The following is a 57,671-nucleotide window of genomic DNA, read 5'->3' on the forward strand; positions in this document are numbered from 1 at the left end:
GACACAAGGGAAAATCGCCTTTCGGCGTTGCTTGCAACGCCTGCCGGCCAGGGGAAAGCTGGCATCAGACGTTGAAGAACCGAATTTTGCTGGAAAACGACTTCTTCAAGGAAGACCTCGAAGCCCAGATCGCGGCCTTCGTGGAGCATTCCTATCACCGACGACGCCACGAGAGCCTCGACAATCTCACCCCAGTCGACGTCTATCTCGGGCGCGGCCACACCATCCTGCTCGAACGCGAAAGGATCAAATGCGACACCATCAAACAGCGCCGCTTGAACCACCAAGCCAAAGCGGCTTAAATCAACCCGCAAACCGAGCTGGAAACTCCATTCTTCCAAAGCCCAAAAAGTCTCAAATCATTCGACGACGGACACTTTCGTCAAACGTCCGCAACCGGTCATGGCGATGCGCTGGCTTCGGCGGAAACGAGGACCGCGGCGGCCGCAAATTCCGGAAATCTGGGTATGTCCAGGAAGCGATACGGGCGGCGACAATGGCCTAGTGCAGCGCCGAGGGGCGTCGTCATGGTCGACCACTCGAGCACATCGATCTGCCGGAGGTCCAGGCTGAGGCCCATTCCAAGGGCTTTGACGATGGCTTCCTTCCTCACCCAAAGATCATAGAACAGATAATGCTTGCTCTCTCCCGAGAGCGATGAGAAGGCCCTGACTTCGTTGCTCGACATGAAATGAGGAGCGATCTCGTAAGGGGCTTCCGCTGATTTCCTTTCGAGATCCACTCCGATGGGCTCTTCATCGGAAAGGCCGACGGCGAAATGATCGTGGCTGTGGGATATGTTGAAATTCAGTGCCTTGAAGGGCTCACAGAGTAACGGTTTACCCCATTCGTTCGTCTCAAATCTTATCTCGGCAGGAGGAATACCCAGCACATCGGACAACGCGTGCCGCAAGGTGCCGTGGGTGGCGACATAGACATCGTGCAGCATCCTGGTTCGAAAGTCGGCAGCCCGCGCCCGCTCGCCGTCCGACAAGGCCGCTAGGCAGAGTGAAAGATCGTCGTCCGGCGTCACGCGACCGACAATGACGACTTTGGTGGTGGATAGGTGATGGACTGACAGTTCCGGCATGCAGGGACCCTGGACTACGCCCGCAGTGTTGCACCACCGTCGACATAGACGTCCGTCATGGTGATGTGGGCGGCGCGATCCGACAGCAGAAATGCGATTGACTGGGCAATGTCGTCGGGGGTCGCGAGCTTACCAAGCGGAATTCCGGTCTTGAAGGTTTCGGGCAGGCCGGCGATGACCCGATCGCCACCATGCGCATCGGCCCACATGCCGGTTTGCATCGGGGTCAACGTGGATCCGGGCGCCACGATGTTGCAGCGGATGCCGTAGGGGGCAAGTTCGAGGCCGAGGCAGCGAGTGAACATCGTGGCGGCCGCCTTTGAAGCCGCATAGGCGGCCATGCCGTGACGGGGAATGCCGGCCGCGTTGGAGCTCACGGTCACGATAGCCCCGCGGCGTCGCGCGATCATGCACCGGCCAAGCGCGCGACCGACATGAAACACGCCTTGCGCGTTGACGGCGAAGACACGCCGCCATTCGTCATCCGTCGTGTCCGTCACCAGACCTGTCGAAAGAATGCCGGCAACGCTGGCGCCGAGGTCGATCGGTCCGATCGCCTCTTCGACATGCTCGACAAGCGCCTCGACAGCGGCGGCGCAGGCGACGTCCAATGCCCGGCAAACCACACCGGACATCGTAAACTCGGGCGTCTCGATATCGGTTGCGACGACGGTTGCGCCTTCGTCATGCAGGAGCGAAACAAGTGCGGCGCCGATGCCGCCAGCTGCCCCGGTCACGAGGGCGACCTTATTCCTGAAGCCATAGAAATTCGATGCGCCCGTGGGCAGGAATGAAGGGAGGGTGTTCATGCCAGGGCCCCGATCACCTGATCCGTGGTCATCGGTACAGCGCAGGTGGCGGCGACGTAGGCCACGGCCATATCGTGTTTCTCGCGCGAAAAATCGGCCAGTGCATCGGCCACGAAAAAAGGCTCGATGTCGCGCATGAAGGCCTCGCCCGCGGTCATCAGGCAACCGATATGGGCATAGATGCCCGCGATGATCAGCTGGTCGCGGCCGCGAACGCGCAACAACGTCTCGAGATTGCTGCGCTGGAAGGCGCTGTAGCGATGTTTGACCAGCACGAAATCGCCCTCCGCCGGTCGAAGCTCTGTCAAGATGGGCTGATGCTCAGCCGGATCGCTCATGCCCGAGCCCCAGAGATCGGCCTGCAATCCGCGATCCCTGCGGTCCTGGTTGACCGTCTGCGCGGTGTAGAAGACCGGGATGCCAGCTAGGCGGCAGGTATCGAGAAGGCGCACGATATTGGCGATGGCTGGGGCGATTGGTGCTTCGACGATATCGAAGGGGCGGACGAAATAGCGTTGCATGTCATGCACGAGAAGTGCAGCGCGGCGCTTGTCGAGTTTCCACGGCGCACGCGGCACTGGCAGCTCGCTTTCGGTGGGCAGGGTATAAGATGCGATCTTCGGCAGTCCCTTGGATGTCACTGTGCCATGTCTCCATTCTGGATCAGAAAGTCGCGTCTGAGGCGCGCCCGCAATTCCTTGCGGCTGACCTTGCCGGCGGCCGTGGTTTCGAACCGATCGACGAAGACGATCTGGTCGGGGATCTTGAAGGCGGCGATGTCGCGGCGGCGCATCCAGGACTTGAGGCTGGACGCCTTGAGGCCTGCCTCGCTGGCGATGACGAAAGCGCAGCTGCGTTCGCCCAGTGCCGCGTCCGGCATCGACACGATGGCGACGTCGAACACGCAGGGATGGGCGAGAAGATGGTCCTCGACCTCTTCGGCCGAGATTTTCTCGCCGGCGCGATTGATATGGTCGCCGGCGCGGCCCAGCACTTCGAGATAGCCGCCAGGCAAACGCCGCACGACGTCGCCGGTCCGGTAGAAGCCATCGGCCGTGAAGGAGCGCTGGTTCGCAGCGGGGTCGTCGTGATAAGCGCGGATCGTGTAGGGACCGCGTGTCAGCAGATAGCCGCTCTCGCCATCGGCCACCGGCTCGCCGGCATCGTCGACCACGCGCACTTCGTCGTTGGGGCTGATCGGCCGGCCCTGGGTGCCGACGACGATATCGTCGGGATCGTCCAGACGCGTATAATTGACCAGACCCTCGGCCATTCCGAAGACCTGTTGTAGCCGGCAGCCCAGCGTCGCCCGCACGCGCTTTGCCGCCTCGGGCAGGAACTTGGCCCCGCCGACGAGCAGAACCTCAAGACTGGAAAGGTCGTGGCCGGCGGTCGGCGCCGTCTGCATCCACAAGAGCGCCAGCGGTGGCACAAGGCCGGTAATCGTCACGCGCTCGCGGGCGATCAGCGGGAAAGCTGCCTCCGGATTGGCCGCCGGGGACAGCACAACGCGGGCGCCGGCATAGAGGGCGCCCATGTGGCCGGGCGAACTCATCGGGAAATTGTGAGCGGCGGGAAGTGCGATGAGGAATACGCTGTTTTCGGTCACGCCGCAGATCTCGTTGCTCGCCCGGAAACTGTAGATATAGTCGTCATGAGTACGCGGGATCAGTTTCGGCAAGCCGGTGCTGCCGCCGGAAATCTGCAGGAAGGCGACCGAGGACGGATCGGGATCCCCGGGAAGGCTCGAGGCGTCGCCGGTGCAGTCGTCCAGCGCAACGAATTCCTCGGCGTCGCCGGCGATGATCACATGCCTGAGATCGGAAGCCTCCGCCTTCAGCCCGCGGGCCAGCATGCGGTAGTCGAAGCCGTCATAGTCAGCGCCGGCAATATAGGCGCGTGCCTCCGAGCGCCGTGCCAGATGGGCGACTTCGGTCAGACGATGGGCCGGGAGGCTGTAGACGGGTATCAGGCCGGCGCGGAACAGGCCGAAGACGGCGGAGAAGAATTCGGCGACATTGCCCAGCTGCACGACGACACGGTCGCCGGGGGAAAGGCCGAGGGCGAGAAACCCCGCGGCATGCGCCTCGGCGCGTCGGTGGAGTTCGGCAAAGGTCCAGCTGCGGTCGCCATCGACGATTGCCGTCGCCTCCGGCCTCTCGGCCGCGCGTGCCCGCAGGAAAGCGGGGAAGGTCTCGCCGCGCCAGTATCCGGCCTTGCGATACCGATCGGCGAGGTCATCGGGCCAGCGTTGCTCGACCGGCTTCATGCCCGTCCTCCTTCGAGCCTGATGCCGAGGGCCGCGAGCATGGCGCCGAATTTCGCACCTGTCTCCTCGGCCTCAGCTTGCGGGTCCGATCCCGGAACGATGCCGGCGCCGGCATAAAGCCGGGCTTCATCGCCGCTAAGTTCGGCGCAGCGGATCGTCACATACCAGGCGCCGTCACCGCGTCCGTCGCACCAGCCGACCGCGCCGGCATAGAAGTCGCGGTCATGGGGCTCAAGTTCCGTGATGATTCCCGCTGCACGCTCGCGGGGGACGCCGCAGACGGCGGGCGTGGGATGCAGCGCTGCGGCGAGGACAGCTACGGGCATTGCGGCGTCTTTCAGCTCGCCTTCGATCCGGGTGCCGAGATGCCACATGCTATTGGTGCAGGTGACTGTGGCGCCCTCTGGCAGGAGAAGGCGATGGCAATAGGGAGCAAGCGTGTCGAGAATGAATTCGACGACGAGCCGATGCTCGCGATGATCCTTTTCCGAACGGCCGAGCGTCGTCGCGGCTTTCGCATCGGCGGCGAGCGACGGCTGTCGCTTAGCGGAACCCGCCAGCGGATGCGACGAGATACGCGCACCGGACTTCGACAGGAGCAGTTCGGGCGTGGCGCCGACAAGGGCGCGCGGCATTTGGTTGCGGTCGGGCAATGGCACCAGGAAGGCAGTGGTCGCCGGATCGGTAGACAGGCGGCCGAGAACCGCAGTGACATCGATCGGTTGAGCCGCCTTCGCGACGAGCGTGCGGGCCAGCACGATCTTGGCCAGCGCGTCCGGATGGCCTGCCTCCTCTGCCATGATTGCGAGTGCCCGGCGCACGGCGTCCGCATAGGCTTCGGCGCTCGGCTCCTGGCGAAGCCGCCAGTTGCTTTGGGGCAGCGAAGCCTGCCGGCCGAAGAACGTGCCGGATCGCGTGTGATCCGCCTGCCAGAGATAGTCGGCTGCCCCGCGGGCGAAAGGCAGGGCGCCGGCGACGACCGCGTCGGGGCCGGCCCTGTGGAAGAAATCCGCCAGCCGTGCCTCGATGGTTGCGACCGAACCACGCGTGACATCGGCTTTCCGGCCGAAACCTGCAATATTGCCGCGTCGGGATCGGAACGCGAAAAGCGGTGTTTCCTCAGACTGGGGAAGGCTTGACGGAATGGTCTTGCGTGAAATGCTACTCATGGGCGATCCCCCTTGGTGGCGGGCATGTGGTGAATGATGACGATGCTTGTGCGCGCTGGCATGGGTCGTCTCTCAGCGGCTCGCCGCCGCGAGGCGGTCGGGCTTGCCGGACGTATCCTTGGTGTCCGCCATCGTCTCGGCGTCGCGGATCAGCGCGTCCAGCAAGGGGCCGAGCGTTTCGAGCGAGGCGGGTGAGATGATGTCTTCATGCGAGCAATGGGCGAGGCGATGGATCGAAAGGCCGCCGACGCGGGGCGTCCAGCTTGCCTCGGGATCGATGCCGGGCAGCAGTGACTTGCCGGCGACAAAGAGGGTAAGGTGTCCGTCGTAATCTGGAGTCGAGGCTTTCGAGAGCAGTTCGACGCTGTCACGGTAGTTCTCGAAAATGTGGCCGAACATCTCTTCCTTCTCGCGGCGGAAGTCGTCGTCCATGACATCGGCCATAGCGTCGTTGATGAACTGCTCCTGCTCGCGCTCGGCGCCTTGATTGGCCTGGGCGCCGTCAGGGTCGGTCCAGTCGTGTACTTCCGATGGATAGGTATCGAGAAGACCGAGAAAACGAACCTCTTCGCCCAGTGCCCGAAGCTTCACGGCAAGCCCATAGGCGATGGTGCCGCCAAGCGAATAGCCGAGCAGATAGTAGGGGCCCTTGGGCTGAACGCCGCGAAGGATCGCGAGCTGTTGCCCCCAGAGGTCATCCATCGTCTCGCTTGCGGCGATAGGCCCATGCGGTCGGGGTGACTGAAGGCCGACGATCGGCATGTCCTGCCGGAGATAACGCGACAGCACGCTGTACTGCCAGGATACGCCTGAGGCGGGATAGATGCAGATCAACGGCGCGCCCGTGCCGTCACGAAGCCGGATCACGGTCTCGAAGCCGCCCTTGGCCATGTCGCTGACGAGCTCGCCGGCGATCATGTGTTCGGCGAGTTTGGCGACCGTCGGCATGGTCATGATCTGGCCGACAGAAATCTGCCGACCAAGGTCGCGGCGGATGCGGGCGGCCAGGCGCATGGCAAGCAGCGAATGGCCGCCGATGGCGAAGAAGTCCTCGTCGGCACCGACGGACTCGCGTTCGAGGAGCTCCGCGAAGATCGCCGCGGTCTTGCTCTCCAGTCCCTCCGCCGGTGCCCGGCCAGTACCCACGCCGCCGGCAAGGCTCGGCATGGGCAGGGCCTTGCGGTCGAGCTTGCCATTCGCCGAGAGCGGCAGGGTCTGCATCTCGACGAAGGCGACGGGCACCATATGGGTGGGCAGGACGGCCTTCAGCGCATTGGCAAAAGTTGAGAGCGCCAACGAGACATTGGCCGTCGGCACGACATGGGCCACGAGCTGCCGCTCGTCTGCACCGGCCATGCCGGCCTGGCCCAGGGACATCGCACTGACCACGGCCTGGGCCACACCCGGCAGCTTCTCGATCTGGGCCTCGATCTCGCCAAGTTCGACGCGCTGGCCGCGGATCTTGATCTGGTGATCGGTCCGACCGAGATATTCGATGCGACCACCCGGCAACGAGCGGGCGAGGTCGCCGGTGCGATACATGCGCTCGCCGGCTGAGAACGGGTTCGCGACGAAGCGGGAGGCCGTAAGTTCGGGCCGTCCCAGATAGCCGATGCCGAGTTGCACGCCGGCAAGATAGAGCTCGCCGGCCACGCCCGCCGGCACCGGACGGAGCAGGTGGTCGAGGATGTGAAGTCTCGTGTTCCAAACCGGCAGGCCGATCGGCACGCTGCCTTCTCCGGCGATGAGCTCGTCCATAGCGGGCGCAAAGCTGACATCGATCGCAGCTTCCGTGGGGCCATAGAGATTGTGAAGCTCGGCCCCAAACAGGGTGGCGAAATCGCGCGACAGGCCCTTTGCCAGCGCCTCGCCGCTGCAGAATACCAGCCGCATCGAAGGGCAAAGCGGTCCGTGGCTGCGCAGGTCGCGGGCGGTCGCAATGAAGATGGCGAGCATCGAGGGCACGAAATGCAGGGTCGTGACGCCATGCGTTTCGATCAGTGCGATCAGAGCTGCGGGATCGCGATGTGCCTCCGTCGGCGCCATCACCAGCCGAGCGCCGATGATGTAGGACCAGAAGAACTCCCACACCGAAACGTCGAAGCCGCAGGGCGTCTTTTGCAGGATCACATCCTTGCCGTCGAGCGGATAGGTGTTCTGCATCCAGAGGATCCGGTTGACGATGGCCGCATGCGACACAATCGCGCCTTTGGGACGTCCGGTCGTGCCCGAGGTGTAGAGCACATAGGCGGGATGATCGGGCAGGAGTTCGGCTGCCTCCGGGATCTCCCGGACCTCGACATCCCGGTCGCAGAAGTGGTCGAACAGAAGCGCTGGTACATCGCCGGAGATGCGGTCATGCGTCTCCGCGTCGGTGATCAAAAGGCGTGGTGTCGCATCCTCCAGCATGAAAGCGAGGCGGTCGGCGGGATAGGAAAGGTCGAGCGGCAGGAAGGCCGCGCCGGCCTCGATGACAGCCAGCAACGCCACGCTGAGCCGGGCCGAGCGTGGCAGCGCGACGGCCACGATATCGCCCGTCCGCACGCCCTCGCGCCGCAGCCTCGCGGCGAGATGCAGCGACTGCTGGCGGACCTGCCGGAAGCTCAGTTCATGATCGGCATCGATGAGCGCCATGGCATCCGGCGTCCGTCCGGCCTGCGCCAGCAGGAGGTCGCGGAGCGTCAATGGCGGAAGAGCATGGTCGGTTTCGTTGACCGTATCGATTGCCTGACGGTCCGTCTTCGAGCAGACAGGAAGGGCGGCGACTTTGACGTCCCCCTCCCAGATCAATGCTTCGAGCAGGGCAGCGACACGCTCGACAAGCGCCCGGGAGCCGGCGATGGCGCCACGGTTCTCGAGCAGCAGCGTCAGCTCGCGGCCCGGAAGCACCAGGAGGGCGAGCGGATAGTGGCTATAGCCGCGATTGTGGATATCGCGGATGGCGAGGCCGTCAAGATCCTGGTCGAGATAGCTGCTGTCAGGGTAGTTCTCGACCACCAGAAGCGTATCGAACAGATTGCCAAGGCCTGCAAGCGACTGGATTTCGCCCAAGCCGAGGCCGTCATGTTCCATCAGTGCGGCATGTTTCGTCTGCAATGCCCGCGCCTGTTCCCAAAGCCCCTGCTCGGGTTGAAGAGCGATGCGGACGGGGATTGTGTTGAGGAAAAGGCCGATCTGGTCCGCAAGACCTTCGATGGGGGAGGAGCGGCCCGCGACCGGCGTGCCGAAGACCACATCGTCGCGCCCTGTCATCGAGCCCAGCACCAGAGCCCAGACCGATTGCATGAGCACGTTCAGGGTGACGCCCTCCGCCCGCGCGCGGGCCGTCAGCGCCTGGGTGCTGGCCTCCGACAGGCGGAATTCGCTTTCCTCCACCATCGCCGTCGGCGCGATCTGATCGAAGAGCCGGGTTGGGGTTACACCGGCAAGGGCGTCGCGCCATGCGAGGCGGCTCGCGGTCGGGTCGCGGCGGTCGAGTTGCTTGACGACATCGGCATATCCGGTGCGGAGCGGCGTCAGCGTCGCACCGTTACGCCGATAGGCCTCAAAAAGATCGCCAAGCAGCAGCGGCGTCGACCAGCCGTCGATCATCAGGTGATGGACGAGGATGAGGAGCACATGCTCGGTGGCCGAGGTGCGGATCAGGGTCGCACTCAGCAGGCGGCGGAAGGCGGGTCCGAAATGCTCCCGCTCCGTCGCATTGGCCTCGATCCGGGCGAAGGCGGCCCTCCCCTCCTGCTCCGGCAGATGACTGACGTCATGCAGCTCGAAGGGCCATAGGCCCCGCGCCTTCGGCGAAAATGCGGGTACGACCAGCAATGGTTCGTCGCGACCTTCAAGATCGAAGACGGCGCCGAGCTGGGGGTGGCGGCGCAAGACGGCGTCGAAGGCCCGCGAGAGCCGTTCCGCATCGAGCGGCCCGGACAGCGTCAGTCGGGTGAAGGCGTTATAGGAGCCGGCGCGATCGCCGAGCGCGGCATGGAACAACATCCCCTTCTGCGTTGCGAGGACCGGCAGTACGGTCTCGATCGGGCCGTAGCGCTTGGCAAGGAGCGCTGTCTCGGCGTCGGAGACGTTGCTCGCGGTCGCGTCGACACCGGCGGGCGCCAACGCTACGACCGGCGTCATGAGCCGGGCCAGCCCGCGCGCATCGCGTGCGGCGAAAATATCGCGCGGGCGAATGACGTAGCCTTCGGCGCGCAGGGCATTGCAGAGCATGATCGCGTTGATGCTGTCGCCGCCGAGCGAGAAGAAGTCGCTGTCGGCGCCGACGTCGGGCAGTTTCAGCACATGCGCGATCGCGGCACAGACCAGCGCCTCGGCCGGCGTCGAGGGCGCGGTCTCGACGGCCACGCTCGGGGCAGGCAGTCGGCTGCGGTCGACCTTGCCATTGATGGTCAGCGGGAAGGCATCGATCACCATCATCACGGATGGGACCATGTAATCGGGGAGCTTTTGCGCCAGTTGGAAGCGCAGGCGTGCCGCAAGCGCGCCGCGGTCAACGCCGGTCTTGTCCGTCACCGTGCAATAGGCGACGAGACGGTGACTGCCGTTCACCGCCTCGGCCATGACCAGGACCGTCTGCACACCGTCGAGGGCCTGGATCGCAAGCTCGACTTCGGCCGTCTCGATCCGGTAGCCGCGCACCTTCACCTGGTGATCGACGCGACCGAGGAATTCGATCTGGCCGTTCTCGTTCCAGCGCACGCGATCGCCGGTGCGGTACATGATCGCGCCCGGCTCGAAAGGGTTGGCGACGAAGCGCTGTGCGGTCAGGTCCGGTCGCCCGATATAGCCGCGCGCGAGCCCAGCGCCGGCAAGATAGAGCTCGCCGGTGACGCCGATGGCCACCGGTCGAAGCCGGTCGTCGAGCACATGGGCGCGGCTGTCGCCGATCGGCCTGCCGATGACGGGATGATCGGCCATGTCGATCGGAGCCCGCAACGCATCGACGGTATATTCCGTCGGCCCGTAAAGATTGTGGATGTGGAGCGTGGCGGCATGCGGATGCAGCATGTCCCAGAGTGCCGCCGACATCGCCTCGCCGCCGATCAGCAGCACGGTCGGGCGGTGCCTTCCCGAGGCCAGCAGGCCGCAATTCAGCATCTGCGTGCAAAAGGATGGCGGCAGATCAAGCGCGTCGATCTGCCGTTCCGCGATCGCATCGGCCAGCCCCTGCGCATCGCGCCTGAGATCCTCGTCGATGATGTGAAGTTCCTGGCCGTGCAACATCCAGAAGATCTGCAGCCAGGAGGAATCAAAGGCGAAGGAATGGGTATGCGCAGCCCTGAGCGCCCGCTCCGGATGATGCGCCTGCAGCACGGCGAGCGAGGGTTGGTAGATCGTGGGCTTGTGCGACAGGAACAGGTTCAGAAGCGCGCCGTGGGCGTTTATCACCCCCTTTGGCCGGCCGGTGGAACCGGAGGTAAAGATGACATAGGCGATGCTATCTGCCGACGGTGATGCATCGAGCGCCTGTGCGGAAAGTGCCCGGCAGATGCCGATCAGCGCCGGATCATCGAGGCAGAGATAGAGTGGACCGTGCGGCAAGTCATCGACCAGCGGCCGGGTCGTGATGACTGCCTTCGGACGTGCGTCCTCACACATCATGGTAAGACGCTCCGGCGGATAATCGAGATCGAGCGGCATATGAGCCGCGCCACTTGCCATGACCGCGAGCATCGTGGTGACAACATCTGCGGAGCGCGGCATGGCGACCGCCACGATGTCACCGGGGCCGATGCCATGTGCCTGGAGATAGCGGGCCAGCCGGAAGACCCGACCGGCGGTCTCGGCGAAGGTCAGCCTTGTGTCGCCAAAAACCAGCGCGACCGCATCGGGCGTGGCTTCCGCCTGCGCGGCAAAGACATCGATGATGGATTGGAACGCCTCGGGCCTCTCGACACCGGGGCCGGCGGCGTGTTCGGCAAGCAGAGCCGCTTCTGTGGGTTCCATGAGCGGGAGATCGTCGATCGTCGTCGCTTTGTCGGCGATGAAGGCTCCGATCATCAGCGCCAGCCTGCGGCTGTGGCGGGCGAGATCAGTCTGATCATAGAGCGGTGTCTCCCCGCGCAGTTCCAGCGTGACATGCCCGTCATCGATCAGGATTCCGAACTCGATATCGTCGACTGGGCCGGTCGCAAGATGATGCGTCGCAGCCCTGATCTCACCGAAGCGCAGGTCGTAGTCGAACATGCGATAGTTGATAACGGCGCCATAAAGCGCCCGGCCGGTGCCGACGAGGCCGAGATCACGCTGGATCTGTTCTGCGTCATAGCGCTGATGTTTGCGGACCTGGCGAAGCGCCGTCTTGACGGCCTCCGCGACTTCCAGAACCGTCTGGCCACCATCTATCTCCACGCGAACCGGAAGGACGTTGACGACAGGGGCCGAGGACGCGAGGGCGGAAGAACCCATGCGCCGCATGAAGGGTATGCCGACGACCTGTTCGCCCGAACCCGACAGACGGTGGAGGTAGGCGCATATCGCTGCAGACAGAATGTCGAAAACCGCGAGGTTCCTGTCCCTTGCAATGTCTTCGAGAGCGGGAAGGGTGGCATCTTCGAGCCTGTGCAGATATTCGCTAGGACGGCCGTCATGCGCTGCCATGGGCCGACCTGTCCGGAAGGATGGACTGAAGACCGGAGGCAGATCTTCGCAGTAGCGTTGCCAGAAATCACAGTCGCGCGACGCTGCGTCGGACGCGCGGTAGGCGTCGTATTCGGCAAGCACCTCGGACACCGGGCCGAACGGCGAGGGACGAGCGATGGCGCCGTCGAGCGAGGCGGTGTAGAGCTCGGCGATGCGCCGCGTGAGTGTAGTGAAGCTGAAACCGTCCAGCATCACATGGTGATAGCGCTGATACCAGAACCAGCGCGGCTGGCCCTGGACGTCGCCGAGCCGGATGAGAATCTGCCTGCAAAGCGATACGTTCTTGGCGGCCGACGCCGTCAGATCGGCCTCGATCAGCTGTCGCATATCGGCATCGGGATCGGCATGGTCCGAGAAGTCGAGGACCTCGGGTTCAGCCACGTTCTCGGCCGAAGCGCTTTCCGGGATCACCTGCCAGGCGCCGGCGTCGTCCTCGATATAGCGCGCGATCACTGTATCGGCCTCGGCAAGGCCGCCGCGGATGGCAGCGCTGAACCGGCCGATATCGACCGCGCCCTGCAACTCGATGCCATGAGCAATCAGATAGCGGTTGCGGCGGCTCGCCACCTGATCGGCGAGCCATATGCCGAGCTGAGTGCTGAGAAGGGGAAATGCGGGCATGGCCTCATCCTCTCGCGCAGCGACCGCAGCGCGTTTTCACGAAATCCGATTGTGTTTGTCGTCTAGGCGCCGGGCCGGAGATCGCGCCAGGTGCTGCCGATATGGGCGAGGCAGGCCGCGCGCGTATCCGGGCCGAAGGTCACTTCCCAGCCTGCAGGCACATCGGCAAAGGCCGGCCACAGGCTGTGCTGGCCGGCGTCGTTGACGAGGGCCAGGAAGCGATGGTTCTCATTGTCGAATGGATTGACGTGGTTCTCGTCCATCATGCGCTCCCCGTTGTCGCATTGGCCGCGATTCTTTGCTGCAGCAGATGCCACATGCCGTCGATCGTCGGCCCGCGGGCGAGCGCGATGAAATCGATCTCGATATCCGCCTGCTTCCATTCTGTCACCAGTTTCATGACGTCGATGGAGGTCAGGCCGAAATCCAGGAGATTGTCGTCATCCGCCGGATCCTCGTCGAGGAAGCGGCGAACCTGAAGGCGCAGGGCCTCCTTGGAGAGGGCGGCGCCCTTGATGGCCGTTGCGGCATGCATCATTTTGGTCTCCACGGTGTGTTGCATTCTATGGCGATGCCCCGATTTATCAGGATTTCGCCGGTTCCAGATCGTCTTGCGCATCGGACCGCCGCAGCATGCGGAGCACCGCGCCGAGCACCATCGCTATTGCGAGTGCCGTCATGCCGAGAGCGAGCACGCTTTCGGCCGGCATGAAGATGTTTGCGGTCAGACCGATCAGCAGCGCCCCGGCAATGTCGCCGAGATTGTCCATCGCGGCCCACAGGCTGTTGACCCGCCCGAGATAGGCGTCCGGCGTATGGGACTGAACGAGCGCATATTGCACGATCGAGGCGAGAGCGGTGGCGTAGCCGTAGATTACAAGCAGCGCCATGCCGAGATAGAGGTTGGTGCAGAGGCCGAAGGCGGCGATGCAGGCGAAGGCGAGCATGCACAGCAGGGTCATGGCGCTGTCGGGGTGAGCGACGTGCCGCGCCCATCCGCTGAGTACCGCGCCGAGCGTCGCGCCGACTGGTACGGCGGAGAACAGGAGTCCGGTCTCGAAGGCGCCACCGCCGAACGGGCCACTCGCGAGTGCGGGAAACAGAATACGAATGGCGCTGGTCAGCGTCATGAGGCCGCCTATGGTAAACAATGCGAGCAGCGCCGGCCGGCGGAAGACGAAGGCGAAGGCCTGACCCAGCATACGCAGCGGGTGCTCGGGTTCGCCGCGTGGCGGGACCATGGATGGAAGATGAAGGAGCGTGAGCACAGTCACCAGGGTGGCCACGGCCGCGAGGATGTAGTTCCAGCCCACGCCCGCCAGCGCGATCACCACGCCGCCCAGGGCCGGAGAGACGATGGTCGCGAAACGCGCGGTCATCATGCCCAGCGCGCTTGCCTGCATCAGGTTCTCGCGGCCGACGATATGCGGCATCGCGGCCATCAGCGCCGAGACCCCCAGCGCGCCGAAGAAGCCGTCCCAGGTCGCGAGAACATAGATGGCGACAACGGAGGGTACGGGCAGCATGCTGTTGAGCGCCAGGGCCAGAAAGCCCAGTCCGCAGATGCTGCGCGCCATCAGGATCAGCCGCCGCCGGTCATGAAGATCGGCAAGCACGCCGCCGAGCAACAGGCCGGCGAACATGCCCGCGCCGTCCAGTGCCGCTGCAATCCCGACCTGGAAGCTCGAGCCCGTGAGATCGTAGATCTGCAGCGGAACGCTGACCGCAAGCATGCCGAGACCCATCAGCGAAATCGTTCGCGCGATAAGAATGCGGCGGAAATTCGCGTTGGTCCGCAGCAGCGAAAGATCGACGAACAGGCGAGATGGCATGGGACGCTTCCACTGATATTCAGTTAAAGTGGAGTTTTTCAATCATATATCGCTGCGTGTTCTCGAAGTCGACGGATTTCGCTTTTGGCAAAAAGGCAAAAACCTTTGCGTGAGCGTCACGCGGCATTTGCCTTAAAGTCTCAATAACAGTCGGCGATGCGCTTTCCGCCAATCTCGTGGACCGTGAACTCGATGCCGAAGATCTCCTCGAGCACATGGTCGCGGATCACATCGGCCGGCGTTCCCGCGCAGTGGATACGGCCGTCGCGCATGGCGATTATGCGATCCGAATAGGCTGCGGCGAAGTTGATGTCATGGATGACCAGGATGACCGTCTTGCTGAATTCGCCGGCGATGCGCCGGAAAAGCGTCATCGTCGCCAGGGCGTGGCGGGCATCGAGATTATTGAGCGGCTCGTCGAACAGCAGATAGTCGGTATCCTGCGCCAGGATCATCGCGATGAATGCACGTTGCCGCTGGCCACCCGACAATTGATCGAGATAGCGATTTTCGAGCGATCCGAGTTCCGTAAAGGCGAGGGCCTGATCGATATGTCGGATATCCTCGGCATTGATCCTGCCCTTGGAATGCGGATAGCGGCCGAAGGAAACGAGGTCCCGGACGGTCACGCGCGCCGCCACCGCATTGTCCTGCCTGAGGATGGCGAGCCTGCGGGCGAGAATATCGCTCGGCGTCGCACCGACCGGCTGCCCGTCGATCAGCACCGTGCCGGCGTCCATTGGCTGGAGGCGGCTGATGATCGAGAGCAGCGTCGACTTGCCGGCGCCGTTCGGCCCGATGATGGAGGTGATGCCGCCCTGCCTCAGGTCAAGATCAATGCTGTCGAGTACCGGGGTCGCGCCATAGGATTTCGAGATGCCGCGGATTTCGATCATCGGGCGGAGCCCCTGAGCAGGAGGAAAATGAAGATCAGCCCGCCCGCGAGTTCGATCACTATGCCAATGGCGCCGTCGAGCGCCAGCACATGTTCCAGGACGACCTGACCTGTTAGCAGGACCGTCACCGCAACGGCGACGGCGACGGGGAGAATATGCCGATGCGCCGACGACGGCGCGAGCTGATAAGCGAGATTGGCGACAAGGAGCCCGAAGAAGGTGATCGGCCCGGACAGAGTGGTCGAAACCGACACCATGACCGCAATCAGGATCAGGAGCATGAACACGCTTTTTCGATGATCGACGCCGAGATTGATGGCGGTCTCGCGTCCCAGTGCCAGAACATCGAGCACCGGCAACATTCGCCAGACGACGAGGACGCAGGCGGCGATCAGGATAAAGGCGATGAGCAGGAGGTCCGGGCGGATGGTGTTGAAACTCGCAAACATCCTGTCCTGCAGCACAACTAAGTCGTTGGGGTCTATCAAGCGTTGCATGAAGTTGCTCAGGCTGCGGAAGAAGCTGCCGAACACGATGCCGGCGAGCAACATGAGATGCAGGCTGTTGAGCATGCCGGAAAACAGCCGCTGGAACAGGAGAGCGGAGAACAGAACCATCGTACCGGTCTCGAGGAGAAACATGACGCGTGGGTCGATCGCGACCAGTCCCGCTATGCCGAAGAAGAAAACGAAGAGCGTCTGCAACAACGCGTAAAGTGCGTCGAAACCCATGATCGACGGCGTCAGGATCTTGTTGTTGGTGATGGTCTGGAATATCACCGTCGAAATAGCGACGGCGCTGGCGACGAGCGCCATGGCGATGACCTTCGGCGCGCGGAAGGCAAGCGTGAAGCCAAGATCGCCTTTCATGCCGACGAGCAGGAAGAGCAGCACCGAGGCCGTTGCCGCCAGGCCACAGAACTGCATGGTGCGCGTGATGGGTAAAGGCCTGGGATCAGCCGGCATGGTGTCGGCGTCTCATCAGCATGAACAGGAAGAAAGCGCCGCCGATCACGCCCGTAATCGTCGCCGCCGGTATCTCATAGGGCTTGATGACGACGCGGCCGAGCATGTCGCAGACCAGCGCGAATGCCGAGCCGGCCAGGGCGACCCAGGGCAGGGTCTTCCTTAGATTGTCGCCCAGTACAAGCGCCACTAGATTGGGCACGATCAGACCGATGAACGGGATGGCGCCGACGGTCACCGTCACCGCGGCCGTCACCAGCGACACGACTCCCATGCCGAGAAAGAGTGTGCGGCGATAATCGAGGCCGGTGCTGCGTGCGATGTCCTCGCCAAGGCCGGCAAGCGTGAAGCTGACGGCGACGACATAGGCGAAGACCGTCACGGCGAGCGAAATCCAGAGCAATTCGTAGCGGCCCCGCATGGCGCTTGAAAAGTCGCCGGTCGTCCAGGCCGACAGCGATTGCATGAGGTCCTGCCGATAGGCGATGAAGACAGTGACCGAGCTGACGATGCCGCCGAGCGTGAGGCCCACGAGTGGAATGAGGAAAGCCGAATGCATGGGCATCCGGCGGATCAGCGCGAAGAACAGCGCCGTGCCGCCCATGGCGAAAGCCGCCGCCACCAGCATCTTGACGAAAACGGGGCTTTCCGGCGCCGCAAGCAGCACCAAGATCATGCCGAGCTGGGCCGATTCCACGGTCCCCGTCGTCGACGGTTCGGCAAACCGGTTGAGCGCGATCATCTGCATCACGGCGCCCGCGACCGCAAGCCCGCAGCCGGCGAGCATCACGGCAAAGGTGCGCGGAATGCGGCTCGCCATCAGGATGAGATTCGCCGTGCCGTCATCGCCGACGCCGAAAAGCGCCGCTATCGACATGCTGCTAGCGCCGGCCAGAAGGCTCAGCGCCGCCAGCGCGATCAGTATCAGAACGGCGGCAAGGACCGGAGCGGCTCTCAACATGCCGCTCCGCCTCTCGGTCGCACTGCCATGGGCATGCGACCTGTTGTCATCGATTCCGAATGCATATTTTTCCGATCAGGCGCGCCGACGCTTGGGGGTGACGCCATAAGCTTTCTTGAAGGCGACGGAGAAGTTGGACGGATTGGCGTAGCCCGCCACGAAGGCGGCCTGGGCGATGGTCGCGCCGTTCTTCTCCAGCTCTTCGCGCGCGTGTTCCAGCCGCTGATGGCGGATGAATTCGAACAGCGTGATGCCGAACGAGTCGCGGAAATGGCGCTGGATCGTGCTGGCGCTGGCGCCCGTATCCCGGGCGATCAGGTCGATCGTGAGCGGATTGAACAGATTGTCCAGCACATAGTCGCGGACCTTCTCGCTCTGACGCATTGCCGAAAGTGCAGGCTTGTCCGACCGGCCCTCGCGCTTGCCATCCATGATCGAGCCGCATGCCAAGCATAGCAGCTCAAGCGCACGGGCGCGCTGGTGCAGTTTCTGCATTTCGATGCTCATTCCCGGCGGCGGTTCCAGAATGTCGCTCGCAAGCTGGAGCGCATGTTTCGGCAGTTGCCAGTAATGATGATTGAGATGCCGGCCGACGAATTCGTCGAGCTCCGGCGACCGCATGTCGGTATCGATCTGCATGTCCTGGATCCAGCTCCTGGGAGCTGCGATCATGATCTTCTGCAGCGTATTTTCGGACGTCGGCAGATGTTTCAGGACCGAATTGCGCGTCAGGTTGATCAGCAATCCGATTGGCCGGCTCGTGTCACCCTCGCCGACGGCGATGTCGAAGCGCCTGTCATCGATGATGAAACTCTGCGCGCCCTTCAAATACAGCATTAGCTGAAATTTCGGCGACAGGTCGTCGTTCTGCGACAGCAGATGCCTTTTCCTACGTCCGTCCAGAACGCCGAGATTGATCCCGCCTGAGAAGTGTTCGAGCATGGCATACCTCATTCACACATGGACAGTCCCAGTATGCCGATTCAATGACGCTGAAAATCGCGATGCCCGCGGTTGCCCGTGTAAAACGGTCCATTTGACGCTCTCTCAAAGGTTTTTGACGTTTGCGGCAAATGGCTCGCAATCGACAAGCTTCTCCTCCCTTCTATATAGATGATTATGAAAGTCAAGTTTTCGTGAAGCCGGCCGCAGGGATGCCGTTGGCCAGTTTTGTCACAGGGGCAGAGTAGAAAAATGAAGGGTAATTCACTTCTATCGATCACTGGTCGGGGACGGGGTGACGGGGCGGCATCGCGGCTTGTGCTTCGTGCCGGACTGGCCGCTGCAGTCAGCCTGATCGCGCTTTCCGCAGCGCATGCGCAGGAGGCAGACCAAGGAGAAACGGTCCTCAAGCGCATCGTCGTCGACGGCGGCGGAGATGGCGACGAGACCAAGGGCTATATCGCCAGATCGAGCCGTATCGGCACCAAGACGGATACGCCGATCGAAAAGGTTCCGCAGACGATCAATGTCGTGACCAGGGAGCAGATGGACGACCAACAGGTGACGTCGGTGGCCGAGTCGCTCCGCTACACGCCGGGCGTCTTCACCGACTATCGCGGCGCTTCGAACGTTCGCGACGAAGTGTTTTCGCGCGGATATTTCTATATTCCGCGCTATCTCGACGGCCTGCTTTTCGCGACCGCCGAACTCGGCCAGATCGATCCCTTCATGCTCGACAGCGTCGAGCTCATGAAGGGTCCGTCGTCGGTGCTGTTCGGCCAGACCAATCCGGGCGGCCTCATCAACATGACGTCCAAGAAGCCGAAGGACGCGCCCTATCGCGAGGTTACGGTCGGCTTCGGCACGAACAATCGCGCCAGCGCCGCATTTGATGTCAGCGATGCGCTCAATGACACCATACGCTACCGAATCGCAGCGATCGGCCTGACTTCCGACCTGCAGGAGGACTACACCCATCAGCAGCGCATCGCGGTCGCACCCTCGGTCAGCTGGACACCCGACGATGCCACCAGCCTGACGATCAGCGGCATTTTCCAGCATGATCCCGAAGTCGGTTATCGCAACTTCATGGAAAAGCTTGGCACGATCGACAAGACGGCCTATGGCCGCGTGCCGACCGATTTCTTCGTCAGTGATCCCGATTACGAGAAGTTCACCCGCGACCAGGCGACGCTCGGCTATCAGTTCTCGCATGAATTCAACGACGCGCTGACGTTCCGTTCGAGCGCGCGCTATACGCATGTCGACGAGGCGCAGAAAACACTCGTGTGGGGCGCGCTCGACTCTACCGATGGCAAGACGATCAGCCGCACTGCGTCCGGCGGGCGCGACGTGGTCGATCAGTTCGTCATCGACAACAGCCTGCAGGCCAAGGTCTCGACCGGCCCGGCCAACCACACGTTCCTTATTGGCGGCGATTATCGCTACCGCGAGCGGGATTATCACTGGGGATACGATTACACCGTTCCCTCGATCGACTGGACCGATCCGGTCTACGGCAATCTCGGCAAGATCAAGCTCACGACCACGGAAGACACCTCCACCGTCGCCAAGCAGCTTGGTGTCTATGCGCAGGACCAGATCGAGATCGGAAAGCTCAACCTGCTGTTCGGCGGTCGCTACGATTGGGCCACGACCGACATCGACGACCATCTGAACGGCGGGCGTACATCCTATAACGACTCGGCCTTCAGCTACCGGGCCGGTGCAATCTACAATTTCGACAACGGCATCTCGCCCTATGCCAGCTACTCGACCTCGTTCGAGCCGGTTATCCAGGCGGCGCCCGCAGGCGAAGACCCGTTCAAGCCGACCACGGCGCGGCAGTTCGAAGCCGGCATTCGCTACGCGCCGACTTTGTCGGACTTCACGCTGACCGCCTCCTATTTCGACATCGAGCAGAAAAACCTGGTCGGGACGATGTGGGAGCAGGATTCGAGTGGCAACTGGACCAGCGTCAGCAAACAGATGGGCAAGACTCGCAGCCGCGGCATCGAGCTGCAGGGCACGGCAAGTCTGACCGACAACCTATCGCTTCTGTCGAGCTACGCCTACATCGACACGAAGGTGCTGACCAGCGTCGATCCCACACTGATCGGCAACGCGGTCTATCGCTCTCCTCCACAGCACCAGGCATCGCTGTGGGCGAAGTATGAGCACACGGACGGTACGTTCAACGGCCTGGGGTATGGCGCCGGCGTCCGTTACATCGGGACCGCTTGGGGAGATGAGGCCAACTCGTTCAAGGTTCCAGCCGTGACGCTGCTTGATGCGACCATATCCTACGACTTCGGCGCGAAGAGCAAGGATCTCGAAGGCCTGAGCCTCCAGATCAATGTCAAGAATCTCGCCGACAAGAAGTATGTATCGTCTTGCGCCATCGCCTATGCATGCTGGTATGGCGAACGCCGGTCAGTCTTCGGTACGCTGAAGTACACCTGGTGAGAATGATGGAGAAGCAAACCGTGGGGATAGCCGTTTCCATCGCCGTCGGACTGGCCGTCTTTGGCCAGGCCGCGGCCGGGGACGACGCACCCCGCGCGCTGAGGCCCGGCACGGCCGTCACAGGCGAGATCGCTGCAGAGGAGAGAGCACAGCTCTTTCCCCTCGCCAGCCGCCAAGGTGACTTCGTGCAGGGCGTGATCGACGTAAAGGGTGGCCCGGTCGACCTCGATGTGGTCGACCGGGCCAGCCGCACCCTGCGCCGGCTCGCGGCGAAGAGCGCGGGTCGAACCACCTTTCTTTTCATCGCGGGCGAAGGCGATGCACTCAGGCTGACGGCGTCGAAAGAAGGCGCTTCCTATAGCCTGGAAATCGTCAAACAGTTTGCGGTCACCGAGCAGGCGCCGCCGCCGCCCACCTATCTCAGCCCGGCCGTCGCCGCCGCCGCAGCAGCAGCACGGGACGGCAAGGGCACGGACGCTTTCTGGGCGCGCATAGCGCGCGATGGCACGCCTCTCGTCGAGCCATCCTCCGATCGCATGCGTATCGTCACATTTCTCTATCGCGGTGCGAGCCGGAATGTCCGCATCCTCGGCGCGCCGTCGGCGGACCATGATCCGCTGGAACATGTCGACGGAACCGATATCTGGTTCAAAACTTATCTGCTGCCGGCTTCGACCCGGCTGTCCTACCAGATCGCGCCCGATATACCCGAGATTCCGGGCACGGCGCGCGAGCGCCGCGTGGCGATCCTGGCGACGGCACAGGCCGACCCGCTCAACCGTTTTCCATGGCCGGCCGATGCCAGTGACCGGTTCAACCTCTCCTCGACCTTCGCGCTTGACGGCGCGCCGGCGCAGCCCTTCCTCGCCAAGCGCAAGGTCGACAAGGGCAAGCTCGTGGATTTCGAGATCGAGAGCCCGCGCCTCGGCAACACAAGAACGATCACGCTCTATACGCCGCCGCATTTCTCGCCTGCCAGGAAGGACAACGTGCTGCTGTTCCTGTTCGACGGCGATGCTTACCAGAGCAAGGTTCCCACGCCCACGATCCTCGACAATATGATCGCCGATGGCGCCATCCCGCCCGTGGTTGCGGTTCTCATTCCCAATCCGGATCGTGAGGCGCGCGGCCGCGAATTGCCCGACAGCGCCGATTTCACCGCTTTCCTCGCCGATGAACTCTTGCCGGCGGTTGCCGCGCGTACCGGCTTGAAGCCGGCGCCATCCCGCACGATCCTTGCCGGATCGAGTTTCGGCGGCCTTGCTTCGGTGAGGATCGCGCTGGCGCGGCCGGACCTGTTCGGCAATGCGCTTAGCATGTCAGGTTCGTTCTGGTGGCATCCCGACAGCGCGCCGGCAGAGGACGGCGAGTATATCGCGGCCTTGGTGGCCAGAAACCCGAAGGCGGGCATACGGGTCTTCCTCAGCGCCGGTCTGTTCGAGGTCAAGGGACCAGGCGCGGATGCGGGCATTCTCGATTCCAACCGCCATCTTCGCGATGTCCTGCAGGCCAGGGACTATGAAATCCACTACCGCGAATACGCCGCCGGCCACGATTACCTCGTTTGGCGCGGGATCCTCTCGGATGGCTTGATCGCTCTCTTCGGCCGTCGCTGACCCGGATCGCTCACTGCCAGAAAAATTAGAAAGGCTCAGACATGTCGAAATCAGGATTCATGCGTCGTGCGATGCTTGCTGCGCTATTCGGCGCCGTCCTGACAGGCGGCGCACCCATCGGCTCTGCCATCGCGGAACCGATCGAGGTCCGGCATTTCCAGGGTACGACGACGCTCGAAGGCCGCCCGTCGCGGGTCTTCGTCTACGATCTCGGCATTCTCGACATGCTGGATGCGCTCGATGTTCCCGTGCGTGGTGTGCCAGGCTCGAATGTCCCGCTGTCGCTGTCGAAATACAAGGCGGACAGCTATGTGAAGATCGGAACGCTGTTCGAACCGGACTACGAGACAGTCAATGCGGAGAAGCCCGACCTGATCCTGATCGGGCCGCGCACCAGCGAGAAATATGCCGCACTGTCGGCGCTCGCGCCCGTCGTCGACCTGACGGCCGACAGCAACCATTTTCTCGACAGCGTCGAAACCAATGCCCGCACACTCGGCAAGATCTTCGGCAAGGAGGCAGAGGTAGAAGCCGACATCGCCGCGCTCGGCAAATCCATCAACGACCTGCGGTCGGAGACGAAGACGATGGGCAACGGGCTTGTGATTCTGGCCACCGGCGGCAAGATCAGTGCTTACGGTCCGAAGTCGCGATTCGGCGAACTTCATGCGGAGTTCGGCATTGCGCCGGCAGACCCCAATCTGGCGGTTGCCGTGCATGGCCAGGCGATCTCCTTCGAATATATTCTGGAGGTCAACCCCGACTGGCTCTTCGTCATCGACCGCGATGCCGCCGTGGCCGGTCATGCCCAGACGGCTGACAAGCTGCTCGACAACGAGCTTGTGCGACGAACTCGTGCGTGGGCGACCGGCCGCGTCGTCTACCTCGATCCGGTGAAGATGTATCTGACAAGCTCGAGCCTGCGCTCCCAGCAGGGGATCGTCGACGAACTCATCGCCGCGATCCGGCAGAAGTCAAAGTCGTGAAACCTGAAGCCTGGCTATCAACGGCTCTGGCGGGCCAGCTGAGAGGAGTGTTGTATGAAATTGTCACAGCGATCCAGCCTGAACTGATGGGGTTGCCCCCTCCGGCCGGCATCGGAGTATGATGCCTGCCCAGCGCCATGGTGGCGCTCATGGAGGAAAGGCAGATGACACAGGTGCGCATATCCTTGCAATCGACCTAGCAAAGCGGAGCTTCCATGTCTGTGGGACGGATCGCGGCGGTGCGGTTCTATTCAACAGGGCACTGTCGCGGGGCCGATTGCAGCAGTTTCTGAGTGAGCAGTCGCCATGCATCGTGGCGATGGAAGCGTGCGCCACGAGTCACTTCTGGGGACGGTTCGCGCGGAGTCACGGCCACGACGTACGGCTGATCCCGCCAATCTATGTGAAGCCGTTCGTCAAACGACAGAAGAATGACGCGGCCGATGCAGCCGCGATTGCGGAAGCCGCGTTGCGTCCGAACATGCACTACGTCGCGGCCGAGAGCGCCGAGCATCAGGCGCGCAGTACACCCACCAGTGCTTTGTGCGCCAGCGCACCCAGCTCATCAATGCCTTGCGCGGGCATCTGGCGGAGTTGAGAAGATCGACTGACGGAACGCTGCGGAAAGGACTTCAATGTTCAGAATGGGCCAAGCCAGTCCCGGGGCTCGAGCCAACCAAGCTCTCTGAACCGATGTGGACCCTGTTCTTCGAACTGCATCCCGGCCCGTGGCTACTTCAGGCCACATTATGAGGCCTGTCACACGACCGATAGAATTCCTCGTCCGCAGACAGTCGTCAGAAAATTCTTCTTGTCAAACCGGGGGCATCCACACATCCCGCTCGCGATCGCCAGCGGCCCAGGTTCGAAGGCGCAGAACTCGATCGGCGTCGCGGTTATGGGCGGCGCCATCGCCTCCACACTGCTCGGGATCTTCTTCATTCCCCTGCTGTTCGTGGTGACCTGGCGGCTGTTCCAACGGCGCCAGACAAGAGCGAAACGAAACCTGGCGGCAGAATGACAATGGATGCGCGGGCCAATTCCTCCGGTCTTGTCGTCGGTCGGAGGCAGGAAGACGCGGTCATTGCGTTGTTCAGGCCCAATCACCAGACTCCAGGTTGGTCTACCACTTGACCAACCTCGGACCTCCTCCTATCCTGGTGTTGAAACTCCAGAAAATCGGAGAATAGCGATGACTGTCACCGTAAAGGTCGCCGAGGCGAAAACCCATCTGTCAGACCTGTTGGCAAGGGTTGAGGCCGGTGAGGATTTCATCATTGCCCGCGGCAATGATCCCATCGCCAAATTGGTGGCGATCGACGAACGCCGCCAGCGCTTGGCGGCAATCGAGGCCGTCCGGGCTTTGCGCGCCCAGTCCAAGCCGGTGACTGCCGAAGAAATCCAGGCGTGGAAGCAGGAAGGCCGCCGCTGATGGCGTTTGTGGTTGACGCCTCGATAGCCGGCGCCTGGCTTTTGCCCGATGAGGAAAATGCGCTCGCCGAGCAGGCGATGGCGCGAATGATCGATGAAGACGTCGCAGCGCCGGATCTTTTGCGCCACGAAATCCGGAGCATCCTCCTAAGCGCGGAACGGCGCGGCAGAATCTCCGACGATTTTGTCCATGCCGCGCTGAGCCGCTTTCGCGGACTGCCGCTTCAATTCGCGGGTCCTTCGGACGACACGGAGGTGGTGCGGCTGTCGCGCAAACACCGCCTGAGCGCCTATGACGCCGCCTATCTGGCTCTCGCCGTCCTCGAACAGTTGCCGCTCGCCACGCTCGACCGCCGATTGGCGGACGCCGCACGCGCCGAGGGCGTTGTCGTTTTGGAGCCGAAACAGGGAGAGCATTGATCGCGTCTCTCCATTCGCTCTACGAGCGAACTCCATAGGATGACGTCTATATCGGCTGCTTGGCCCCGGCGTCCGCGCCGAAAAGATCTCGGCGCGATAGTGAAGCGAATTCCGTTCAAACCCGCAGCGCCGCGCCATCGCAAGGATGCGCCAGCAATTCCTCCAGCTCAGGATCAAGAAGCAGCACGGAGATCGAAGCGCCGACCATATCGATCGACGTGCAGTAATGGCCGATCCAGTTGACCGCGATCGTCACTTGCTTGGCGGACAGCCGCTCCTCGATGCGGCGATAGAGAATGTAGAGCTCCATCATCGGCGTCGCGCCGAAAGAATTCACCAGCACAGCGACGCGATCGCCCGGGACGGGCTTCATTTCCGCGAAAATCTTGTCCATCACCATGTCGACGATGTCATCCGCCGTCTTCAGCTTTTCACGTATGACGCCTGGCTCGCCATGGATTCCCATGCCGATTTCCATTTCGTCCGCGCCGATTTCGAAATTGTAGCGTCGGGTTTGCGGCAGCGAACAGGGTTCCAGGGCAACCCCCAATGTAAAGGTGCGCTCATTCGAGCGGCGCGTAATCGCCGCGCAAGCGTCGAGATCCAGGCCGCGATCGGCAGCGGCGCCGGCGATCTTGAAGGCGAATAGATTTCCGGCAACGCCGCGCCGGCCCTCGCGGTCCTCAATATTGGCGGAGGCGATGTCATCGGTGGTGATGACGGTTCGTACGGGAACGCCATGTTCGGCCGCCATTTCGGCGGCCATATCAAAATTCATGACGTCGCCGTGATAATTGCCATAAACGAACAAGACCCCTGCCCCGCCATCGACAGCCTTGACGCATTCGAAGATCGGATCGGGCGGCGGCGAGGAAAATACGTTGCCGACAGCCACCGCATCGGCGAGCCCCTTGCCGACATACCCGAAAAAGCAAGGCTCATGACCCGATCCGCCGCCGATTACGATCCCCACCTTTCCCGGTCGCGGCCCGTCGCGGGCGATTAGCGCTCGCGGATAGTTCTGCAGGACATAGAGATGCCTGCCATAGGCAGCGGCAGCGCCGGCCACCATCTCGTCGATCACATCCTGGGGATCGTTGATGAATTTCTTCACCTTGTCCCGCGTGTTGAAGCCCGAAGCGGGTTCGGTCCGCTGGCGCGGCGCAAGCTTGGCGTCGATGTCGGAAACACCATCGGCGCGCAGGATTCCCCGCGCGGTGACGGCATCGGTGATGAGCACGGTGACAAGCTGGCCACGCAGCGCGCCGAGGATCGCGGGCACCTTGTCCGCTCCGCCGGCCACACCGATGCGGGTGGGAACCGCCCTGAGTTGATCGAACGAAATGCCGATTACTCGGTTGTCGAGGGGCCCAGCCACGCGACGGCCGCGCTCATCGATGAAATGTCCCGCCACGACACCGATCGCCTTGTTGCCGAGATAATGTTGTAGCGCGCCGGGCGCATCGAGAAGCCCGCTCTGATGGACGGTGGAATTCGGCCGAAGCGAAGCGATCGAGAAGATCGTCTTGTTGACAGAAGACAGTCGGGCAAGTTGTTGACTGAGCAACGTCTCGTCTTCCAGCAGCCGCCTGACCTCCGACGAGGAAACCAGAATGGGCGCGAGGATATTTTCGCAGCGGCCGCCGACCGCGGCGGCGAAGGTCCAGGCGCATTGCTGCGGGGTGGAGCTCAGGGTCGAAGCGGTGCCGCCGGTCGCCTGAAACACCGTCACGTCCTGAAGGCCGTTGAGCTTTAACCTCTCTCCGACGGCAAGAACCGTCCGGCCCCAGACTACGGCAAGGCGGTCGCCGGATCGGACGATTTTCTCGAGGGCCTGCGCGCCGACAGCGCCGAGCCGGTCGATTAGAGCATCGCCGTCGTCACGGGTGGGCGCGACGATGCAATCATGCAGACCAAAATGTCGCTTGAGTTCCTGGGCGAGATACAAGGACGCCAGCCGCGCCGGATCCAGACTGATCTGAATGATCCCGCGCTCCCTGGCGTCAGCGAGATAGGCGTTCACCGTGGCGCGTGAGATGCCCATCGTGACGGCGATATCGCTCTGGGTCAGGCCTTCTTCGTAGTAGAGCCAGCATGCCCAGATATAGGGATCGGCTCCAAACCGGAGCGGGATGTCCATTGCAGCGGCTGCGCCACTCTCGATCGGCTTTTCCCTTGCCATGTTGTCGTCCGTCTATGGTTGACTTGCCATTGTCCCGCGCAAGAAGAAGGCAAGGCGATCCTTTTATAGGTTCGCCAAAAGCCGTTCTCCCTGCACCAACATGCGGCAAGCCTATGCGTTGAAACGCTGCCCGGCGGAAGTCCCTCCGACCATAAGCCTAGCGCTAACGGTCGAAAAACTCGCAAATTTCCGCCACGATGATCGCCGCAGAGGCGGCTCCGGGATCGATATGACCGAGCGACCGTTCACCGAGACGAGACGACCGTCCCTTGCTCGCGACCATCGCCTTTGTCGCTTCCGCGCCATCTTCGGCCGCCTTGCGGGCGGCGGCCAGCGCCTCGGCTGCCGGCTTGCCGGCTTCACGCGCCTGCGCGACGGCGATCGCAGCCGGTTTCCATGCGTCAATCATGGTCTTGTCGCCGAGTTCCGCCTTGCCGCGGTCCTCAATACCCCGCGCCATGGCTTCGATAACGGACAACGCTTCATCGAGCGTCACAGTCTCCTTTCCTTTGAAGGTCGCGCCGGCGCGAAGGAAAGCCGTCGCATAAAGCGGTCCCGATGAGGCTCCGACGGCATTGAGGAAGGATTTCGCAGCGGTGTTGAACACATCGGTCGGCGTGGCCGCATCCGTCGCGAGCGTATCCAGCGCCTTCACGATCGCGCCGAAGCCCTGCTCCATTGCGATACCGTGGTCGGCGTCTCCGATGTGACCGTCGAGTTCGCAGAGATGGTTACGCTCGCCCTCGATCCGGCTTGAGATCTTTCGAAACATGGCTTTGAAATCTGCGGCGTCCAGTTGCATAACCTCTCCCTCACTTCACCTGAAACATCGCACAGTCACAGGGATGATCCAGCATTTCGGTCAGTTCCGCATCAAGATGCAGCACGGTGACGGAAACGCCGGCCATTTCCAGTGACGTGCAATAGGGACCGACCCAGGTCTTGTAGACATCAAGGCCCGCTTCCGCGAGACGCTGGTTGACCCGCCGGTTGACGATGTAAAGCTCCATCAGCGGCGTCGAGCCGAGCGAGTTGACAAGCACGGCGACCTTTTCTCCGCTTTTTGCGGACATTTCCGCGAAAATACGGTTCATGATATCATCGACAATGGCGTCAGCGCTGGCGAGCTTTTCGCGGGCGACGCCCGGCTCGCCATGGATGCCCATGCCGACTTCCATTTCATCATCGCCCATGGAGAAATTCCATTTCCGCGTTTGCGGCAACGAACAGGCGGACAGAGCAACCCCGACGGTGAATGTCCGATCATTGGTCTTTCGGGCGATGCGCTCGCAGTCGTCGATGGACATCATCTTGTCTGCGGCCGCCCCGGTCAGCTTGAAGACGAAGAAATTGCCCGCAACGCCTCGTCGCTTGTCCCGTTGATCGCGCGGAGCCGACGCAATGTCGTCGGTGGTCAGCACCGTCCGCACCTCGATGTCATCGAGCGCCATCATCTCGGCGGCCATATCGAAGTTCATCACGTCGCCGGCATAGTTTCCATAGAGATAGAGAACCCCCGCGCCGCCATCAACCGCACGCGTGCAGGACATGATCGGGTCCGGCGGCGGCGACGCGAAGACGTTGCCTACCGCGCAGCCGTCCGCCAAGCCTTTTCCAACAAAACCCACGAATGTCGGCTCGTGACCGGAGCCTCCACCGACGACAATTCCCACCTTGCCCTTGCGGGGTCCCTCGCGGGCAACGATGGCGCGCGGATTATCCTCGACATAAGTGAGGATATGGGGGTGAGCGGCGAGAATGCCGTCCACCATTTCGTCAACGACGCGGGCGCCATCATTGATGATCTTCTTGGTCTGCATGGGAGCCTCCCTTCCGTGCTAACGGACACTGCCGCGAACCGGCTGCGTTTTCATGAATTCCATCACCTGTTCGAAAGACCGGATACCGGCGTCGGAGCCGAGCCCGGTTGCGACCAGCGCCGCCGAAGCCTGGGCGAAGGACAGCCGCGTTTCCAGATCCATGCCGTGATGCAAGGCGACCACATAGCCGGCGTCGAAAGCGTCGCCGCAGCCCGTGGTGTCGACGACGTCGATGGCGTAGGCCGGACGCGTCAGCCGCGCGCCGGCCTGATCGGCATAGAAAGCGCCGTCGCCGCCAAGGGTGAAGACGCAGGCGTTGACGCCCTTGTCGAGGAAGAAGCGCGCGGCGTCCTCGACCGAATTCTGGCCTGACATGGCGCAGGCTTCTTCGATCGAAGGCATGAAATAGTCGATATAGGGCAGAAGCGGTTCGACCACCGCAATTGTTCCGGCATTGGCGGCGATGAGATCGAACGTCGTGGTACGGCCCCGCTTCTTGGCTTCGGCGAGCAGCTTGCGACTGGGCTCCCCGTCCAGCTTGCGCAACAGGCCGGTGCCGCCGAGATGAATGATCGGCGGCGCAAGCACCGTGTCATATGCGCTTTCGGGCACGTCGAAATGATTGGATGCGCCGCGCTGATGAAGCGCCGGCCTCTCGCCATTGCGGCGGACATTGAGGATGGTCGCCGAGGATGGTACGTTGGACAGCCGCTGCATGCCGGAGATGTCGATGCCGAATTTCTGCATGGTCGCCAGCATGAAATCGGCTTTTTCATCGTCTCCGACAGCCCCGACCGCCAGGCAATTCAGGCCCATCTTGGCGATGTCCACGACGGTTCCCCCGGCGGTGCCGGCGACCGTCAGGCGGATTTCGTCGATGAAATCGACCTGTCCGCCCGGCGGGATGGCGTCGACGGGACGCCCGAGAATGTCCAGAATGTAAAGACCGATGACCGAGACGTCATGCATAATGCTACCTCCTTTCGGGCGACGACGCTTCAAGCCGGCGTCGTTCTGCCCATCCCTTATTCAGCATAACCCGCAAGCGAGCCGATCCTCACGCCATCACGATAAAGGCTCATATGAACGGGATCGACATGCAGATGGGCGGTCGCGCCACGGCCGAAAGCAGGGCGCCCGTCCGTCTTCGCCTTGATTGTCACGCCTTCGACGTCGAGCGTGACCACAAAGCGTCCGGCGATCGTGACGTTCATGTCGCGGATCACCGCCGGCACGCTGCCGTTTTTCGGAGCGCCCGTCAGAGTCACGTGCTCGGGCCGGACGCCGATGCGCAGATCGCCGCCAGCATCGCCCAGATCCGTGACAACCAAGGGAAGCGCCGACAACGGCGTCTCCAACTGCCCTCCCCTCACCCGCGCCGGCGGAAAGTTCATGCCGGGATTGCCGAGAAACCAGCCGGCGAATTCGGTGGCGGGCGTGTCGTACAGCGCGGCTGGCGCGTCATACTGGATGATCCGGCCGTCGCGCATCAGCGCCACGCGGTCGGCGAGCGTCATGGCTTCGGTCTGGTCATGAGTGACATAGACGATGGTCTGCCGCAGGCGTTGGGTGACAAGCTTGAAGGCCCGGATCAGCAGCAGCTTGGCGTGCACCTCGACATTGGTGGTCGGTTCGTCGAACAATACGATGTCGGAGCGCCGCGCGACAGCCCGACCCACGGCGACCTTCTGCCGGCTGCCGGCGTCGAGATCGCCGATGAACAGCTTGCGCTTGTCGCGCATGTCAAGAATGTCGAGCACCTCGTCGATGCGGCGGGCGCGTTCGGAACTCGACAGCGTCTTGTCCTGTTCGAGCGGCAGCGAGATGTTCTCCTCGACCGACAAGGTCTGGTACATGACCGGATATTGAAAGACCATGCCGACATTGCGCTTGCGCGGCGGCAGCGAGCCCATGTCCCGGTCGTCGAACAGGATGCGGCCCGAAGTCGGCTTTTCCAGGCCGACGATCATCCGCATCAGCGTCGTCTTTCCGCAGCCGGAGGGACCGAGAAGGCAAGTGACCTGGCCATCGGCGAAGACGGCGTCCATGTCGCGGATGGCGGTGAAAGCGCCGAATTTCTTGGTCAGGTTCTGGATGACGATGCGCGCCATGACCCTCTCCTCATGCTCGGGGCTGGCAGCGGCCGAGGAAGCGGCCGGAGCTGTTGTCGAAGATCATCACGTCTTCGGCGCGAATGCCGATCTTGACGGGACTGTCGATCGGAGGCGCAAGCTGCCCGGAAGCGGGGTAAGCCGCCGTGAGAGACAGCCCGCCGACATCGGCATAGAGCACGATTTCGGAGCCGAGATGTTCGACGATGGTCACCTTCCCCTCCAGGCCTTCGGGGGCGCCGACAAGCACATGCTCGGGCCGCAGCCCCAGAATGAGATCGCTGGTCGAGACGCCTTCGGGCAGGCCGAAGGAAAAGCCGGCGAATTGGGCGCACCCGTCTCGCGCGACGCAATCGATCAGATTGGCGCGGGGAAAGCCGACGATCTCCAGGCTGCGCGCCTGTTGCGGCTCGAGATAGAGATCGACGGCCGGCGCATGCTCCACCAGCCTCCCCGCATCGAGGACCGCGAGCGATTGGGCAAGCGTCAGCGCTTCGAGCGAATCCGAGGTGGCGTAGAAGAAGGTGGTCCGCAGTTCCTCGCAGAGCTGCTTCAACTCATCCATCAGCCGTTCGCGGAGCTTGTAGTCGAGGCCGACAAGGGGATCGTCGAGCACGAAGACCTTGGCGTCTTTCATGAGACCGCGCGCCACCGCCACCCGCTGCTTTTCGCCGCCCGACAGTTGATCAGGCGTCTTCTTCATCAGATGCTTGATCGACAGCATTCCCGCCGTCGCATCCACTTTGCGGGCGATATCCTCGCGCGGCGCGCCCGAAAGATGCAGCGGATAGGCGATGTTGTCGTAAACAGTCAGATGCGGATAGAGCGCAAAACTCTGCGGCACATAGCCGACATTGCGCTCGGACGGCGGGGCATGGGTGATGTCGCGCCCGGCGAGGAAGATGCGGCCTTCATCCGCCTGCTCCAGCCCGACCAGCAGTCGAAAGAGGATGGATTTTCCGGCTTTCGGCGGACCGCAGACCACGGTGAAGCTGCCTTCTTCGACCGCCAGCGACACCTGATCAAGCGCGCGCTTGCCGCGATAGGCCTTGCTGACGGACTGATACTCCACTGCATGCATGTCAGCGTCCAATCTGTGCGAAATAAGGGGCGAGCAGAATGCCCAGGCCGAACATCAGGGCGACGACTGCAAGCAGGATCACGATCCGCAACAGGCTGCGCCCGACGCTCAAGTCCCGCGGCGTATTGCCGACCGCGATCTGCAACAGCGTCGCGCCGACGAGAATGCCGAGCCCGATGCGGAAGACCGTGACCGAAAACTGCTGCGCCACCAGAATGATGCCGAGAAGGATGAGCGCCATCAGCACTGCTTCCAGCCGGTCGATGAAGCTGCGCTCGGACTTGATGTCGTCAGACTCCATCTCACACCTCCCCGCGCACGGTGCCGAAGGTCATGCCGACCAGCAGATATTTCTGGAAGAAGTAGATGAACAGCACCGGTGGCAGGATGTAGATCGACGTCAGCGCGGATATGAAGGTCCAGTTGAGGCCGCCGTCGGAATAGGCGCCGACCGCGAGCGCATAGGGAATGTTCTGCGTCGACACGCCGCCGATGATGAAATTGAACAGAAACTCGTTCCAGACGAAGATCATGTTGAAGATGAAGGCCGCAATGAGCCCTGGCTTCACCTGCGGCAGCACCACCCGGAAGATGATATGCGGCCAGGAGCCGCCATTCACACGGCCCGTTTCGTCGAAACGCGTCGAGACGCCGTCGAGAAACCCTTTGAGGATCCAGACCGAGAACGGAATGGAGAACATGGCGTAGAACAGGATCATCGCCAGATGATTGTCCTTCCAGCCGAAGGCCACATACATCAGATACACGGGCAGGATCACCGCCGGGCCCGGCAACATGCGGATGGACAGAAGCAGGAACATCAGGAAGTCAGTGCCCTTCGGCTTGAAGCGCGAGAAGCAGAAGGCGGCGAGAAAAGACACGAAGACCGCGATCACCACCGCCGCCGCCGACAGCAGCACGGAATTTCCGAGCTGCAGCAGAAAGGATGTGTTGGTGGCGAAGAGATCGGCGTAATTGGCAAGGGTCGGCGAGAAAAACAGTTTCGGCGGCGTCGCCAGAATGTCCTCCCGCGTCTTGAACGACGACAGGATGATCCAGGCCACCGGCGAGAAGAACAGCAGCGACACGAGCCAGAGCGTGACGTGATAGAGGCGGGCGCGAAGAGTTTCCGACATGTCAGCGTCCTCTGCGGCGACGATTGAGTATGAAGATGAACATCGAGGTCATCGCGATGGAGATCAGCAGCAGCAGCACCGAATAGGCGGACGACCAGCCCATGTTGAAGCTTTCGAAGGACTGCTTGTTGAGCTCCACCGCCACCAGACGCGTCGTCTGGCCCGGGCCGCCCTTGGTCATGGGGATGACGAGGTCGAGCGTCTTGAAGCTGTCGATGGTCCGCAGGAGGATGCCGAGCATCAGGATGAATTTGCCATGATGCCAGATCACCAGCGAGATGCGCTTCGGCCAGGAAAGGCGATCGATTTCGGCGGCCTCCAGCTCCGCCTTCGGCACCGAGCCGAGGGCTGCGAGCGTCATCAGCGTCATGAACGGCGTCCACATCCAGCAATCGACCGCGAGCACCGCCCAGAAGGCGATCTGCGGATTGCCGAGGAAATCGATCGTGCCGGTTGGCGACAACCATCCGACCAGCGCGTTCAGAACGCCGAAAGTCGGGTCATAGATGAAGCGGAAGAAGGTGCCGGTGGCGACGGGGGTCAGCACCATGGGCGTGAACAGCAAGGTCAACGCCAATTTGCGGCCGGGCATCTCCTTGGAGCCCCAAAACAGAAAGCCGAGCAGAATGCCAAGCGCGGTCTGAATGCCGACGCCCACGCCGACGAACAGGAAGGTTCGGCCGAGATCGCCCCAAATGCCATTCCGGTTGCGGAAAATATCCTGGAAATTCCGGAAGCCGAAGAATTCGGGCGGCGTGCCGTTCAGCAGCGAGAATTTGTGAAAGGAAAGTCCCAGCAGCCAGAGCGTCGGGATCGTGTTGAACACGATGAAGAAAGCGAGCACCGGAGCCAGGAGCGCAAAGATAATGACGCGCCTGTCGTCCTTGAACGCCGAGGGCGGTTTCGTTGACGCCATGATGTTCCATCCATTGAAGACAACGCCCGCCTATCCGCAAATGTCTTGGGCGCGCGCGTCTGTTCGGGGTTGGCGGCGGCCGGGAGGTCATACCGACCGCCGCCGGGAGGGACGCTTGAACAAAGGCCGGGTCCGCCGGTCGCCTCGTCGGCGACCAGCAGATATCCCGAGGTTGCGAAACCTCAGAGACTGGCGGCCGAGCAGGCGTCGGAGGGACCTTCCTTGGCGAAACCATCGTCATAGAGGATTTGCTGCTGCTGGCAGGCGATATAGTCGAGCGCCTGCTTGGCCGAGGCCGTCGAGCCGGTCATGTAGGAGGTGAAACCCTCCTGCTGGACAGCGAGCATTTCCGAGTAACGCGGATGGTGCCAGAAGTCGCGCGAGCGGCCGGTTTCCAGCATGAACTTGTAGGCGCGGTTCCACGGATTGATCTTGTCGAAATCCGGATTGGAGAGCGTCGCCTTGTCGGTGGGGTTGCCGCCGCGCTTGGCGAATTCCAGCGTGGTTTCCGGCAGATACCACCAGTTCATGAAGTCGATGGCGACGCGCATCTTCTCGTCGTCATTGAAGGCGTTGAGCACCCAGGGCTGGCCGCCCATGCAATAGATGCGCTTGGCCTGATCGCCCTTGCCGAATTTCGGCGGCGGCACGACGAGCACCTTGTCCTTGTTCTCGGGGGTGATCATGGCGAGGCCGACGGCCGCCCATTGCAGGCAGGTCGCCACCTTGCCCTGGGTCCAGACGTCGATTTCCTCGGCGATACCGAAATTGGTCGCGCCCGGCGGCATGTATTTGAGCCAGGATTTGTAGAGTTCCATGGCCTTGGCGTTTTCGTCGGTGTTGAGAATGCCTTCGACCTGTCCGGTGTTCGGATCCCAGATGTCGCCGCCGCGGCTCCACATGATCGAGAGCTGCGGGCAGGTGCAGAAGTCGTAGACGCGGCTGTATTGCCATGCGGCGCCCCAGAGACCCTGATCCGGACGCGTGAAGAACTCCATGATCTTCTCGTAGTCTTCGGCGTTGAGGTTCTCGTATTCCTCGAAGGTCGAGGGGAGCTTCATATTGTATTTGGCCTGGAAGGCGGCCTGTTCCTTGGGGTCCTCGACGAGGTCCTTGCGGACGTAAAGCGCCTTGGTGTCGCCTTCCTGCGGCAGGCCCCAGATCTGGTCGCTGCCATCGGGATATTTCATATAGGTGTTGACGACAGTGTCGGAATACCAGTCGAGCTGCAGGTTCTTGTTCTTGGCGATGATGTCGTTGAGCTGCAGGATCCAGCCGGGCTTGGCGAGCGCGCCGAGCCACTGGCTGTCGGAAATGATGATGTTGTATTCCTGGCTCTTGGTCGCGAGCGAGGTCGCGGCCTTCTGGAACAGATCCGAGAACGGCGCCTCGGCAAAGCCGAAGCTGACGTCGTAGCCGTATCTTTCCTTCACATAGTCGGCAAACAGCGGCGACATCTTCACGCCGAGCGAAGACGGCAGCCAGCCGGCAATGCCGAGAATGTTCATTTCGATCTTCTTGCCTGCCAGCGGATGGCTTTCGGCAGCCATCAGCCGGTTGATGAACGGCGCGGACATTGCGCCGGAAAGACCGGCGACCGCCGCGCCTTTCAGTATCGTTCTTCTCGGCACGACAAAGCGCGCGCCGGTCTTGTCACCGGAATCCACAGTCATTGAGATCTCCTCCCGAAATGCCGCCCTCGGCTCCTCCCGCGGCGGCGATGCGTGACTTTAGCGGTTCCTAACCAGTCACTTTGACATTTGTTGATCATGTCCCGTATTTTGTCAATACACGATCATGAGGCATTGGAATAATCTGGCGAAGCCGACTGGAGGCGCCAGTCTGCTCTCTTTGAAATTTTTAGGTTTTCACCCGCGTCAGGCGCACAAAATTCCCGCCTCGAACCCGCAGGAGCTTGCGACGGATTTCAACATCCGCGTTTTCCGTCAGATTTCACTGGGACGGTCCAAAAGACGAAGGACATTTCGACGCTCGATTTCGACTTGTTCTTCAACGTCGACAATGATGGCGCTAAAGATCCGCTTATTCAGACCGAGAGCCAGGTTTCTGGCGCGCTGATCCCTGCGCGCCTCTGAACAAACATGGTTTTCTGATCTCAGCTGACCGCAGGCGGCAGCACGAGAATGGCGCGGAAATCATTGACATTGGTCAGGGTTGGACCTGTCACGACCTGCCCATCGACGGCCGCGAAAAAGGAATGGGCGTCGTTGCGCCGAAGCGCATGCCGTGGATCGACGCCGCGTTCCTTCGCTGTCTTCAGCAGCTCCGGCCCAAAGACGGCGCCGGCCACTTCGGCTGCACCATCCACGCCATCGGTATCGCAAGCCAAAGCATGAATGCCCTCCGCTCCCTGGAGCGCAATGGCCAATGACAGGCAGAACTCGGCATTCGGGCCGCCGATACCATCCCCACGCCGCGTGACCGTGAGTTCTCCGCCGGACAAAAGCAGGATCGGCGCATCCCCTGCCTTCATGCCGGCCTGGAGAGCGAGGGCCTCTCTCGCCTGAGCTTCCGCAACCACCCGCGCCTCCCCTTCCAGCGCGTCGCCGAGCAGGCGCACATCGCAACCGGCTTGCATGGCAAGCGCCGCGGCCGCCTCCAGCGATTGCCGTGGCGCGGCATAGATGACGTTGCGAACGCGCGCCAGGCGTGGATCATCGGGCTGCGCCACGCCGGAGCCGCGGGAAAGCGCCTCGCGGATCGACGGGGGGACATTGATCTTCCATCGATCGATGACCGCGAGGGCATCCTCCGGCGTCGAGGGATCGCCGACGGTTGGTCCCGAGCCGATGAAAGCCGGATCGTCTCCCGGCACATCCGAAATCATCAGCGCAAGCAGTTCCGCCGGAAAGGCGGCAGCCGCCAATTGCCCACCCTTGACCCGGCTCAGATGCTTGCGGACCGTGTTCATCCGGTCGATCGGCGCGCCGGAGGCCAAGAGCGCCTGATTGACGGCCTGTTTCTCGGCCAAGGAGACGCCCGTCACGGGCTGAACCAGCAGCGCCGAAGCGCCGCCGGAAATCAACGCCAGAACGAAATCGGCCTCGCCGGCGGTTTCGACCAAGGCAAGCATGCGGACCGTCGCCTCGAGCCCGGCCAGATCGGGAACGGGATGGGCGGCCTCCACGATCTCGATGCCCCGGCAAGGCCTCCCATAGCCGTAGCGTGTGATGACGAGGCCTTCGCAGGGTCCCCAGGCTGCCTCGACCGCCTCGGCCATGCGCGCGCTCGCCTTGCCGGCGCCGACGACGATGACACGTCCTTTCGGTTTTTCCGGCAGGAAATCCTTGAGCGACCGCATGGGGTCAGCGACTTCCACGGCCCGGTCGAACAGGCTTCGAAGAAAGAGATCCGGTCGATCGATCATGCAACGTCCCTTATGCCGCTCGTATCGCGGATCACCAGGTCCACGGCCGTCAGGGTCTCCGGCTGCGGGCGCTTCCCCTCCTCCAGCCAGTCCAATATCGTGGCGGCTATGCTTCGTCCGAACTCCGCGACCCCGCAATGCACCGTCGAGAGGGCGGGAAACACCTGGCTGCATTCTTCGATATCGTCGAAGCCGACCATGCGGAAATCATGCCCCACAGTGCGGTTCAACTTCGCAAAGCCCGAGAGCATGCCGAGCGCCACCAGATCGTTGAAGCAGATCGCCGCATCGATGTCCGGATGCGTCCGCGTCAGTTCCTCTGCGGCCTCGCGGCCAAAAACGCGGCTTGCCCTGCCCGAAAGAACGAATGGCTCCATGCCGGCTTCGGCCAGAGCCTCGAAATAGCCTGTCATGCGTTCGCGCGTGACGGCGCGATCGGCAAGTCCGCCGACAAAGGCGATGCGCCGCGGCGAAAAGGACAAGAGATGCCGCGCGGCAAGCAGACTGCCCAGGCGATAATCGGGAGCGGCAAAGGGGAACTGTTCGACCCGAGGATCCACCTTGCGAAGCACTTGCATCGTGGGAATGCCGCCGCGGGCGATCGCGTCGAATGTTCCGCTGTCATCGCCATAGGCGGGCGACAGCACGAGAGCGGAAACGCCATGCTCGATCATGGCGCCGACCACCTGGGCCTGCACTGCCGGATCCTCGTCGGTATTGGCGACCACGGTCGCGTAACCGCGCTGGGACAACGCCATCTGCAGCGAAGTGGCGAATTCGGTGAAGAAAGGGTTGCGGAGATCGTTGATGACGAGGCCGATCAGACCGACATTCGACGAGCGAAGGTTGGCGGCGGCCCGGTTGTAGACATAACCAACCTTGTCCATGGCCTCGCGTACGAGGCGGCGCGTCTCCTCCTTGACCAGCGGGCTGTTCTGCAAGACGAGGCTGACGGTGGATTTTGAAATCCCCGCCACGCGCGCCACGTCGATGATCGTCGGCCGTCGCTCCATGCCCGTCAATATACCCCGTTCAGTTCCAGCAAGACCCGCATCCTTCTCACGGCAAGCTCCGGATCGGCAAGCAGATTTGCCTGGTCCGCCAGCCGGAAAACCTCGGCATAGTGGAGGATGTCGCGGCTCGACTGGAAGCCGGCCGGCATAATGAAATGCCGCTGGTGGCCATTCAGCCAGGCGAGAAAAGCGATGCCGGCTTTATAGAAGCGGGTTGGCGCGCGGAAGATTTCACGGCTGAGCGGCACGGTTGGCGCGAGCAGGCGGTGATAGGTTTCGAGGTCGCCGGTAGCAAGAGCGTCAAGCGCCTGCGACGCTGCGGGCGCGATTGCGGCAAAGATGCCGAGAAGCGCATGCGAATAATGCTGGCCATCGCCGGCGATCAGGTCGGCATAGTTGAAGTCGTCGCCGGTGTAGAGCCGCACGCCGTCTGGCAGACGGGCGCGAAAACCCTCTTCATGCGCCTGGTCCAGCAGCGAGATCTTGATGCCGTCTACCTTACCGGGATTCTCGCGGATGAGGCCGAGAACAAAATCGCTGGCTTCCGCGACGTTCTCACTGCCCCAATAGCTCTTGAGCGCGGGATCGAACATGTCGCCCAACCAATGCAGGATTACGGGCTCGCGCGCGCCATCAATCAGCCGCCGATAGACGGCGCGATAGATCTCGGGGCCCGCGCCCATGGCGGGAAAGGCGCGGGACGCCATCAGAATCAACTGCCCGCCGGCGGCCTCTATGGCCTCGGCTTGCGTCTCATAGGCGGCGGCGATCTTGTCGGCGGTGGTCAGGTCAGCAGGAGCCAGGTGGTCTGTGCCCGCCCCGCAGGCGACGCGCGGCATCATCGGATGCGCCTTGGCCGCCGCCATTGTGCGTTGGATGAGTTCCAGCGCCGTCGGCCAGTCGACGCCCATGCCCCGTTGAGCGGTGTCCATCGCCTCTGCAAGCCCCAGGCCCTGATCCCAGAGGGAGGTGCGGAAGGCGAGCGTGCCGTCCCAGTCGACCGCCGGACGCCCATCCCAGGGATTGCGTTCGCGAAGCGGGTCAGAGACGACATGGGCCGCGGCAAAGGCGGTGCGAGTCAGCTGACGGGTGGGCGCACGGAGTGTCAGAGGCGTTCCGGTCAGACGATAGTCCTCGATGCGGCAATCGGCAGTGGGCAGGGCGATCATTGCGGGTATCCTTGAGTTTGGACGGGGAGGTCGAAGACGAGAATGCCGTCGAGTCCGCCCTCGGCTTGAGCAACCAGACGCGCCCCGAAGCGCTTGTGATCCGGGTGTAGCTGATAAGCTTCGAGCGCCGCCCAATCGGCGAAATCGGCGACAAAACCGTGCAGATAGCCGCGTTCGATGCGCTCCGGGCTTTCGCTGCGGCCAGAGGTGATCGACAAGAGACCGGGCAGCTTGCCTTCGATCCGATGCAGTTCCGCGAAGAGGTCGTCGATGACGGCAGCGGACACCGTCGACTGGAAACGAACGAGCACGATGTGGCGGATCATGACATGGCTCCGTGCTCGGCCTTGATCATGTCGGCAGCCTTTTCGGCGATCATGATGGTCGGCGCATTGGTGTTGGAGGAGATAAGCGTGGGCATGATCGAGGCGTCGATGACGCGAAGGCCTGCGACGCCATTGAAACGCAGCCGCGGATCGACGACGGCTGCGGGATCCGCCCCCATCCTGCAGGTCCCGGCAGGATGATGATCCGTCTTCGAATGGCGGCAGGCATAATTGAAAAAGTCCTGATCGCTCTGGACATCGGGTCCCGGAAGCCGTTCGGCCTTCACAAAGGGCTTCAACGCATCCTGACGCATGATGTCCCGGGCCATCTTCAAGCCGCGGATCGACATATCGCGATCATGCGGATCAGCCCAGTAGTTGGGATCGATCAGGGGCGCGGAGAGCGGGTCGGCCGATGCGAGCCGGACAGTGCCTCTCGAGCGCGGCCTGAGATAGGCGGAATTCAGCGTCACGCCGCCATTCGCCATGGCCGCGACGCCCGCCTCGATGCCGGAGCCGAGGCCGAGATGGAACTGGATATCCGGCGACCGCGCATCCGGATCGGCATACCAAAAGCCGCCGGTCTCGAACAGGCTCGAGGCGACCGGACCGCGCTTCGTCAGCAGGTATTGGAGACCGGCCAGCACGGAGAGATGCGGCTTGGCGAAGCGGTCATAAGTGTGAGGTCCGGTGCATTCCGCAATCACGAAGAGATCAAGATGGTCTTGCAGATTGGAGCCGACACCGGGCTGGTCAAAGACAACGGGGAGGCCCAACGAAGCGAGGTGATCCGCCGGTCCAATCCCCGACAGCATCAGGAGGCGCGGGCTGCCAATCGCGCCGGAGGAAAGAAGCACCTCCCGGCCTGCCCTGATCACGCCCTCGCCTGCGAGCTCGACGCCGATTGCCCGGCCGCTTTCAACGACGAGCTTCAACACCTGCGCATTGGTGCGGACGGTCAGATTGGGCCGCCGACGCGCGGGATTGAGATAGGCGATCGACGCCGATGAACGGCGAACATGGCGTTGCGTCAGCTGATAGTATCCGACGCCATCCTGCTTTTCGCCCGTCATGTCGCCGTTGAAGGGGATGCCGAGCTCTGCCGCCGCCTTGAAATAGGCCTCGCAGATCGGCAGGGGCGCCACGGGTTTGCTGACCCCGAGCGGACCGCCCTTGGCATGATAGCGATCGTCGAAACTGTCGTTGTCTTCGGCCTTGCGGAAATAGGGCAGCACATCCTCGTAGGACCAGCCTTCGCAGCCCATCTGACGCCAGTCGTCATAGTCGAGCGCATTGCCGCGGGTGTAGATCTGCGCGTTGATGCTGGAGCCGCCGCCGATAACCTTGGCCTGGGTGTATCGGATCACCATGTCGTTCATGTGCCGCTGCGGAACCGTGTTCCATCCCCAGCTACCGATGCCCTTGGTCATCTTCGCAAAGCCCGCCGGCAGATGGTAGAAGGGATGCCAGTCGCGCCCGCCGGCTTCGAGCAGCAGCACGTTGAAATCGGGATTTTCAGAGAGCCGCGCCGCGAGCACCGATCCCGCCGAACCGCCACCGATTATAATGAAATCAATATCTTTTCTCATAACATTCTCCTAGAGGCGGGCTAGCGAAAGCCCGCCGTCGACGGGGATCACCGCGCCGTTGGCGAAGGCAAAACGCCCTTCCGCAAGCGGCGCGACCACGCTGCCGATATCGGCAGGTTGCCCCCAGCGCTGCGCCGGAACGAGCCCGCCCTCGATCCGCGCCGTGTATTTGTCTTTCACGCCGGCGGTCATTTCGGTTTCGATGATGCCGGGCCGAAGTTCGAAAACGCCAATGCCGTGCGGCGCGAGCCGAAGCGCGAAGAGTTCCGCCATCATGCCGGCGCCGGCCTTGGAGATGCAGTATTCCGCCCGCTCGATCGAGGCCATGCCGGCGCTCACGGATGTGACGAAGATGATCGAACGGTAGGTCTCGGATGGAGCCGCCAGCATGCGCGCGGCAACGGCCTGCGCAAGAAAGAAGGCGCCGCGCAGATTGACGCCGAGCACGAAGTCGAAGCTGTCGGGCGCCAGCGCCAGCATGTCGCCCCGCACCTTCGCCGGCACGCCGGCGTTGGACACCAGGGTGGTGACAGGTCCCAGGCGCGTTTCGACGATGTCGAGAACCGATCCGACATTGCCGATATCCTGCAGGTCGTGACGGACATAGATCGCCGCATCCCCCAGTTCCTTGAGCGCCGCCGCCACTTGCGGAGTATCCTCCTCGGAGCGAGACGCCAATGCGACCCCGAACCCGGCGGCGACCAGTTCGCGGGCGATGCCAAGGCCGATGCCCTGCTGCCCTCCGGTGATGAGTGCGACCTTGCTCACTGGCTGAACTCCGTTTCGATGATATGGCCGCCTGATCGCAAGGCGAGCGCTGCGATCGTCAGGGCCGGATTGACTGCGGCCGAGGTCGGCAGGATCGATGCGTCGACGATGAAGAGATTGCGGTGATCGTGACTGCGCCCAAAACTGTCGACGACGCTCGTCATCGGGTCACATCCCATGCGGGCGGTCCCGCATTGATGCGATGGTGTGCGGCGATCGAAAGCGCGGGAAAGCACGACCGGATAGCCCGCCTTGCGCAGGAGACCCTTGAGTTTGTCGACGAGGGCCAGATGGCCTTCCCAGTTCGACCGCTTCCAGTCGAGCACGATCCGCCCATTCCGAACTTGCACGCGGCTTTCCGGATTGGGCAGATCTTCCGACATCGCATAGAGATCGATAGAACGCGCTGCGATCCAGTTGGCGATCTGGCGCGGCAATGGCGAACTTGCGGCGAGGATGGGACCAGTGATCTTGCCGAGCAGCTGGATATTGCCGAGCGGCTCGCCATTGGGTCCACCCGTCAGGTAGAAGTCGTTGACCATCAGGGTCTTCTGGTAAACGGACGGATTGCGCCGAAACGGATGAAGCGCCAGGACGGCCGAGCAGTTATGGTTCATGAAGTTGCGACCGACCTGATCGGATCGGTTCGCCAGACCCTGGGGATGCCGCTCATCGACCGATGACAGCAAGATAGCGGCGCTTCTGACGGCGCCGGCGGCAAGAACCACGATGGGCGCCTTCAGAACTCTGCGTTCGCCGCGGTCCAGGATTTCGACGCCGATGATCCGGCCGCCCTCACCTGCCAACAGGCGGGTCGCCTCACTCCCCGTCGAAAGCACCACGTTTGCATGGCGAAGCGCGAGCGCGAGGCTCACCGTCTCCGCATCCTTCTTGCCGCCGCAAGTATTCGGATAGGCGTCCCAGGTCGTCGCCCCATGCTTGAGCCAATGGTCGATATCGACTCCGAGCGGCAGGGACGCCGGATGAAGCCCGACCGCGCTCAGGCGACGGCGGAGATCGGCGATGACAGGCTCGTCGGGCACGGGCCCGTGATCGTACGCGCCGGAATGGGCCGGTTCCGTCGGGTCTTCGCCGAGCGCGCCCCGGACCTCGAACAACCGCTCGGCCTGCTGATACCAGGGCTCCAGGTTTTCATAGGCGATCGGCCAACCCGGCGTCGTTCCGCCCATGTGCCTGAGCGGGGAGAAATCCTCGCGCCGGTAACGCAACAGAACTGCGCCATAGAATTTCGAATTTCCGCCGACATTGTAGTAGTTGCCGGGATTGAAGAGCTGGCCGTCGCCATCCAGCCATTCTTCCTTCGGCCTGAAATGCGCCTTGGCGAAGATGGCCTCGGCGTCCCGGTCCGCCGCAGAAGGGCGCAGTCTCTCGCCCTTCTCGACGATCAGGATCTTTCGCCCGGTCGGGGCAAGCTGCGCCGCGAGTGTCGCGCCACCCATGCCCGATCCAATGATGATGACGTCGGCATCTGTCATGGACGAATCCGCTCTTCCGTCTTGGGATCGAAGGCGACGGCCTTTTCCATATTGATCGCGAAGTCGAACTCGCCGCCACCGGCGATGTCAACATCCGCCCGCATGCGGGCGATCACGTCCTTGCCGCCAAGCCCCATGGTGACGAATGTGTCGGAGCCTGCGGGCTCGGTGACGATCACCCGGTTTTTCAGGCTGACGATGTTCTGTGACTTGCGATCGGCGCCCTCCGGATCGGTAATCGCCTCAGGGCGGATGCCGAGCAGGATGTCGCGCCCTTCATACGAGGCGAGCCCCGGCTGACTGAAGGCGAGCAAGCTCTTCGAACCGTCGCCCAGCATGACTTCGGCATGCGGCCTGCCATCGCGGACGACGATCCTGGCCGGCACGACATTCATCGCCGGGCTTCCCATGAAAGTCGCGACGAAGACGTTGGAGGGCGTGTCATAGATTTCCTTCGGCGTGCCGAGTTGCTGGATATAGCCCTTGTTCATGACCGCGATCCGCGTCGACAGCGTCATGGCCTCGATCTGGTCGTGCGTGACATAGACGATCGTGCGCTTGAGCTTGGCGTGCAGCTTTTTGATTTCGGTGCGCATGTCGACGCGCAACTTGGCGTCGAGGTTAGAGAGCGGCTCGTCGAAAAGAAAGACGTCGGGATCGCGCACAAGCGCCCTGCCCATGGCGACGCGCTGCCGCTGGCCGCCGGAAAGCTGGCCGGGCTTGCGATCGGTGAGGTGATCGATCTGCAGCAGCTTGGCGACTTCGGCGAGGGCCCTGTCACGGTCCGCCTTCGGCACGCCATGCATCTCGAGACCGAAGGTTATATTCTGGCCGACGGTCATGTTCGGATAGAGCGCATAGGACTGGAAGACCATCGCGATGTTGCGCTTGGACGGGTGCACTCCGTTGATGACCCGGTTCTTGATCGCGATCTCTCCGGAAGAAATGCCCTCGAGGCCCGCGATCATCCCCAAAAGGGTCGACTTGCCGCAACCTGATGGACCGACGAGCACGAGGAACTCCCCCTCCTCCACCGAGATGTCGACGCGATGCAGGACTTCCAGCTGTCCGTAGGACTTGGTGACGTGTTTGATGTCGAGAAAGCCCATGATCTTATCCTTTGACTGAACCGGCCATCAGTCCGCGCACGAAATAGCGCCCGGCGACGACATAAACGAGAAGGGTGGGAAGGGCGGCGATGATCGCGCCTGCGAAGTGGACATTGTATTCCTTCACGCCGGTGGACGACTGCACCAGATTGTTGAGCGCCGCCGTCATAGGCTGGCTCGCGCCGCCGAAGGAAACGCCGAACAGGAAGTCGTTCCAGATATTGGTGAACTGCCAGATGACGGAGACGACGGTGATCGGACCGGAAACCGGCAGCAGGATGCGCCAGAAGATCCGGAAGAAACCCGCGCCGTCGATCTGCGCCGCCTTGACCAGTTCGGTGGGGAAGGTCGCATAGTAATTTCGGTAGTAGAGCGTGGTGAAGCCGATGCCGTAGACCACATGCACCAGCACGAGGCCTGGAACGGAACCTGCGAGCCCGAGCTTGCCGAGCACCAGCGCCATGGGGATGAGCACGATCTGGAACGGGATGAAGCAGGAGAACAGCATCAGTCCGAAGACGATGGTGTCGCCGCGGAAGCGCCATTTGGTCAGGACATAACCGTTGAGTGCGCCGACGATGGTCGAGATGGCGACGGCCGGAACGACCATCAGGATTGAGTTCAGAAAATAGGGCTTCAGTCCCGTCGGCGACACGCCGATCTGGGCCGTCGACCAGGCCGAGCGCCAGGCGTCGAGCGTCCAGATTTCCGGCAGCGCCATCATATTGCCTCCAGTGATTTCGGAGAGCGGCTTCAGCGAGTTGATGCCCATCACATAGAGCGGCAGAAGATAGAAGAGCGCAAAGAGGAGAAGCACGAGATAGATGAAGACGCGGGTGACTCGACCTGTCCTGACGGCGGTGTCCTGGCTAACGGCGGACATCAGTTCTTCTCCTTCAGTTCGGCATAGAGATAGGGGACCATAATGGCGGCGATGGTCATGAGCATGATCACGGCGGAGGCGGAGCCGACGCCCATCTGATTGCGGGTGAAGGTGTAGGAATACATGAAGGTCGCGGGCATTTCGGTCGCGCGTCCCGGCCCCCCGCCGGTCAGCGCGATGACGAGGTCATAGGACTTGATCGCGAGATGACTGAGGATCACGAAGGCCGACAGGAAGGCCGGGCGCAACATCGGGATGACGATCCGGCGATAGAGTTGGAGGCTCGATGCGCCGTCGATCTGGGCGGCCTTGAGGATTTCGTTGTCGATGCCGCGCAGGCCCGCCAGGAACATGGCCATGACGAAGCCGCTGGTCTGCCACACCGCCGCGATGACGATGGTGTAGATCGCCATGTCGTTGTCCTTGATCCAGGTGAAGGAGAAGCTCTCCCATCCCCACAGGCGCATGATCCGTTCCAGCCCGATCCCGGGGTCGAGAAACCACTTCCAGGCGGTTCCGGTGACGATGAAGGACAGCGCCATCGGATAGAGATAGATCGGACGCAGCAGCCCTTCGCCGCGGATCTTCTGGTCGAGGAAAATCGCCAGCATCAGGCCGATCGCCGTGCAGACGACGATATAGAGGCTTGCAAAGATCGCGATATTGCCGATGGCGATATGCCAGTTTTCCTGGGCCCAGAGCCGGCTGTAATTGGTGAAGCCGACGAAGTTGTAGATGGGCAGCATCTTCGAGCCGGTGAAGGACAGCACGATGGTGAACAGGATGAACCCGTAGACGAACAGCAGAATGACGGCGAAGGATGGCGCCAGAACCAGTTTCGGCAGCAAGTCCTGGATGCGCGTGCGCAAGTCGGCCCGGGTCGAGCTTGTCATGAGGGTTCTCCCTATGCGTATCGGATGGTTCGGCGCCATCATGGTGATGCGGATGGCGCCGGGGTGCCGCGAGCGATGACGAGGCCGCTCGCGAGGGGAGCTTACTTCGCGGCTGCGACCGCTTCGGCGAGCGCCTTGGCAGCCTCTGCGCCATCCTTGAAGCCGCCATTGAAGGCCTTGGTGACGACGTCATAGACGGCGTTCTTCACTGCAGCGGGCGCAGCATGACCATGAGCCATGGAGCCAAACAGAGTCCCCGCGGAATTGGCTTCGGCGAGATCCTTCATCCCCTTCTTTCCGCAATCGTCGAAAGCGGCGTCAGGCACGTCGGTGCGGGCCGGAACCGATCCCTTGACGACGTTGAAGGCCGACTGGAATTTCGGGCTCTCGATCGAAGACGCCATGGCCATCTGCGCCTTGATCTTGTCTTCTCCCGAAACGTTGAACATCGCGAACTGATCGGAATTGAACGTCACGGCCCCCTGCGTTCCGGGGAAGCGAATGCAGACGAAGTCTGCGCCCGGCTTCTTGCCGGCCTTGAGGAATTCGCCCTTGGCCCAATCGCCCATCATCTGCATGCCGGCCTTGCCGTCGATCACCATGGCCGAGGCAAGATTCCAGTCGCGGCCGGAAAAGTTGTCGTCTACAAAGCTGCGCAGCTTGATCAGGCGGTTGAAGGCGTCCGCCATGTCGGGACCGCCCAAGGTCGCCGGGTCGAGATCGATGAAGGCCTTTTTGTAGAAGTCGTTGCCCTTGGAGAGCACGACGCCATCGAAAACGGTCGCGTCCTGCCAGGGCTGACCGCCATGGGCGAGCGGCGTGATGCCGTTCGCCTTCATCTTGTCGAGAACGGCGACGAGTTCATCCCAGCTCTCCGGCGCCTTACCGCCGGCTGCATCGAGCGCGGCCTTGTTGATCCACACCCAGTTGGTCGAATGAACGTTGACAGGCGCCGCGATCCAGTGGCCGTCATATTTGGAAAATTTCTGCAGCGCTTCCGGCACGACCTTGTCCCAGCCCTCGGCATTTGCGACCGGGTCGAGATTGCCGAGCGCGCCCTGTTCCGCCCAATCGAGGATGTCGAAGCCGAGCATTTGAACCGCAGTCGGCGGGTTGCCTGCGGTGACGCGGGCGCGCAGCGCCGTCATCGCTGCTTCGCCGCCGCCGCCGGCGACCGGCATATCGACCCAACCGATGCCCTTGGCGTTCAGATCCTCCTTCAGAACGTTGAGGGCCGCAGCTTCGCCGCCCGAGGTCCACCAATGGAGCACCTCGACATCGGTGGCGTGGGATATTCCGGCGGTGCTCGCGAGCATGGCGCCGGTGATCAGCATGGTCTTGAAATGGCTTCGCATGTCATCCTCCTGTTTGATGCGTTGCTTTCAGTCGTTCCGGAAGTCAGTCGCGGACCCAGTTCGGCCTTGTTCGGCCGATGCGCATCACGACGGATTTGATCTCCAGGAATTCGTCGAGGCCGTAGCGGCCATTCTCGCGGCCCTGCCCGCTTTGCTTGAAGCCGCCGAAAGCGACTTCCGGAAAGCCGTCCATCCACGTATTGGTCCAGACGGTGCCGGCCTCCGCGCGGCGCGCAAAAGCGAGGCAGGTGTGGACGTTCTCGCTCCAGACGCCTGCGGACAGGCCGTAGGAAGCGTCGTTGACGAGAGACACCGCCTCTTCCAGTGTTTTGAAGGTCAGCACCGCGAGCACGGGGCCGAAGACCTCCTCGCGGGCGATCGGCATATCCGGTCTGACATTCGTCACCACGGTTGGGGCAAAGAAATCGCCAGGCAGGCCGGGGTGGTGAACGGCCTCCCCGCCGAGCGCCAGCTTGGCGCCAGCGGCCACCGCATCGCGCACATAGGCGGAGATCTTTTCCTTATGGGGCGGCGAGATGATCGCGCCGACCTGGGTTTCGGGATTCAAGGGATCGCCGAAAGCAACCTTGCGCGACAAGGCCACGACCTTCTCAACCAGGACGTCGGCGATGGCTTCATGGACGATGATGCGGCTGCCGGAATTGCAGCATTCGCCCGCGTTGAAATAGACGCCGAAGGTGATCGCATCTGCTGCGGCGTCGAGATCGGCGTCTGGGAAGACGACCTGCGGGTTCTTGCCGCCGAGTTCGAGCGCCACCTTCTTCAACGTCTTCGACGCAGCGGCGCTAATCGCCTTGCCCACGGCGGTGGAACCGGTGAAACTGACCATGTCGACATGAGGATGTTCCGCCATCAGCGCGCCGACCGGTTGACCGAAACCAAGCACAATGTTGACCACGCCGGCAGGCAATCCCGCTTCGATCAGCAACTCTCCCAGCATCACGGTAGTCGAGGGCGTCATTTCCGAGGGCTTGATCACGCAGGTACAGCCCGCCGCAAGCGCGAAAGGCAATTTCTGGCTGAGAATCCAGAAAGGGAAGTTCCAGGGCGTGATGATCGAGACGACGCCGATCGGCTCCTTCAGCACGACGGCAAGCATGTCCTCGCCCAACGAATTGTGGCTGTCGCCGTGCAGGGTGCGGGCCAGAGCCGCCGCATAGCGCCAGAGATCGGCGGCGCCGGAGACTTCGCCGCGAGCCTGGGAAATCGGCTTGCCGCTTTCGAGCGTTTCAAGCAGCGCCATACGCTCGACATTGGCTTCGATGAGGTCGGCGATCCTGAGCAGCAGCGCGGAGCGTTCCTTGCCGGTCGCGCGGCTCCACTTGCCATCGTCGAAGGCCCGACGCGCCGCGGCAATTGCGGCGCCGGTCTCAGCCGCGCTGCCACGCGCAGACCGGCTGGCGACGATGCCATGCGAGGGGGAAATCCTGTCGAACGTCGCGCCGTCGGCGCTGTCGCGCCAGATCCCGTCGATCAGGTGGCGGCCCTCGAAGGGCGCTATCGGCAGCGGATGGGCGACGGCGGCGGTCATGGTCATGTCGTTCATGTCATTCTCCCGAAAATGCGGGTTTGCGTTTCGCCCTGAAGGCGGCGACACCTTCGTCGCGGTCGGCGCTCGCGGCGATAGCCGCGCTGCCGAGCGCCTCGATCATCGCGCCGCGATCTTCTCCCCGGCCCGCATGGATCATGAATTTCGCCAGTTCGACGGCGCGCGGAGACAGGGAGAGAACCGATTGGGCGATGTTTCTGGCCGCCTGAACTGGGGTCGCCGAGACCTCGGCCACGAAACCGAAGGCATGGGCGCGCTCGGCGGAAATCCGCCGGCCGAACAGCGCCATCTCCTTGAGGATTGGTTCCGGCAGCAGCCGACCGAGGCGTTGCGTCCCCGACCAGCCGGGCACGATGCCGACATGCGCTTCAGGAAGCGCGAGGGTCGCATGCGCCGCCATGACCCTGATATCGCAGGCGGCGGCAAGCTCCAGACCACCGCCAAAGGCATGGCCTCCGATTGCGGCGATGACAGGCTTCGACAGGCGTGCGAGACGATCAAAGACCCGATGTCCATCGCGCACCCAATGGCGGGCGAATTCCGCAGGGCCCAGATCTCCCCAGGCGTTGATGTCAGCCCCGGCGCAAAAGGCGCGCTCGCCCTCAGCCGTGACGATGACGCAGCCGACGTCACGCATACGCTCCAACCGGTCGAGATGGCCGGTCAACTCCCCCAGCATCCCCACAGTGAACGCATTGAGTTTGGCCGGATTGTCGAGCCGGATCTCGGCGACGCCTTCGGCAATCTCCAGGTGAACGGCGCTCATGGCGTCCACCCCATCGGTTCCTTCGATAGAAGCGTTGTCGAGATCGCCTTCGCATCCGGCGCGACCCTCACCCGCCCCTTCGACGCCGAGACGATGTCGCGCTCAGGCTCGATCCCCGGCATGATCTCGGTGGCGACGAGCCCGCTTTCCGACAGGCGCATGACGCAGCGTTCGGTCACATAGAGAACGTCCTGACCCTGCTCTCGCGCTCTGCGACCCGAAAATGTGACATGTTCGACCTGATCGACCATCTTCGTGAACTTGCCGGGACTGCGCACATGAATGCCATTTTCGGTGAGTTCGACGGCGGCGCCGGCTTCGAACCAGCCGGAGAAAACGATCTTCCTGGCATGCGCGGTGATATCGACGAAGCCGCCGCATCCGGCGGTCAGATAGGGTTTCTTGCCAAGTTTGGAGACGTTGACATTGCCCTCCACATCCACCTCCAGGAAGGACAGGAAGGAGACATGGAAGCCGCCGCCCTGGAAATAGATGAATTGCTGCGGCGAAGGCACGAAGCCATCGGCGTTCGAGGCGCAGCCGAAGGCGAAATCGGTGAGCGGCATGCCGCCGACGGCGCCCTGCTCGATAGCCCAGGTGACGGCCTCGGGATGCCCTTCCTCGAGCAGGATGCGCGGCACCTGCGCACTGATGCCGAAGCCGAGATTGGCGGTCATGCCGGATTTCAGTTCGAGCGCGGCGCGGCGCGCAATCACCTTCTCGACGCCGTGCGCCGCGAGTTCGAAACTCGACCAGGGCCGCATGATCTGGCCCGAGATCGCCGGATCATAGAGCGTTTCGCAGGTCTGTTTCTGCTCCGGATCGAGGACGACGAGGTCGACAAGATGGCCAGGCACGCGCACGTCATGTGGACGAAGGCTGCCGGCGGTCGTCATTCTTTGGACTTGCGCGATGACGAGGCCGCCATTGTTGCGGGTCGCGATCGCCTGTTCGAGCCCGCCGAGATAGGCGCCCTCATATTCGTAGGTGAGATTGCCGCGCTCATCAGCCGTCGTCGCCCTGAGAATGCAGACGTCCGGATAGATATTGGGGAAATGCAGCCAGGTTTCACCGGCGAAGTCGATGCGACTGACGATCGGGCGGGCGGATGCGCTTGCATTCATCGCGCAGCCTTCCCGGACCGGATCGACGAAGGTGTCGAGACCGATGCGTGTCAGCACGCCCGGACGGCGGGCCGCGGCTTCGCGGTGCATGTCGAACATGATGCCGGAGGGGACGTTATATGCCTCGACCCTGTTCTCGACGACCATCTTCCATATCTCGGGCATCGGCAGGCTCGACGGGCCCGATGGATAGGAGCCTGCCAGCACACGGCTGATCAGGCCGTCTTTGGCGATATGGTCGATGCCTTTCACGCCATACATATCGCCGGCGGCGATCGGATGCAGCATGGTGAGATTGCGCGGATGGCCCTCAGCATCGAAACGGCGACCAAGGGCGGCCAGAACGAGGTCCGGGCAACCAAGCGCGGATGACGAGGATACCGTAACGACAGCGCCATCGGGAATGCGCGACACGGCTTCTGCTGAAGCGACAAGCTTGTTCAATGGAGATCTCCATAATTGACGTCGATCCGAACGCCGCGGGCGGCGGCGTCGCGAACGGCAAGGGCGACCGCGAGCGACTTCACGCCGTCGAGGCCCGTTGCCGCCGGCTCGCCATTTCCAGCGACCGCCGTATGGAACCGTCGGATACTTTCCTGGTACAAATCATGGCGGTCAAAGCCGATCGGCTCGCGACCCGACGCCGTCACCAGTTCGATGGAGCCGATCGGGTTCTGCGTCATGACATCACGGGCGAAAATCGAGCCATGGGTTCCGTGCACTTCCAGACCCGAGCCGGCAAAGGGATGGGTGAAGCTCTCATGGCTCATCGCCATGGCGCCGGACGGCATAGTCCAGACGGACATAGCGGAATCCTCGACCCCCTCCCCGAGCCCGGAACTCGCCATCTGCGCCACAACCGATACCGGATCTTCACCAAGCAGAAAGCGGACGACATCGGCATCATGGACGGTGATGTCAGGAATGACGCCTCCACCGGAATCCGGCGCATTGATCCGCCATCCCTGAAGATGCGGCGGCAGGAAGACAGCGTGATGCAGACGCAAGGAAAGCACCCGGCCGATCCGGCCTGAGGCGATCAGTGCGCGCACAGCACGATGACTACCGGAGCAACGCAGATGGTGATTGGTGGCGAAGACGAGCCCAGCTTTTTGAGCGGCGCGCACCATGGCGACCGCATCCTTCAGAGTTAAAGCCAAAGGCTTCTCACAGAGCACATGCTTTCCGGCCGTCAGCGCGGCCAGCGCCTGCGGCAGATGCTTTTCATTGGTCGTTGAGATGTAGACAGCTTCGACGTCGTTGTCGGCCAGAAGCTCGGCGAGATCGCTGCCAGACGCCGGCATCCGATGTTCAGCCGCGAAGTCGCGGGCGCGCTCCGCCGATGCGCTCATGATGCGGACGATCTCGCCACCTTGCGCGCGGATTGCTCCGATCATGTATTGCCGCGCAATTGTACTGGCTCCGACCAGGGCCCACCGCATTCAAAACTCCTCCCGAGCTGCATATTTTGGATCGTTCCAATTCTTATGGAACGATCCAAATTGACAGTCAAGAGTCTTTTTCGATGAAGGCTGCGTTCAGTGTTTGTGGTTGAATTCGTGGACGCCCGTTCAGCCCGCCATCAACCGAGCCGCTGACCACATGCCCGAGGCGAATACCGAATGGGCCAGAAGTCCCCATGCGCGTTCACGCCAGGGATGATCGACCTTCGCCAGAGCCCATCCCAGCCCCATGCCCGGGAACAGCAGAAACCACCCGGCTGCGATCGTCAGCAGGCCGAACAGCCAGATCGGCAAGAAGCTCGGCTGGGCAAACCAATCGGGGCCCGCCAGAAGAGCGAAGACGACGCCGTAGAAAATCCCGATTGCGTAATGGAACGACCATCCAATCGCCGTCTCCGCGGGGACGGGCGCCGCCTGCGAGATATCGTCGTGAAAAATCTTGGGCATATGGCCGACCCAGCGGCCGACAAAGCCCCAATTCGCTTTGGGTCTTGCAAGCAGACGGTTCAGAATGAGGTCCAGCGCGTCCATGGCGACCGTGCCCGCCACCCCGATCAACACGCCCTTCAGCAACAAGTCCATGGTCGTCATGTCTTCCCATCTCCAGATTGCGCATAGGGATCACGCCGCGCGCCGGCGGCGCCTCAGTTCTCGACGAAATAGCCGCTGCGCGCCAGCGCCTCCTCCTCGGCGGAAAAATGCGGGTCGGCCAGATCGCCCGCCGGATTGTATCGATAGGTTTCGTGGAGGAAGCGGGATGCCAGGATCGCCTGCTCGGCCAAGGGGATGACAACATCCGCCCGGCTCATGATCCGCTCCAGCGCCTCCGTTGCGGCGTCCGTGAGCGCCATCTGCAACTCGTCGCGCACGACTGCAAGATGCGCCGCCTGTTTTATGACTGCGTACATTCTGCGGATTCGGTCGGCGTCCAGCGTCTTTGAGCCTATGAAGCCGGCCCGCGCCAGTTCCGATTCGAGGCTTGGCCAATAACGGCTGGTGTAATGCGCCTGCTCGTCGCGGGCATACCAGGCCTCGGTCCGTCCGATCGAGGACGACACGGTGTTGTGCAGCTTCCACAGAAACGTCCGCAGGCTACCTGCCTCTGTGATGGTTTGCAGCTTCTCATCGATTGTCACGTCGATATGCGTCGCGTGCTTCTGTGGGCCGAGCAGCAGATATTCGACGGGATAGAGATGAATTTCGCGATTCCTGACCACATAGCGATTGAGGTGGAAACGGCAATAGGGACACGGATAGACCGTGGCGAGAGAGGCGAAGAACGCCTTGAACAGCCCGACCGCCCGTGACTGTTCGGGGTCCGGCAGGTCAGCCGCGATTTCTGCGCTCGTATGCAGGAACCGCCATGTGGCCGGACCGATGAAATAGGGAAAGCTGATCCGCATTTCAGCGGCCGCGATGTCGTCCCGACCAAGATAGATGTCGATGAAGGTCACATATTCCGAGAGATAGCCTGTTTCGCGGCCGAATTCTTCTCGTTCTCGCCGCTTCTGAACGCCGTTCAGATAATGTCTGCTCAGCCGCCAGGCCTGCTTGATCTCCTGCTTCACCGTCCTGGAGCAGTGAGGAAAGCTCTCGAGCACATCGAGAGCGTAAGGCGAAAACTCGCCCCTGTTCTTGCAGGCTTCGTACCAGTCATCCAGGTCGGCTTCCGTTTCCGCCGCCATGGCCGCGAGATCCGCAACTGTTCGCACCGAACAGCAGCGCAGCAATTTCGGCATGAAGTCTTCGTACCAATAGCGCGTCGGCACGATGGCTCCGGCATAATGAGTGTCGGCATCGTCAATGATCACCCGTTGCCAACTATCGATGAAAGTCGGATCGGTCCCCTGCTCGCCATATCGATGGCCGGACAATTCGCGATGATCGTCGATCTGGCGAAGCCGGTTGAGTTCATGAAGCTGCAAGTCTTCAGCCGTCAGCATATCCGTGCGATGTCCCAGCACGGACGCCGCGAGCGCGAGTTCGAGAGCAGCCGCAACGATCTGGCGATGGTGGTCGAGCGTGGACAGTTCCTGATCGGCTCGCGCTTCCGCCAACAGCATGGCCGGGCCGGCCTTGTCCGGGTCCCATGTTTCCATGCGGATGCGCAGGTCGTCGAAACAGCTGTTGATGGATTGCCTGAGGTCTTCGAGCGGCTGCCGGGCCTCCGCCTCGACCACGCCGAGCGCCTCGTAATAATCGATCGCATGATTTGCGAAGGCGACGAAATTGACGATCGTATAAGGGAGATCATAAGCGCGCAGATGCGTCTCCGAATTCGCCGAGTAACTTGCCCGAAAGCATCGATAGGCCGCCCCCTGCATCAGCCGGAAAAAGCCGATCTGCATCTGCAACGGAGAGGTTCCACCCAGTTCCGTCACGACATCGGCGAGTACGGGATCAGCCTTAGGCGAAGGCCTCGCCACCGGAACGCTGACTTCCGCCAAGACGGAATCGGCGACTTCACCCGAAATCCGCGCCGCCGGCGCCGCGCGAAAAGCCTTGGGATGAGCGGAAAAATCATCCGACAGGAATCGCAAGAAAGCCTGTTGCGAAAGGTCATCCGAACCGTCGCCGCTGATTTCGACGACCACCGCCTCCGCTTCCTCCGGGCTCAAGCCGAATATCTCGAGCAATCTGGCAAAGGCCTTGACGCTCACCCTGCCGCCGCCGTCGTGCTCGAGAACCTGATGGGCAAGCTTGATGCGCAAGGCGGCGTCCCCGGCCAGCAGCGCGATGAAGCTGACGAACTGCGCCTCGTCTTCGAACCTCCGCAGAGGATATGTCCGCAGCAGGACATCAACCTCCCGCCGACGCCTTTTCACGCCGACGGCCTGGCAGGCATGCGCGATGCGCCCGGATAGTCCGCCATCCGGATCGACCGCGCGCAAAGACTGAAAGTGGGTCCAGACTTTTTCCAAAGTCTCGATGTCGCTCACATATTGCATGCTCATCGCTTTCCAGTGGCGCGCGGATACAGGTCCGCCGCCATTCATCGAGATCGTCACGTCGCTGGATTGCCGGCTTTCGCAGCCTCGGCGTCTGCGGCGTCGAGCATGGCGACGAAGGCGTCATTGTCCGGCAACTGGATCGGCGGCATGTCTCCGATCCTCTTGATCATGTCGCACATCCGGTCGACATTCCTGCGCTCGACAGGGCCGTGACCGCTGACGATCATGCGCGCGCCCAGGCTCTTGATCCGTTCCGCGCCCTCGGCAAGCGCTTCGGGCTTTACATGTTCAAACCAGATGTGATTGGCGCGGTTCATGAAGAAGAAGCCGTCTTCGTAGTCCGCTTCCTTCATGTCGTCGATGTAGTGCGGAACCTCGCCGGCGGTGACGACGCCGAAGCAATCGGCGCCATAGTAGATTTCGCTTTTCGGATCCCAGATGCCCGTAGTCGCCGAGGAGTCGTAAAGCGGGGGGCGGATGGCCGCGACCGTGCGATCGCCGATATCGAGCGTGCCGCCGTCATTGAGGATATGGATGCGTCTGGGATCGAAGTCGAATTCCTCGTGCAATTTGCCGAGGCCGAGAAAATTCGTGACCAGCTTCGCCTTGGGACAGCGGGCCAGAACCTGCATGATGGAGCCGGAATGATCGCGGTCCTCATGGCTGAGAAACAGCCAGCGGACATCTTCGGGCTCAACGATGTTGAAAACCTCTTCGAGGAAGTAGTCGCGATGGACGATGGCGAGCGTGTCCAGGATCATGGGCTCCTTGCCGAGCAGCACCATGGCGTTGACCGGCAGTCTTCCGACTCCGGGCACGGGAAGATCTTCGGGAATGACAAAGGCTTCATGCGAAATCTTATAGGCGCGGCTCATGGGGTGCTCCTCTCCGCCGTTTTCGACATGCTTGGCTGGATCTCCCGGTCATCCGCCCCGACCCAGTCCCGTCCATGCCGGATAGGATCGGGGCGAATGCCGAAGGGATGAGGCGTCGACCTCAGCGCCGGCTATTCGTAATGGTCCCGCAATTCGTAGCGGGTCATCTTGAAGGTCGGCATGTCGATCATCGCCGTGAAGCTCTTGGTGCCCTCGTTGCCGACGAATTTGTCCATGGAGTTCTGGGCATCCTCGGGACTGGCCCAGTGCAGGACCACGATCCAGTCGCCATCCTTGGATTTGCCGGTGTCGCGGTCGAGAAAGCCGGGCAGCTTTCCAAGAAAGTTGCGCTCCATGGCCATGGTCTCGGTTACGAACGCTTCGTCCGTCACGCCGGGAGCCAGTCGGAACGTCACGATTTCAATAGTCTTCGTCATAGGCTTTCTCCTCTAGGGTTTCTTATTGGAACAGTTGCGAAAGGGCAGGCTCACGCCGGGCTTCGATCGATCAAGAAGTCCCCAGAAAGATTTCGGCGTGCTTGGCTTTGAGATAGGCGAGAGACT

Annotated in this window: 50 protein-coding genes and 1 pseudogene (1 of these 51 running past the window's edge); 8 read left to right on the forward strand and 43 right to left on the reverse strand. The window is 62.3% G+C overall.

Annotated features, from left to right (window positions below; all coding sequences use genetic code 11):
• Nucleotides 1–302, forward strand: a 302-nt coding sequence (locus E8Q41_RS03685; RefSeq protein WP_205910357.1) for an integrase core domain-containing protein, incomplete at its 5' end; no start/stop codon positions are given.
• A gap of 98 nt (nucleotides 303–400) precedes the next feature.
• Here the strand turns inward: E8Q41_RS03685 and E8Q41_RS03690 are convergent.
• The 13 genes from E8Q41_RS03690 to E8Q41_RS03750 all read right to left on the reverse strand — a co-directional run bounded on the left by E8Q41_RS03690 (nucleotide 401) and on the right by E8Q41_RS03750 (nucleotide 18,205).
• A complete protein-coding gene (locus E8Q41_RS03690) occupies nucleotides 401–1,090 on the reverse strand; it encodes a 4'-phosphopantetheinyl transferase superfamily protein (RefSeq protein WP_137154166.1) in 690 nt (229 codons plus the stop codon).
• Between the two features lie 14 nt (nucleotides 1,091–1,104).
• A complete protein-coding gene (locus tag E8Q41_RS03695) occupies nucleotides 1,105–1,899 on the reverse strand; it encodes a 2,3-dihydro-2,3-dihydroxybenzoate dehydrogenase (protein ID WP_137154167.1) in 795 nt (264 codons plus the stop codon).
• Nucleotides 1,896–2,540 carry an isochorismatase family protein gene (locus E8Q41_RS03700; protein ID WP_137154168.1) on the reverse strand — a complete coding sequence of 215 codons (645 nt, stop codon included), beginning with the start codon at nucleotides 2,538–2,540 and terminating at the stop codon, nucleotides 1,896–1,898. Before E8Q41_RS03700 ends, E8Q41_RS03695 begins: the two co-directional genes overlap by 4 nt.
• Nucleotides 2,537–4,168, reverse strand: a complete 1,632-nt coding sequence (locus E8Q41_RS03705) for an AMP-binding protein (RefSeq protein ID WP_137154169.1) — start codon at nucleotides 4,166–4,168, stop codon at nucleotides 2,537–2,539. Before E8Q41_RS03705 ends, E8Q41_RS03700 begins: the two co-directional genes overlap by 4 nt.
• Nucleotides 4,165–5,337: an isochorismate synthase gene (locus E8Q41_RS03710; RefSeq protein ID WP_137154170.1), complete on the reverse strand. Its 1,173-nt coding sequence runs from the start codon at nucleotides 5,335–5,337 to the stop codon at nucleotides 4,165–4,167. The genes E8Q41_RS03705 and E8Q41_RS03710 overlap by 4 nt, the downstream gene beginning before the upstream one ends.
• Nucleotides 5,338–5,409: 72 nt before the next feature.
• Nucleotides 5,410–12,609 (reverse strand): non-ribosomal peptide synthetase, encoded by a 7,200-nt coding sequence (locus E8Q41_RS03715; protein ID WP_137154171.1) that lies wholly within the window; start codon nucleotides 12,607–12,609, stop codon nucleotides 5,410–5,412.
• A gap of 62 nt (nucleotides 12,610–12,671) precedes the next feature.
• Nucleotides 12,672–12,872: an MbtH family protein gene (locus tag E8Q41_RS03720; RefSeq protein ID WP_205910358.1), complete on the reverse strand. Its 201-nt coding sequence runs from the start codon at nucleotides 12,870–12,872 to the stop codon at nucleotides 12,672–12,674.
• The gene (locus E8Q41_RS03725; protein ID WP_170976349.1) at nucleotides 12,872–13,147 is read right to left on the reverse strand and encodes a phosphopantetheine-binding protein; all 276 of its coding nucleotides are present in this window, start codon (nucleotides 13,145–13,147) and stop codon (nucleotides 12,872–12,874) included. The genes E8Q41_RS03720 and E8Q41_RS03725 overlap by 1 nt, the downstream gene beginning before the upstream one ends.
• Nucleotides 13,148–13,193: 46 nt before the next feature.
• A complete protein-coding gene (gene entS / locus E8Q41_RS03730; RefSeq protein ID WP_137154174.1) occupies nucleotides 13,194–14,441 on the reverse strand; it encodes an enterobactin transporter EntS in 1,248 nt (415 codons plus the stop codon).
• Nucleotides 14,442–14,581: 140 nt separating this feature from the next.
• Nucleotides 14,582–15,337: an ATP-binding cassette domain-containing protein gene (locus E8Q41_RS03735; RefSeq protein ID WP_137154175.1), complete on the reverse strand. Its 756-nt coding sequence runs from the start codon at nucleotides 15,335–15,337 to the stop codon at nucleotides 14,582–14,584.
• The gene (locus E8Q41_RS03740; RefSeq protein WP_137154391.1) at nucleotides 15,334–16,263 is read right to left on the reverse strand and encodes an iron chelate uptake ABC transporter family permease subunit; all 930 of its coding nucleotides are present in this window, start codon (nucleotides 16,261–16,263) and stop codon (nucleotides 15,334–15,336) included. Before E8Q41_RS03740 ends, E8Q41_RS03735 begins: the two co-directional genes overlap by 4 nt.
• A gap of 28 nt (nucleotides 16,264–16,291) precedes the next feature.
• Nucleotides 16,292–17,263 (reverse strand): iron chelate uptake ABC transporter family permease subunit, encoded by a 972-nt coding sequence (locus E8Q41_RS03745; RefSeq protein WP_137154176.1) that lies wholly within the window; start codon nucleotides 17,261–17,263, stop codon nucleotides 16,292–16,294.
• A gap of 75 nt (nucleotides 17,264–17,338) precedes the next feature.
• Nucleotides 17,339–18,205, reverse strand: coding sequence for an AraC family transcriptional regulator (locus tag E8Q41_RS03750; RefSeq protein ID WP_170976350.1), 867 nt, complete (start codon nucleotides 18,203–18,205; stop codon nucleotides 17,339–17,341).
• Between the two features lie 252 nt (nucleotides 18,206–18,457).
• On the opposite strand from E8Q41_RS03750, the gene E8Q41_RS03755 reads away from it, so the two are divergent.
• The 7 genes and pseudogenes from E8Q41_RS03755 (at nucleotide 18,458) to E8Q41_RS03785 (ending at nucleotide 25,124) form a co-directional block, all read left to right on the forward strand.
• On the forward strand, nucleotides 18,458–20,671 hold the full coding sequence (locus tag E8Q41_RS03755; protein WP_137154178.1) for a TonB-dependent siderophore receptor: 2,214 nt from the start codon (nucleotides 18,458–18,460) through the stop codon (nucleotides 20,669–20,671).
• A gap of 20 nt (nucleotides 20,672–20,691) precedes the next feature.
• Nucleotides 20,692–22,287 (forward strand): enterochelin esterase, encoded by a 1,596-nt coding sequence (gene fes, locus E8Q41_RS03760; RefSeq protein WP_246660066.1) that lies wholly within the window; start codon nucleotides 20,692–20,694, stop codon nucleotides 22,285–22,287.
• A 41-nt stretch (nucleotides 22,288–22,328) separates the two neighbouring features.
• Nucleotides 22,329–23,273 (forward strand): siderophore ABC transporter substrate-binding protein, encoded by a 945-nt coding sequence (locus E8Q41_RS03765; RefSeq protein WP_137154180.1) that lies wholly within the window; start codon nucleotides 22,329–22,331, stop codon nucleotides 23,271–23,273.
• Between the two features lie 121 nt (nucleotides 23,274–23,394).
• Nucleotides 23,395–23,867, forward strand: a pseudogene (locus E8Q41_RS03770) (transposase); the annotation flags it as partial.
• A gap of 217 nt (nucleotides 23,868–24,084) precedes the next feature.
• A complete protein-coding gene (locus E8Q41_RS25815; RefSeq protein WP_246660067.1) occupies nucleotides 24,085–24,294 on the forward strand; it encodes an efflux RND transporter permease subunit in 210 nt (69 codons plus the stop codon).
• A 171-nt stretch (nucleotides 24,295–24,465) separates the two neighbouring features.
• Nucleotides 24,466–24,705, forward strand: a complete 240-nt coding sequence (locus E8Q41_RS03780) for a type II toxin-antitoxin system prevent-host-death family antitoxin (RefSeq protein WP_137154182.1) — start codon at nucleotides 24,466–24,468, stop codon at nucleotides 24,703–24,705.
• Nucleotides 24,705–25,124, forward strand: a complete 420-nt coding sequence (locus E8Q41_RS03785) for a type II toxin-antitoxin system VapC family toxin (protein WP_137154183.1) — start codon at nucleotides 24,705–24,707, stop codon at nucleotides 25,122–25,124. The genes E8Q41_RS03780 and E8Q41_RS03785 overlap by 1 nt, the downstream gene beginning before the upstream one ends.
• A 115-nt stretch (nucleotides 25,125–25,239) precedes the next feature.
• Here the strand turns inward: E8Q41_RS03785 and E8Q41_RS03790 are convergent, their stop codons facing one another.
• From E8Q41_RS03790 to E8Q41_RS03935, 30 genes are all read right to left on the reverse strand, one after another.
• Nucleotides 25,240–27,306, reverse strand: coding sequence for a bifunctional sugar-binding transcriptional regulator/dihydroxyacetone kinase subunit DhaK (locus E8Q41_RS03790; protein WP_137154184.1), 2,067 nt, complete (start codon nucleotides 27,304–27,306; stop codon nucleotides 25,240–25,242).
• 163 nt (nucleotides 27,307–27,469) lie between these two features.
• Nucleotides 27,470–28,108 (reverse strand): dihydroxyacetone kinase subunit DhaL, encoded by a 639-nt coding sequence (gene dhaL / locus E8Q41_RS03795; protein ID WP_137154185.1) that lies wholly within the window; start codon nucleotides 28,106–28,108, stop codon nucleotides 27,470–27,472.
• Between the two features lie 10 nt (nucleotides 28,109–28,118).
• Complete coding sequence (locus E8Q41_RS03800; RefSeq protein WP_137154186.1) at nucleotides 28,119–29,126, reverse strand: dihydroxyacetone kinase subunit DhaK; 1,008 nt, start codon at nucleotides 29,124–29,126, stop codon at nucleotides 28,119–28,121.
• Between the two features lie 18 nt (nucleotides 29,127–29,144).
• Complete coding sequence (locus E8Q41_RS03805) at nucleotides 29,145–30,098, reverse strand: sugar kinase (protein WP_137154392.1); 954 nt, start codon at nucleotides 30,096–30,098, stop codon at nucleotides 29,145–29,147.
• Between the two features lie 53 nt (nucleotides 30,099–30,151).
• On the reverse strand, nucleotides 30,152–31,237 hold the full coding sequence (locus E8Q41_RS03810) for an ABC transporter ATP-binding protein (protein ID WP_137154187.1): 1,086 nt from the start codon (nucleotides 31,235–31,237) through the stop codon (nucleotides 30,152–30,154).
• Nucleotides 31,238–31,247: 10 nt separating this feature from the next.
• Nucleotides 31,248–32,318 carry an ABC transporter ATP-binding protein gene (locus E8Q41_RS03815; protein ID WP_137154188.1) on the reverse strand — a complete coding sequence of 357 codons (1,071 nt, stop codon included), beginning with the start codon at nucleotides 32,316–32,318 and terminating at the stop codon, nucleotides 31,248–31,250.
• A 1-nt stretch (nucleotide 32,319) separates the two neighbouring features.
• Nucleotides 32,320–32,619 carry a hypothetical protein gene (locus E8Q41_RS03820; protein WP_137154189.1) on the reverse strand — a complete coding sequence of 100 codons (300 nt, stop codon included), beginning with the start codon at nucleotides 32,617–32,619 and terminating at the stop codon, nucleotides 32,320–32,322.
• Between the two features lies 1 nt (nucleotide 32,620).
• Entirely contained in the window at nucleotides 32,621–33,454 is an 834-nt protein-coding gene (locus E8Q41_RS03825) for a carbohydrate ABC transporter permease (protein WP_137154190.1), read from the reverse strand.
• Nucleotide 33,455: 1 nt separating this feature from the next.
• Complete coding sequence (locus E8Q41_RS03830) at nucleotides 33,456–34,370, reverse strand: sugar ABC transporter permease (protein WP_137154191.1); 915 nt, start codon at nucleotides 34,368–34,370, stop codon at nucleotides 33,456–33,458.
• 182 nt (nucleotides 34,371–34,552) lie between these two features.
• Complete coding sequence (locus tag E8Q41_RS03835; RefSeq protein WP_137154192.1) at nucleotides 34,553–36,043, reverse strand: extracellular solute-binding protein; 1,491 nt, start codon at nucleotides 36,041–36,043, stop codon at nucleotides 34,553–34,555.
• Nucleotides 36,044–36,486: 443 nt separating this feature from the next.
• Nucleotides 36,487–37,758, reverse strand: a complete 1,272-nt coding sequence (locus tag E8Q41_RS03840) for a glycerate kinase (protein ID WP_137154193.1) — start codon at nucleotides 37,756–37,758, stop codon at nucleotides 36,487–36,489.
• Nucleotides 37,755–38,771 (reverse strand): LacI family DNA-binding transcriptional regulator, encoded by a 1,017-nt coding sequence (locus E8Q41_RS03845; RefSeq protein ID WP_137154194.1) that lies wholly within the window; start codon nucleotides 38,769–38,771, stop codon nucleotides 37,755–37,757. Before E8Q41_RS03845 ends, E8Q41_RS03840 begins: the two co-directional genes overlap by 4 nt.
• Nucleotides 38,772–38,776: 5 nt before the next feature.
• Nucleotides 38,777–39,940, reverse strand: a complete 1,164-nt coding sequence (locus E8Q41_RS03850; RefSeq protein ID WP_137154195.1) for a dihydrodipicolinate synthase family protein — start codon at nucleotides 39,938–39,940, stop codon at nucleotides 38,777–38,779.
• Entirely contained in the window at nucleotides 39,937–40,266 is a 330-nt protein-coding gene (locus E8Q41_RS03855) for a Dabb family protein (protein ID WP_137154196.1), read from the reverse strand. The genes E8Q41_RS03850 and E8Q41_RS03855 overlap by 4 nt, the downstream gene beginning before the upstream one ends.
• On the reverse strand, nucleotides 40,263–41,855 hold the full coding sequence (locus E8Q41_RS03860) for a GMC family oxidoreductase N-terminal domain-containing protein (RefSeq protein ID WP_137154197.1): 1,593 nt from the start codon (nucleotides 41,853–41,855) through the stop codon (nucleotides 40,263–40,265). Before E8Q41_RS03860 ends, E8Q41_RS03855 begins: the two co-directional genes overlap by 4 nt.
• A gap of 9 nt (nucleotides 41,856–41,864) precedes the next feature.
• Nucleotides 41,865–42,623: a 3-ketoacyl-ACP reductase gene (locus tag E8Q41_RS03865; RefSeq protein ID WP_137154198.1), complete on the reverse strand. Its 759-nt coding sequence runs from the start codon at nucleotides 42,621–42,623 to the stop codon at nucleotides 41,865–41,867.
• Nucleotides 42,620–44,119, reverse strand: coding sequence for a GMC family oxidoreductase (locus E8Q41_RS03870; RefSeq protein WP_137154199.1), 1,500 nt, complete (start codon nucleotides 44,117–44,119; stop codon nucleotides 42,620–42,622). Before E8Q41_RS03870 ends, E8Q41_RS03865 begins: the two co-directional genes overlap by 4 nt.
• Nucleotides 44,116–45,228 (reverse strand): ABC transporter ATP-binding protein, encoded by a 1,113-nt coding sequence (locus E8Q41_RS03875; protein WP_137154200.1) that lies wholly within the window; start codon nucleotides 45,226–45,228, stop codon nucleotides 44,116–44,118. Before E8Q41_RS03875 ends, E8Q41_RS03870 begins: the two co-directional genes overlap by 4 nt.
• Before the next feature lie 4 nt (nucleotides 45,229–45,232).
• Nucleotides 45,233–46,111 (reverse strand): carbohydrate ABC transporter permease, encoded by an 879-nt coding sequence (locus E8Q41_RS03880; protein WP_137154201.1) that lies wholly within the window; start codon nucleotides 46,109–46,111, stop codon nucleotides 45,233–45,235.
• The gene (locus tag E8Q41_RS03885) at nucleotides 46,111–47,004 is read right to left on the reverse strand and encodes a sugar ABC transporter permease (RefSeq protein ID WP_137154202.1); all 894 of its coding nucleotides are present in this window, start codon (nucleotides 47,002–47,004) and stop codon (nucleotides 46,111–46,113) included. The genes E8Q41_RS03880 and E8Q41_RS03885 overlap by 1 nt, the downstream gene beginning before the upstream one ends.
• A gap of 101 nt (nucleotides 47,005–47,105) precedes the next feature.
• Complete coding sequence (locus E8Q41_RS03890) at nucleotides 47,106–48,359, reverse strand: ABC transporter substrate-binding protein (RefSeq protein ID WP_137154203.1); 1,254 nt, start codon at nucleotides 48,357–48,359, stop codon at nucleotides 47,106–47,108.
• 43 nt (nucleotides 48,360–48,402) lie between these two features.
• On the reverse strand, nucleotides 48,403–49,917 hold the full coding sequence (locus E8Q41_RS03895) for an aldehyde dehydrogenase family protein (protein ID WP_205910366.1): 1,515 nt from the start codon (nucleotides 49,915–49,917) through the stop codon (nucleotides 48,403–48,405).
• Between the two features lie 10 nt (nucleotides 49,918–49,927).
• Nucleotides 49,928–50,695, reverse strand: coding sequence for an enoyl-CoA hydratase/isomerase family protein (locus E8Q41_RS03900; protein WP_137154205.1), 768 nt, complete (start codon nucleotides 50,693–50,695; stop codon nucleotides 49,928–49,930).
• On the reverse strand, nucleotides 50,692–52,263 hold the full coding sequence (locus tag E8Q41_RS03905; protein ID WP_137154206.1) for a CoA-transferase: 1,572 nt from the start codon (nucleotides 52,261–52,263) through the stop codon (nucleotides 50,692–50,694). Before E8Q41_RS03905 ends, E8Q41_RS03900 begins: the two co-directional genes overlap by 4 nt.
• Nucleotides 52,260–53,261 (reverse strand): Gfo/Idh/MocA family oxidoreductase, encoded by a 1,002-nt coding sequence (locus tag E8Q41_RS03910; RefSeq protein ID WP_137154207.1) that lies wholly within the window; start codon nucleotides 53,259–53,261, stop codon nucleotides 52,260–52,262. Before E8Q41_RS03910 ends, E8Q41_RS03905 begins: the two co-directional genes overlap by 4 nt.
• Before the next feature lie 129 nt (nucleotides 53,262–53,390).
• The gene (locus tag E8Q41_RS03915; RefSeq protein ID WP_246660068.1) at nucleotides 53,391–53,873 is read right to left on the reverse strand and encodes a DUF2938 family protein; all 483 of its coding nucleotides are present in this window, start codon (nucleotides 53,871–53,873) and stop codon (nucleotides 53,391–53,393) included.
• A 53-nt stretch (nucleotides 53,874–53,926) separates the two neighbouring features.
• Complete coding sequence (locus E8Q41_RS03920; protein ID WP_205910359.1) at nucleotides 53,927–56,236, reverse strand: ERV1/ALR-related protein; 2,310 nt, start codon at nucleotides 56,234–56,236, stop codon at nucleotides 53,927–53,929.
• A gap of 50 nt (nucleotides 56,237–56,286) precedes the next feature.
• Nucleotides 56,287–57,108 carry an MBL fold metallo-hydrolase gene (locus E8Q41_RS03925; RefSeq protein ID WP_137154209.1) on the reverse strand — a complete coding sequence of 274 codons (822 nt, stop codon included), beginning with the start codon at nucleotides 57,106–57,108 and terminating at the stop codon, nucleotides 56,287–56,289.
• A gap of 131 nt (nucleotides 57,109–57,239) precedes the next feature.
• Complete coding sequence (locus E8Q41_RS03930) at nucleotides 57,240–57,545, reverse strand: hypothetical protein (RefSeq protein WP_137154210.1); 306 nt, start codon at nucleotides 57,543–57,545, stop codon at nucleotides 57,240–57,242.
• A gap of 70 nt (nucleotides 57,546–57,615) precedes the next feature.
• Nucleotides 57,616–57,671, reverse strand: the 3' end of a protein-coding gene (locus E8Q41_RS03935) for a sugar phosphate isomerase/epimerase family protein (RefSeq protein ID WP_137154211.1). Its footprint extends 805 nt past the window's final position; the window shows 56 of its 861 coding nt (coding positions 806–861); its start codon lies beyond the right edge, outside the window — the gene reads right to left on this strand; the stop codon is at nucleotides 57,616–57,618.

This window comes from Rhizobium sp. FKL33, from assembly GCF_005222915.1.
Classification (GTDB): domain Bacteria; phylum Pseudomonadota; class Alphaproteobacteria; order Rhizobiales; family Rhizobiaceae; genus Rhizobium_E.

Bases quoted from the DNA above. Each gene is read 5' to 3' on its own strand.
- E8Q41_RS03790 (WP_137154184.1), bottom strand. From the start codon at position 27,306: ATGGCAAGGGAAAAGCCGATCGAGAGTGGCGCAGCCGCTGCAATGGAC.
- entS (WP_137154174.1), bottom strand. From the start codon at position 14,441: ATGCCATCTCGCCTGTTCGTCGATCTTTCGCTGCTGCGGACCAACGCG.
- E8Q41_RS03855 (WP_137154196.1), bottom strand. From the start codon at position 40,266: ATGATCCGCCACATCGTGCTCGTTCGTTTCCAGTCGACGGTGTCCGCT.
- E8Q41_RS03745 (WP_137154176.1), bottom strand. From the start codon at position 17,263: ATGTTGAGAGCCGCTCCGGTCCTTGCCGCCGTTCTGATACTGATCGCG.
- E8Q41_RS03710 (WP_137154170.1), bottom strand. From the start codon at position 5,337: ATGAGTAGCATTTCACGCAAGACCATTCCGTCAAGCCTTCCCCAGTCT.
- E8Q41_RS03735 (WP_137154175.1), bottom strand. From the start codon at position 15,337: ATGATCGAAATCCGCGGCATCTCGAAATCCTATGGCGCGACCCCGGTA.
- E8Q41_RS03900 (WP_137154205.1), bottom strand. From the start codon at position 50,695: ATGAGCGCCGTTCACCTGGAGATTGCCGAAGGCGTCGCCGAGATCCGG.
- E8Q41_RS03875 (WP_137154200.1), bottom strand. From the start codon at position 45,228: ATGGGCTTTCTCGACATCAAACACGTCACCAAGTCCTACGGACAGCTG.
- E8Q41_RS03880 (WP_137154201.1), bottom strand. From the start codon at position 46,111: ATGTCCGCCGTTAGCCAGGACACCGCCGTCAGGACAGGTCGAGTCACC.
- E8Q41_RS03920 (WP_205910359.1), bottom strand. From the start codon at position 56,236: ATGAGCATGCAATATGTGAGCGACATCGAGACTTTGGAAAAAGTCTGG.
- E8Q41_RS03800 (WP_137154186.1), bottom strand. From the start codon at position 29,126: ATGCAGACCAAGAAGATCATCAATGATGGCGCCCGCGTCGTTGACGAA.
- E8Q41_RS03720 (WP_205910358.1), bottom strand. From the start codon at position 12,872: ATGGACGAGAACCACGTCAATCCATTCGACAATGAGAACCATCGCTTC.
- E8Q41_RS03820 (WP_137154189.1), bottom strand. From the start codon at position 32,619: ATGGAGTCTGACGACATCAAGTCCGAGCGCAGCTTCATCGACCGGCTG.
- E8Q41_RS03835 (WP_137154192.1), bottom strand. From the start codon at position 36,043: ATGACTGTGGATTCCGGTGACAAGACCGGCGCGCGCTTTGTCGTGCCG.
- E8Q41_RS03830 (WP_137154191.1), bottom strand. From the start codon at position 34,370: ATGGCGTCAACGAAACCGCCCTCGGCGTTCAAGGACGACAGGCGCGTC.
- E8Q41_RS03715 (WP_137154171.1), bottom strand. From the start codon at position 12,609: ATGCCCGCATTTCCCCTTCTCAGCACTCAGCTCGGCATATGGCTCGCC.
- E8Q41_RS03765 (WP_137154180.1), top strand. From the start codon at position 22,329: ATGTCGAAATCAGGATTCATGCGTCGTGCGATGCTTGCTGCGCTATTC.
- E8Q41_RS03885 (WP_137154202.1), bottom strand. From the start codon at position 47,004: ATGACAAGCTCGACCCGGGCCGACTTGCGCACGCGCATCCAGGACTTG.
- E8Q41_RS03870 (WP_137154199.1), bottom strand. From the start codon at position 44,119: ATGACAGATGCCGACGTCATCATCATTGGATCGGGCATGGGTGGCGCG.
- E8Q41_RS03785 (WP_137154183.1), top strand. From the start codon at position 24,705: ATGGCGTTTGTGGTTGACGCCTCGATAGCCGGCGCCTGGCTTTTGCCC.
- E8Q41_RS03925 (WP_137154209.1), bottom strand. From the start codon at position 57,108: ATGAGCCGCGCCTATAAGATTTCGCATGAAGCCTTTGTCATTCCCGAA.
- E8Q41_RS03725 (WP_170976349.1), bottom strand. From the start codon at position 13,147: ATGATGCATGCCGCAACGGCCATCAAGGGCGCCGCCCTCTCCAAGGAG.
- E8Q41_RS03845 (WP_137154194.1), bottom strand. From the start codon at position 38,771: ATGGAGCGACGGCCGACGATCATCGACGTGGCGCGCGTGGCGGGGATT.
- E8Q41_RS03860 (WP_137154197.1), bottom strand. From the start codon at position 41,855: ATGAGAAAAGATATTGATTTCATTATAATCGGTGGCGGTTCGGCGGGA.
- E8Q41_RS03825 (WP_137154190.1), bottom strand. From the start codon at position 33,454: ATGTCGGAAACTCTTCGCGCCCGCCTCTATCACGTCACGCTCTGGCTC.
- E8Q41_RS03910 (WP_137154207.1), bottom strand. From the start codon at position 53,261: ATGCGGTGGGCCCTGGTCGGAGCCAGTACAATTGCGCGGCAATACATG.
- E8Q41_RS03895 (WP_205910366.1), bottom strand. From the start codon at position 49,917: ATGACCATGACCGCCGCCGTCGCCCATCCGCTGCCGATAGCGCCCTTC.
- E8Q41_RS03810 (WP_137154187.1), bottom strand. From the start codon at position 31,237: ATGGCGCGCATCGTCATCCAGAACCTGACCAAGAAATTCGGCGCTTTC.
- E8Q41_RS03780 (WP_137154182.1), top strand. From the start codon at position 24,466: ATGACTGTCACCGTAAAGGTCGCCGAGGCGAAAACCCATCTGTCAGAC.
- E8Q41_RS03930 (WP_137154210.1), bottom strand. From the start codon at position 57,545: ATGACGAAGACTATTGAAATCGTGACGTTCCGACTGGCTCCCGGCGTG.
- E8Q41_RS03850 (WP_137154195.1), bottom strand. From the start codon at position 39,940: ATGATCGCCCTGCCCACTGCCGATTGCCGCATCGAGGACTATCGTCTG.
- E8Q41_RS03815 (WP_137154188.1), bottom strand. From the start codon at position 32,318: ATGCATGCAGTGGAGTATCAGTCCGTCAGCAAGGCCTATCGCGGCAAG.
- E8Q41_RS03755 (WP_137154178.1), top strand. From the start codon at position 18,458: ATGAAGGGTAATTCACTTCTATCGATCACTGGTCGGGGACGGGGTGAC.
- E8Q41_RS03690 (WP_137154166.1), bottom strand. From the start codon at position 1,090: ATGCCGGAACTGTCAGTCCATCACCTATCCACCACCAAAGTCGTCATT.
- E8Q41_RS03890 (WP_137154203.1), bottom strand. From the start codon at position 48,359: ATGCGAAGCCATTTCAAGACCATGCTGATCACCGGCGCCATGCTCGCG.
- dhaL (WP_137154185.1), bottom strand. From the start codon at position 28,108: ATGCAACTGGACGCCGCAGATTTCAAAGCCATGTTTCGAAAGATCTCA.
- E8Q41_RS03740 (WP_137154391.1), bottom strand. From the start codon at position 16,263: ATGCAGTTCTGTGGCCTGGCGGCAACGGCCTCGGTGCTGCTCTTCCTG.
- E8Q41_RS03750 (WP_170976350.1), bottom strand. From the start codon at position 18,205: ATGCTCGAACACTTCTCAGGCGGGATCAATCTCGGCGTTCTGGACGGA.
- E8Q41_RS03705 (WP_137154169.1), bottom strand. From the start codon at position 4,168: ATGAAGCCGGTCGAGCAACGCTGGCCCGATGACCTCGCCGATCGGTAT.
- E8Q41_RS03840 (WP_137154193.1), bottom strand. From the start codon at position 37,758: ATGATCGATCGACCGGATCTCTTTCTTCGAAGCCTGTTCGACCGGGCC.
- E8Q41_RS03695 (WP_137154167.1), bottom strand. From the start codon at position 1,899: ATGAACACCCTCCCTTCATTCCTGCCCACGGGCGCATCGAATTTCTAT.
- E8Q41_RS03915 (WP_246660068.1), bottom strand. From the start codon at position 53,873: ATGACGACCATGGACTTGTTGCTGAAGGGCGTGTTGATCGGGGTGGCG.